This is a genomic window from Pseudomonas sp. TH15, from assembly GCF_016651105.1.
Lineage (GTDB): Bacteria > Pseudomonadota > Gammaproteobacteria > Pseudomonadales > Pseudomonadaceae > Aquipseudomonas.
In genome coordinates this window covers 618,306-674,553 of sequence record NZ_JAEKEL010000002.1, presented here as the reverse complement: position 1 = coordinate 674,553, position 56,248 = coordinate 618,306, and the positions used below count along the sequence as shown (strand labels likewise).

At 58.8% G+C, this 56,248-nt stretch carries 54 protein-coding genes and 1 pseudogene (2 of these 55 only partly in view); 24 read left to right on the top strand and 31 right to left on the bottom strand.

What is annotated here, in order from left to right:
* Nucleotides 1-1,490, bottom strand: partial view of a glycerol kinase GlpK gene (gene glpK, locus JFT87_RS26910; protein WP_201206338.1) — the 5' portion only. It extends 16 nt beyond the left edge of the window; only the first 1,490 of its 1,506 coding nucleotides appear in the window; it begins with the start codon at nucleotides 1,488-1,490; its stop codon lies beyond the left edge, outside the window.
* Between the two features lie 75 nt (nucleotides 1,491-1,565).
* On the bottom strand, nucleotides 1,566-2,417 hold the full coding sequence (locus tag JFT87_RS26905) for an MIP/aquaporin family protein (RefSeq protein WP_201206336.1): 852 nt from the start codon (nucleotides 2,415-2,417) through the stop codon (nucleotides 1,566-1,568).
* 363 nt (nucleotides 2,418-2,780) lie between these two features.
* On the opposite strand from JFT87_RS26905, the pseudogene ybaK reads away from it, so the two are divergent.
* Nucleotides 2,781-3,249 (top strand): annotated as a pseudogene (gene ybaK / locus JFT87_RS26900) (Cys-tRNA(Pro) deacylase).
* Between the two features lie 98 nt (nucleotides 3,250-3,347).
* On the top strand, nucleotides 3,348-4,130 hold the full coding sequence (locus JFT87_RS26895; protein ID WP_201206335.1) for a PhzF family phenazine biosynthesis protein: 783 nt from the start codon (nucleotides 3,348-3,350) through the stop codon (nucleotides 4,128-4,130).
* Between the two features lie 115 nt (nucleotides 4,131-4,245).
* On the opposite strand, the gene JFT87_RS26890 is transcribed toward JFT87_RS26895, so the two are convergent.
* Together JFT87_RS26890 and argF are read right to left on the bottom strand one after the other, a co-directional pair.
* Nucleotides 4,246-5,355: an ABC transporter ATP-binding protein gene (locus tag JFT87_RS26890; RefSeq protein ID WP_201206333.1), complete on the bottom strand. Its 1,110-nt coding sequence runs from the start codon at nucleotides 5,353-5,355 to the stop codon at nucleotides 4,246-4,248.
* Nucleotides 5,352-6,272, bottom strand: a complete 921-nt coding sequence (argF, locus tag JFT87_RS26885; RefSeq protein WP_201206331.1) for an ornithine carbamoyltransferase — start codon at nucleotides 6,270-6,272, stop codon at nucleotides 5,352-5,354. Before argF ends, JFT87_RS26890 begins: the two co-directional genes overlap by 4 nt.
* A gap of 407 nt (nucleotides 6,273-6,679) precedes the next feature.
* Here argF and JFT87_RS26880 point away from each other — a divergent pair, with 407 nt between their 5' ends.
* From JFT87_RS26880 to grxD, 3 genes are all read left to right on the top strand, one after another.
* Nucleotides 6,680-6,970 carry a hypothetical protein gene (locus JFT87_RS26880; protein ID WP_201206329.1) on the top strand — a complete coding sequence of 97 codons (291 nt, stop codon included), beginning with the start codon at nucleotides 6,680-6,682 and terminating at the stop codon, nucleotides 6,968-6,970.
* Nucleotides 6,971-7,104: 134 nt separating this feature from the next.
* Nucleotides 7,105-9,210 (top strand): molybdopterin oxidoreductase family protein, encoded by a 2,106-nt coding sequence (locus JFT87_RS26875; protein ID WP_201206327.1) that lies wholly within the window; start codon nucleotides 7,105-7,107, stop codon nucleotides 9,208-9,210.
* A gap of 97 nt (nucleotides 9,211-9,307) precedes the next feature.
* Entirely contained in the window at nucleotides 9,308-9,649 is a 342-nt protein-coding gene (gene grxD, locus JFT87_RS26870) for a Grx4 family monothiol glutaredoxin (RefSeq protein WP_122840070.1), read from the top strand.
* Nucleotides 9,650-9,811: 162 nt separating this feature from the next.
* Here the strand turns inward: grxD and bfr are convergent, their stop codons facing one another.
* A complete protein-coding gene (gene bfr, locus JFT87_RS26865; RefSeq protein WP_149657986.1) occupies nucleotides 9,812-10,285 on the bottom strand; it encodes a bacterioferritin in 474 nt (157 codons plus the stop codon).
* Between the two features lie 198 nt (nucleotides 10,286-10,483).
* Nucleotides 10,484-10,702, bottom strand: a complete 219-nt coding sequence (locus JFT87_RS26860) for a bacterioferritin-associated ferredoxin (RefSeq protein WP_008057530.1) — start codon at nucleotides 10,700-10,702, stop codon at nucleotides 10,484-10,486.
* 317 nt (nucleotides 10,703-11,019) lie between these two features.
* Between JFT87_RS26860 and JFT87_RS26855 the strand changes: the two genes are divergently transcribed.
* Nucleotides 11,020-11,622, top strand: coding sequence for a peroxiredoxin (locus JFT87_RS26855; protein WP_038981872.1), 603 nt, complete (start codon nucleotides 11,020-11,022; stop codon nucleotides 11,620-11,622).
* A gap of 76 nt (nucleotides 11,623-11,698) precedes the next feature.
* Here JFT87_RS26855 and rnt read toward each other — a convergent pair whose 3' ends face one another.
* Nucleotides 11,699-12,376, bottom strand: a complete 678-nt coding sequence (gene rnt / locus JFT87_RS26850) for a ribonuclease T (protein ID WP_054045196.1) — start codon at nucleotides 12,374-12,376, stop codon at nucleotides 11,699-11,701.
* Nucleotides 12,373-13,419, bottom strand: a complete 1,047-nt coding sequence (gene pyrC / locus JFT87_RS26845; RefSeq protein ID WP_201206325.1) for a dihydroorotase — start codon at nucleotides 13,417-13,419, stop codon at nucleotides 12,373-12,375. The genes rnt and pyrC overlap by 4 nt, the downstream gene beginning before the upstream one ends.
* Nucleotides 13,420-13,576: 157 nt before the next feature.
* Between pyrC and JFT87_RS26840 the strand changes: the two genes are divergently transcribed.
* From JFT87_RS26840 to JFT87_RS26830, 3 genes are all read left to right on the top strand, one after another.
* The gene (locus JFT87_RS26840; protein ID WP_201206323.1) at nucleotides 13,577-14,485 is read left to right on the top strand and encodes a flagellar protein MotY; all 909 of its coding nucleotides are present in this window, start codon (nucleotides 13,577-13,579) and stop codon (nucleotides 14,483-14,485) included.
* A 129-nt stretch (nucleotides 14,486-14,614) separates the two neighbouring features.
* Complete coding sequence (locus JFT87_RS26835; protein WP_088422930.1) at nucleotides 14,615-15,832, top strand: argininosuccinate synthase; 1,218 nt, start codon at nucleotides 14,615-14,617, stop codon at nucleotides 15,830-15,832.
* 1,276 nt (nucleotides 15,833-17,108) lie between these two features.
* Complete coding sequence (locus JFT87_RS26830; protein ID WP_201206322.1) at nucleotides 17,109-17,735, top strand: response regulator transcription factor; 627 nt, start codon at nucleotides 17,109-17,111, stop codon at nucleotides 17,733-17,735.
* A 43-nt stretch (nucleotides 17,736-17,778) separates the two neighbouring features.
* Here the strand turns inward: JFT87_RS26830 and JFT87_RS26825 are convergent, their stop codons facing one another.
* From JFT87_RS26825 to metG, 8 genes are all read right to left on the bottom strand, one after another.
* Nucleotides 17,779-17,958: a PA3496 family putative envelope integrity protein gene (locus tag JFT87_RS26825; RefSeq protein ID WP_007898493.1), complete on the bottom strand. Its 180-nt coding sequence runs from the start codon at nucleotides 17,956-17,958 to the stop codon at nucleotides 17,779-17,781.
* 106 nt (nucleotides 17,959-18,064) lie between these two features.
* Nucleotides 18,065-18,703, bottom strand: a complete 639-nt coding sequence (nth, locus tag JFT87_RS26820; protein ID WP_201206320.1) for an endonuclease III — start codon at nucleotides 18,701-18,703, stop codon at nucleotides 18,065-18,067.
* Complete coding sequence (locus tag JFT87_RS26815) at nucleotides 18,700-19,269, bottom strand: Rnf-Nqr domain containing protein (protein ID WP_201206318.1); 570 nt, start codon at nucleotides 19,267-19,269, stop codon at nucleotides 18,700-18,702. The genes nth and JFT87_RS26815 overlap by 4 nt, the downstream gene beginning before the upstream one ends.
* On the bottom strand, nucleotides 19,266-19,871 hold the full coding sequence (locus JFT87_RS26810; protein ID WP_201206316.1) for an RnfABCDGE type electron transport complex subunit G: 606 nt from the start codon (nucleotides 19,869-19,871) through the stop codon (nucleotides 19,266-19,268). The genes JFT87_RS26815 and JFT87_RS26810 overlap by 4 nt, the downstream gene beginning before the upstream one ends.
* Nucleotides 19,868-20,860: an RnfABCDGE type electron transport complex subunit D gene (locus JFT87_RS26805; protein ID WP_201206314.1), complete on the bottom strand. Its 993-nt coding sequence runs from the start codon at nucleotides 20,858-20,860 to the stop codon at nucleotides 19,868-19,870. Before JFT87_RS26805 ends, JFT87_RS26810 begins: the two co-directional genes overlap by 4 nt.
* On the bottom strand, nucleotides 20,847-22,058 hold the full coding sequence (gene rsxB, locus JFT87_RS26800) for an electron transport complex subunit RsxB (protein ID WP_201206312.1): 1,212 nt from the start codon (nucleotides 22,056-22,058) through the stop codon (nucleotides 20,847-20,849). The genes JFT87_RS26805 and rsxB overlap by 14 nt, the downstream gene beginning before the upstream one ends.
* Nucleotides 22,055-22,624 carry an electron transport complex protein RnfA gene (locus tag JFT87_RS26795; RefSeq protein ID WP_201206310.1) on the bottom strand — a complete coding sequence of 190 codons (570 nt, stop codon included), beginning with the start codon at nucleotides 22,622-22,624 and terminating at the stop codon, nucleotides 22,055-22,057. The genes rsxB and JFT87_RS26795 overlap by 4 nt, the downstream gene beginning before the upstream one ends.
* A gap of 114 nt (nucleotides 22,625-22,738) precedes the next feature.
* Entirely contained in the window at nucleotides 22,739-24,790 is a 2,052-nt protein-coding gene (gene metG, locus JFT87_RS26790; protein WP_201206308.1) for a methionine--tRNA ligase, read from the bottom strand.
* A gap of 330 nt (nucleotides 24,791-25,120) precedes the next feature.
* Between metG and apbC the strand changes: the two genes are divergently transcribed.
* Entirely contained in the window at nucleotides 25,121-26,215 is a 1,095-nt protein-coding gene (gene apbC / locus JFT87_RS26785) for an iron-sulfur cluster carrier protein ApbC (protein ID WP_201206306.1), read from the top strand.
* A 131-nt stretch (nucleotides 26,216-26,346) separates the two neighbouring features.
* Here the strand turns inward: apbC and JFT87_RS26780 are convergent, their stop codons facing one another.
* The gene (locus tag JFT87_RS26780; protein ID WP_201206304.1) at nucleotides 26,347-27,105 is read right to left on the bottom strand and encodes an SDR family oxidoreductase; all 759 of its coding nucleotides are present in this window, start codon (nucleotides 27,103-27,105) and stop codon (nucleotides 26,347-26,349) included.
* A 165-nt stretch (nucleotides 27,106-27,270) separates the two neighbouring features.
* Between JFT87_RS26780 and JFT87_RS26775 the strand changes: the two genes are divergently transcribed.
* The 4 genes from JFT87_RS26775 to groL all read left to right on the top strand — a co-directional run bounded on the left by JFT87_RS26775 (nucleotide 27,271) and on the right by groL (nucleotide 30,779).
* Nucleotides 27,271-28,002 carry a HugZ family pyridoxamine 5'-phosphate oxidase gene (locus JFT87_RS26775; RefSeq protein ID WP_201206302.1) on the top strand — a complete coding sequence of 244 codons (732 nt, stop codon included), beginning with the start codon at nucleotides 27,271-27,273 and terminating at the stop codon, nucleotides 28,000-28,002.
* Between the two features lie 66 nt (nucleotides 28,003-28,068).
* Complete coding sequence (locus JFT87_RS26770) at nucleotides 28,069-28,545, top strand: FxsA family protein (RefSeq protein ID WP_201206300.1); 477 nt, start codon at nucleotides 28,069-28,071, stop codon at nucleotides 28,543-28,545.
* Between the two features lie 247 nt (nucleotides 28,546-28,792).
* Entirely contained in the window at nucleotides 28,793-29,086 is a 294-nt protein-coding gene (locus JFT87_RS26765) for a co-chaperone GroES (RefSeq protein ID WP_054045166.1), read from the top strand.
* Between the two features lie 49 nt (nucleotides 29,087-29,135).
* Complete coding sequence (groL, locus tag JFT87_RS26760; protein WP_201194211.1) at nucleotides 29,136-30,779, top strand: chaperonin GroEL; 1,644 nt, start codon at nucleotides 29,136-29,138, stop codon at nucleotides 30,777-30,779.
* Between the two features lie 170 nt (nucleotides 30,780-30,949).
* On the opposite strand, the gene JFT87_RS26755 is transcribed toward groL, so the two are convergent.
* Both JFT87_RS26755 and JFT87_RS26750 read right to left on the bottom strand, forming a co-directional pair.
* Complete coding sequence (locus JFT87_RS26755) at nucleotides 30,950-31,693, bottom strand: phosphatase PAP2 family protein (protein ID WP_201206298.1); 744 nt, start codon at nucleotides 31,691-31,693, stop codon at nucleotides 30,950-30,952.
* Nucleotides 31,694-31,747: 54 nt separating this feature from the next.
* Nucleotides 31,748-33,697, bottom strand: coding sequence for an LTA synthase family protein (locus JFT87_RS26750; protein ID WP_201206296.1), 1,950 nt, complete (start codon nucleotides 33,695-33,697; stop codon nucleotides 31,748-31,750).
* A 202-nt stretch (nucleotides 33,698-33,899) separates the two neighbouring features.
* Between JFT87_RS26750 and colR the strand changes: the two genes are divergently transcribed.
* The 5 genes from colR (at nucleotide 33,900) to JFT87_RS26725 (ending at nucleotide 37,629) form a co-directional block, all read left to right on the top strand.
* Nucleotides 33,900-34,583, top strand: coding sequence for a two-component system response regulator ColR (gene colR / locus JFT87_RS26745; protein WP_090180812.1), 684 nt, complete (start codon nucleotides 33,900-33,902; stop codon nucleotides 34,581-34,583).
* On the top strand, nucleotides 34,573-35,847 hold the full coding sequence (locus JFT87_RS26740; protein ID WP_201206295.1) for a sensor histidine kinase: 1,275 nt from the start codon (nucleotides 34,573-34,575) through the stop codon (nucleotides 35,845-35,847). Before colR ends, JFT87_RS26740 begins: the two co-directional genes overlap by 11 nt.
* Nucleotides 35,848-36,012: 165 nt before the next feature.
* The gene (locus JFT87_RS26735) at nucleotides 36,013-36,681 is read left to right on the top strand and encodes a class I SAM-dependent methyltransferase (RefSeq protein ID WP_201206292.1); all 669 of its coding nucleotides are present in this window, start codon (nucleotides 36,013-36,015) and stop codon (nucleotides 36,679-36,681) included.
* A 4-nt stretch (nucleotides 36,682-36,685) separates the two neighbouring features.
* A complete protein-coding gene (locus JFT87_RS26730) occupies nucleotides 36,686-37,399 on the top strand; it encodes a lipopolysaccharide kinase InaA family protein (RefSeq protein ID WP_201206290.1) in 714 nt (237 codons plus the stop codon).
* Nucleotides 37,400-37,401: 2 nt separating this feature from the next.
* On the top strand, nucleotides 37,402-37,629 hold the full coding sequence (locus JFT87_RS26725; protein ID WP_201206288.1) for a hypothetical protein: 228 nt from the start codon (nucleotides 37,402-37,404) through the stop codon (nucleotides 37,627-37,629).
* 54 nt (nucleotides 37,630-37,683) lie between these two features.
* On the opposite strand, the gene JFT87_RS26720 is transcribed toward JFT87_RS26725, so the two are convergent.
* The 8 genes from JFT87_RS26720 to JFT87_RS26685 all read right to left on the bottom strand — a co-directional run bounded on the left by JFT87_RS26720 (nucleotide 37,684) and on the right by JFT87_RS26685 (nucleotide 47,548).
* Nucleotides 37,684-38,790 (bottom strand): DUF1513 domain-containing protein, encoded by a 1,107-nt coding sequence (locus tag JFT87_RS26720; protein ID WP_201206287.1) that lies wholly within the window; start codon nucleotides 38,788-38,790, stop codon nucleotides 37,684-37,686.
* A 14-nt stretch (nucleotides 38,791-38,804) separates the two neighbouring features.
* The gene (locus JFT87_RS26715; protein ID WP_201206285.1) at nucleotides 38,805-39,869 is read right to left on the bottom strand and encodes an imelysin family protein; all 1,065 of its coding nucleotides are present in this window, start codon (nucleotides 39,867-39,869) and stop codon (nucleotides 38,805-38,807) included.
* A gap of 29 nt (nucleotides 39,870-39,898) precedes the next feature.
* Nucleotides 39,899-41,326 (bottom strand): di-heme oxidoreductase family protein, encoded by a 1,428-nt coding sequence (locus tag JFT87_RS26710; RefSeq protein WP_201206283.1) that lies wholly within the window; start codon nucleotides 41,324-41,326, stop codon nucleotides 39,899-39,901.
* Nucleotides 41,327-41,641: 315 nt separating this feature from the next.
* A complete protein-coding gene (locus JFT87_RS26705; protein WP_201206281.1) occupies nucleotides 41,642-42,991 on the bottom strand; it encodes an imelysin family protein in 1,350 nt (449 codons plus the stop codon).
* Nucleotides 42,992-43,221: 230 nt separating this feature from the next.
* A complete protein-coding gene (locus JFT87_RS26700) occupies nucleotides 43,222-45,273 on the bottom strand; it encodes a putative bifunctional diguanylate cyclase/phosphodiesterase (RefSeq protein ID WP_201206279.1) in 2,052 nt (683 codons plus the stop codon).
* Between the two features lie 491 nt (nucleotides 45,274-45,764).
* Nucleotides 45,765-46,361, bottom strand: a complete 597-nt coding sequence (locus tag JFT87_RS26695) for a superoxide dismutase (protein ID WP_201194184.1) — start codon at nucleotides 46,359-46,361, stop codon at nucleotides 45,765-45,767.
* Between the two features lie 176 nt (nucleotides 46,362-46,537).
* A complete protein-coding gene (locus tag JFT87_RS26690; RefSeq protein WP_201206278.1) occupies nucleotides 46,538-47,140 on the bottom strand; it encodes a LysE/ArgO family amino acid transporter in 603 nt (200 codons plus the stop codon).
* A 6-nt stretch (nucleotides 47,141-47,146) separates the two neighbouring features.
* Nucleotides 47,147-47,548, bottom strand: a complete 402-nt coding sequence (locus JFT87_RS26685; RefSeq protein ID WP_201206276.1) for an ACT domain-containing protein — start codon at nucleotides 47,546-47,548, stop codon at nucleotides 47,147-47,149.
* A 96-nt stretch (nucleotides 47,549-47,644) separates the two neighbouring features.
* Between JFT87_RS26685 and JFT87_RS26680 the strand changes: the two genes are divergently transcribed.
* The 4 genes from JFT87_RS26680 (at nucleotide 47,645) to JFT87_RS26665 (ending at nucleotide 51,544) form a co-directional block, all read left to right on the top strand.
* On the top strand, nucleotides 47,645-48,538 hold the full coding sequence (locus JFT87_RS26680) for a LysR family transcriptional regulator ArgP (protein ID WP_201206274.1): 894 nt from the start codon (nucleotides 47,645-47,647) through the stop codon (nucleotides 48,536-48,538).
* Nucleotides 48,539-48,592: 54 nt separating this feature from the next.
* Nucleotides 48,593-49,585: an NAD-dependent epimerase/dehydratase family protein gene (locus JFT87_RS26675; protein ID WP_201194176.1), complete on the top strand. Its 993-nt coding sequence runs from the start codon at nucleotides 48,593-48,595 to the stop codon at nucleotides 49,583-49,585.
* A 96-nt stretch (nucleotides 49,586-49,681) separates the two neighbouring features.
* A complete protein-coding gene (locus tag JFT87_RS26670) occupies nucleotides 49,682-50,527 on the top strand; it encodes an ATPase (protein ID WP_201206272.1) in 846 nt (281 codons plus the stop codon).
* Between the two features lie 168 nt (nucleotides 50,528-50,695).
* The gene (locus tag JFT87_RS26665) at nucleotides 50,696-51,544 is read left to right on the top strand and encodes a cache domain-containing protein (RefSeq protein WP_201206270.1); all 849 of its coding nucleotides are present in this window, start codon (nucleotides 50,696-50,698) and stop codon (nucleotides 51,542-51,544) included.
* 134 nt (nucleotides 51,545-51,678) lie between these two features.
* On the opposite strand, the gene JFT87_RS26660 is transcribed toward JFT87_RS26665, so the two are convergent.
* Both JFT87_RS26660 and pobA read right to left on the bottom strand, forming a co-directional pair.
* A complete protein-coding gene (locus tag JFT87_RS26660; RefSeq protein WP_201206268.1) occupies nucleotides 51,679-53,193 on the bottom strand; it encodes an MDR family MFS transporter in 1,515 nt (504 codons plus the stop codon).
* 80 nt (nucleotides 53,194-53,273) lie between these two features.
* The gene (pobA, locus tag JFT87_RS26655) at nucleotides 53,274-54,458 is read right to left on the bottom strand and encodes a 4-hydroxybenzoate 3-monooxygenase (protein WP_416195315.1); all 1,185 of its coding nucleotides are present in this window, start codon (nucleotides 54,456-54,458) and stop codon (nucleotides 53,274-53,276) included.
* Between the two features lie 189 nt (nucleotides 54,459-54,647).
* On the opposite strand from pobA, the gene JFT87_RS26650 reads away from it, so the two are divergent.
* Entirely contained in the window at nucleotides 54,648-55,544 is an 897-nt protein-coding gene (locus JFT87_RS26650; RefSeq protein ID WP_201206263.1) for a helix-turn-helix domain-containing protein, read from the top strand.
* Between the two features lie 9 nt (nucleotides 55,545-55,553).
* Here JFT87_RS26650 and JFT87_RS26645 read toward each other — a convergent pair whose 3' ends face one another.
* On the bottom strand, nucleotides 55,554-55,730 hold the full coding sequence (locus JFT87_RS26645) for a hypothetical protein (protein ID WP_201206261.1): 177 nt from the start codon (nucleotides 55,728-55,730) through the stop codon (nucleotides 55,554-55,556).
* A gap of 186 nt (nucleotides 55,731-55,916) precedes the next feature.
* Nucleotides 55,917-56,248: the 3' portion of a LysR family transcriptional regulator gene (locus tag JFT87_RS26640; protein ID WP_207202658.1), read on the bottom strand. 574 nt of this gene lie beyond the right edge of the window; only the last 332 of its 906 coding nucleotides appear in the window; its start codon lies off the right edge, out of view; its stop codon occupies nucleotides 55,917-55,919.

Below are 56,248 nucleotides of genomic sequence, written 5' to 3'. Positions count from 1 at the left end.
TGAGGTTCCCAGTCGCGGGTGCGGCTGACGGCTTTTTTCCAGCCTGCATAGAGTTTTTCCTTCGCGGTTTCTTCCAGGGCCGGTTCGAATTCGCGTTCGATGACAGCCTTGCCGCGCAACTCGTCCAGGCTGCCCCAGAAACCGCACGCCAGGCCGGCCAGGTAAGCGGCGCCCAGTGCCGTGGTTTCGCGCATTTGCGGACGCTCAACGTGCGTGCCGAGGATGTCGGCCTGGAACTGCATCAGGAAGTTGTTCGCTACCGCACCGCCATCCACGCGCAGGGCTTTCAGGCGTTCGCCGGAGTCCTGTTGCATGGCGTCGAGCACGTCACGGGTCTGGTAGGCGATCGATTCGAGTGCGGCACGAATGATGTGATCCACGCGTACGCCGCGAGTCAGGCCGAACAGTGCGCCACGGGCATACGGGTCCCAGTACGGAGCGCCCAGACCGGTGAAGGCCGGCACCAGGTACACGCCGTTGCTGTCCTTGACCTTGCTGGCGAAGTATTCGGTGTCGGTGGCATCGGCGATGATTTTCAGTTCATCACGCAGCCACTGCACGGTCGAACCACCGTTGAACACCGCGCCTTCCAGCGCATAAGCCACTTCGCCGCGAGGGCCGCAAGCGATGGTGGTCAGCATGCCGTGCTTGGACTTCACGGCTTTGTCGCCGGTGTTCATCAGCAGGAAGCAACCGGTGCCGTAGGTGTTTTTCGCCTGGCCTGGCTCGACGCACATTTGGCCGAACAGGGCAGCCTGCTGGTCGCCGGCAATACCGCCGATGGCGATGCCGCTTTTGGTGTGGCCGTAGATTTCGGACGACGACTTCACTTCCGGCAGCATTTCGCGCGGGATATCCAGCACGTCCAGCATCTTCGCATCCCACTCCAGGGTGTGGATGTTGAAGAGCATGGTGCGAGAGGCGTTGGTGTAGTCAGTGACGTGGACTTTGCCGCCGGTAAATTTCCAGATCAGCCAGCTGTCGATGGTGCCGAACAGCAGTTCGCCGTTGCGCGCACGTTCACGGCTGCCTTCGACGTTGTCGAGGATCCACTTCAGCTTGGTGCCGGAGAAGTACGGGTCGGTGACCAGGCCGGTGGTGTCGCTGATGTATTGCTCGTGGCCATCGCGTTTGAGCTGTTGGCAGATCTCGGTGCTGCGGCGGCACTGCCAGACGATCGCGTTGTAGATCGGGCGGCCGGTGGTCTTGTCCCAGACCACGGTGGTTTCGCGCTGGTTGGTGATGCCGATGGCCGCCACCTGGTCATGATGCAGGCCGGCTTGAGCCAGGGCCTCGACCATCACGGCACTTTGGGTCGCGAAAATTTCCATCGGGTCATGCTCGACCCAGCCGGCTTGCGGGTAGTGCTGGGCGAATTCACGTTGTGCGGTGCAGACCACGTTCGCGTCGCGGTCGAAAATGATCGCGCGGGAGCTGGTCGTACCCTGATCGAGGGCAATGATGTAGTTCTTATTCTGAATGTCGGTCATGTCGATTGCCTTGGACGAAATAAGGAGGTGAGGTCAGGCGCGCGATCAAATGGGCAGGATCGCGCGCCAACGGTATCAAGAGGTTCTTGGTTTGCCGTCAATGGCCGGTGTTGCGTCCTTTGTAGCAGGTTCGGGAGTCGGCAGATGACGGGCAATCAGCCCGCGATAGCCAGCAGCACCGAGGCAGGCACCGACAATCGGTGCAAAAATCGGAATCAGGAAGTACGGGATATCGCGTGCGCCGGTGAAGGAAACTTCACCCCAGCCTGCGAAGAAAGTCATTAGCTTGGGACCGAAGTCACGTGCCGGGTTCATCGCGAAACCGGTGAGCGGGCCCATCGAGCTACCAATCACCGCAATCAACAGGCCGATCAGCAGCGGCGCCAGCGGACCCTTTGGCAAGCCGTTGTTGTCGTCGGTCAGGGACATGATCACGCCCATCAGGATGGCGGTGATGATCATTTCAACCAGGAACGCCTGGGCAGTGGACAGGGCCGGGTTCGGGAAAGTGGAGAACACCGACGCCAACTCAAGGCTTGCTTGAGTGCCACGCACCATGTGGTGAGTTTGTTCGTAATCGAGGAATAGATTGCTGTAGAGCGTGTAAACCAACAGCGCGCCGCAGAATGCACCAGCGATTTGGGAAAGGATGTAGAAGGGCAGTTTGCGCTTTTCGAAGTCAGCGAAAATGCTCAGGGCGATACTGACTGCAGGATTGAGGTGAGCCCCGGAAACCCCGGCGGTCAGGTAGATCGCCATGCTGACGCCTACGCCCCAAATGATGCTGATTTCCCATAGACCAAAACTGGCACCCGCGACCTTGAGCGCGGCAACGCAACCCGTACCAAAAAAGATCAATAGTGCAGTACCCAGGAACTCGGCCATGCATTGGCTCGAGAGCGACGGTTGTTTCAAAGCAGTTGTCATCGAAAACCTCATTTTTTTGTTGTTGTCTGGCGCTTTATCATCTTGGTCAAAGCGCGATTTTCACCGAGGCAGGATCCCCATCCTGATCTTGGTTTACTGCCGAGTACTACTTCGGGATCATTCCTACAGTATTCGCATTCGAAAAAATATAGACAAGAAACGCTGATGTCAAAGGTCGAAAGTGAACCATCAGTCACAATAAAACTATTGGCGCTGTGAATGATCCTCGACGAGGGCCGATTATCGATCTTCTGAAAAGGCTGCAGGCCGCGGGAAACGCGGCGCTGGACTAGAGCCTTTTGTTATCTGATCGCCTAGAATCCGGCGCAGGATTTTTCTGCCACTGCCGAGCCTGGAGCTGCCATGACCCCTGCGTTGGACTTGTTGAAAAAGTTCGTGCCGAACATCGCGTGCACAGTTACGAACATGACCCGAAGGCCGCGTCCTACGGGCTGGAGGCCGCGGAAAAACTCGCGCTGGAGCCTGCGCAGGTGTTTAAGACGCTGCTCGCGGCCAGTGAGAAAGGCGAATTGCTGGTGGCAGTGGTGCCGGTCGTCGGAAGTCTCGACCTCAAAGGTCTGGCTCACGCGGCAGGGGTGAAAAAGTCGAGATGGCGGACCCGGCGGCGGCCCAGCGCTCCACCGGTTATTTGTTGGGGGGCATCAGTCCGCTGGGTCAGAAGAAACGTCTGCGTACCTTCATTGATAATTCCGCTCAGGCCTTTGCGACTATTTATGTCAGCGCCGGTCGACGTGGCCTGGAAGTCGAATTGGCTCCTGCTGTGCTGGCCGAGCATACCCAGGCCGAATTCGCCGACATTGGTCGCGCATGAGAATAACCTCGGCTGTATGAAGAAAATTGGCGGGTTCTGTCACTGGCGTTGATCCGAGCAGCGCTGCATGCTCTGCCGACTGACTTAGGGAGTCAGTTATGCAGCTTGAATTTCATCAGGTCGACGCGTTCAGTGATCGGCCGTTCAGTGGTAACCCGGCGATGGTGTATCGCCTCGATGCCTGGCTCGCCGATGAGCTGATGCAGAAAATCGCCGCCGAACACAACCTCGCCGAAACCGCCTTCGTGGTACGTGAAGGCCTGGTCTGGCATATCCGCTGGTTTACCCCGGCAACCGAAGTGCCGCTGTGCGGGCATGCGACCCTGGCCAGTGCGTTCGTGCTGTTTGAAATCTATAAAGAACCGGCCGAACGCCTGGACTTCATCTGCAAGTCCGGCCCGCTGAGTGTCAGCCGCGAAGGCGAGCGGTTGTGGCTGGACTTCCCGGCGCGAGTGCCGACGGAAGTCGGCGTGACCCTTGACGTCGAGCGCGTCCTGGGCGTGGAGGCGGTGGATGTGCTGGGTTCGAACGAGCTGTTGGTGGTGCTGGAATCCGAGCAGGCCGTGCTCGATTGCAAACCAGACATGACTGCCCTGGCGAAACTGCCATGGCCCGGTGCAATCGTCACCGCCAAGGGAGGCAAGCATGACTTTGTGTCCCGGTACTTCGCGCCAGCAATCGGCATCAACGAAGACCCTGTGACCGGCTCAACCCATTGCAGTTTGATTCCGTACTGGTCGAAGCGCTTGGGCAAGTCGAGTCTGACGGCGTATCAGTGCTCGGCGCGCGGCGGTGAGTTGTTTTGTCGGCTGGAAGGGGATCGGGTGAAGATCGGGGGGAATGCGACGCTGGTCGTGAGCGGAACGCTGCACCTCGGCTGACCCAAATCTAATGTGGGAGCGGGCTTGCTCGCGAAAGCGGACTGTCAGTCGACATCATCATTGACTGATACACCGCTTTCGCGAGCAAGCCCGCTCCCACATGGGTCCGTGTTTTTCAGCTAACGGTGCTGTACCGCCGCACGCCGGATTCGACCAGCGGAATCTGCGCCGCCGTGCTGCCAGATGCCTGGAACAGCACCAGATGCTCAGCCGCCACACGAATGCCCACTTGAGCACCTACCTCATGGTCGGCATGGCTCGGGAAGATCGATTCCAGCTGTGCGCCGGTTGGCATCTGCAAGCGGTACAAGGTCGACGCACCGAGGAACGTCTTGCCAACAATGCGTGCTTTCAAGGTGCTGTCCGGCGCATAAACGATATCGTCCGGGCGCAACAACACATCCACCGCGCCGCCAGTTGGCCAGGTGTAGGCGCGATTGCCGCGCAACTCACCGAGCTCGGTCTGCACCGACTCCGGGCTGCTTAGCTGGCCACGAATGAAGTAGCCCTGGCCAATAAAACTGGCCACAAACGGTGTCAGCGGTTCGTGATACAGGTTGTAGGGAGTGTCCCATTGTTCCAGGCGACCTTCCTTGAAAACCCCGACATGATCGCTGACAGCGAAAGCTTCTTCCTGGTCGTGAGTCACTAGAATTGCACTGGTGCCACGGGCCTTGAGAATGTCGCGTACTTCATGGCTGAGCTTGCGCCGCAATTCGCCATCGAGGTTGGAGAACGGTTCGTCGAGCAGCAACAGTTGCGGCCCCGGCGCCAGGGCGCGGGCCAGGGCAACGCGTTGCTGCTGGCCACCGGACAACTCGTGGGGAAAGCGCTTGCCGAGGTTCTTCAGGTTGACCAGTTCCAGCAACTCTTCGGTGACGCGATCCTTTTGCGGATGCTTGCGAATCCCGAAGGCAATGTTCTCGGCCACGCTCAAATGCGGGAACAGTGCGTAGTCCTGGAAGACCATGCCGATCCGGCGTTTCTCCGGGGCGAGGGTGAAACCGGCGCTGGAGATGGTCTCGCCAGCCAGCTGGATTTCACCTTCGTGCACCGGTTCAAAACCAGCGATGGCCCGCAGGGTGGTGGTCTTGCCGCAGCCCGAAGAGCCCAGCAGACAGCCGATGTCGCCGGCATTCAAGTGCAGGTTGAGGTTCTGCACAACTCGCTGGTCCTGATAGCCGCAGGCAAGGTTGCGCAGGTTGAGCAGTAATGGCTGACTCATGCGTGGTGGTACGCCGGCGCGACCAGAAACTCCAGCAGGGCTTTTTGTGCGTGCAGACGGTTTTCCGCCTGGTCCCAGGCAACGGAGCGCGGGTCATCCAACAGATCGACGCTGATTTCTTCGCCACGGTGGGCCGGCAGGCAATGCATGAACAGCACATCCGCAGCGGCTTGGTCGAGCAGGGCGCGGTTGACCTGGAACGGTGCGAACAGCTTCAGGCGCTTGGCGGTTTCTTCTTCCTGGCCCATGGAGGTCCAGACGTCAGTGCTGACCAGGTGGGCGCCGCGCACGGCATCCAGAGGATCGCGGACAATGGTCACACGATCGCCGGCCTTGGCCACGAATTCAGCGTTTGGTTCGTATCCTTCCGGGCAGGCAATACGCAACTGGAAGTCGAACTGGATCGCGGCTTCTATATAGCTGTTGCACATGTTGTTGCCGTCGCCGATCCAGGCCACGGTCTTGCCCTGGATCGAGCCGCGATGCTCAAGGAAGGTTTGCATGTCGGCCAGCAACTGGCACGGGTGCAAGTCATCGGACAGGCCGTTGATCACCGGTACGCGGGAGTTGGCGGCAAATTCAGTGAGGGTGCTGTGGGCGAAGGTACGGATCATCACCGCGTCGAGCATGCTCGACATGACAATCGCGCAGTCGCCGATCGGCTCGCCACGACCCAGTTGGGTATCGCGCGGCGACAGGAAAATCGCCTGGCCGCCGAGCTGGATCATGCCCGCTTCGAAGGAGATGCGAGTACGGGTCGAGGACTTCTCGAAAATCATCCCCAGGACACGGTTTTTCAAAGGCTCGAACAGTACGCCGCGGTTACGCAGGTCTTTGAGCTCAACGCCTCGACGGATCACGCTGACCAGCTCTTCGGGCGTGCAATCCATCAGGGAGAGAAAGTGCCTTGCGCTCATCATTGACTACCTTTTTGCTACAGACCGCAGATGCTCAAAGCCTTGTTTAATTGAAAAACGGGCGAGACCTGCGGCGTAAGCCGCACGGGGCGACGAAATAGGGGAAGGCGCGATCTTATAATTAAATGTCGCGTCTTACCAATAGGGCTACAGTTTTTAGGGGAGTTCAGAGGGGCTACGGGGTGACCGCAGTAGCGCTTTTGAAGCCTGTTTCCTGAAAGCAGCCCGTCATTTGTACACCGGGCTCATCGGGCATTGCAATCAAACGGGGCGGGGACGGCATAGCGATAGTCGGTTTCTGACCTATGATTCGTGATACGTAGTGGCACTGTGTCTCGTCTGAAACATTTGCTAATGCAAAGTGCTGGGTTATAACTACCTCACGAGCGACGCAGGAAGGCTTAAGAATGGAATCGAAAGAACAGCAATTGATGGCACTACTCGGTCTCACGGCCCGCTCCCTGACTCACCTCACGGCATCCATGACCTCAATGTCCTTTGAGTTGATGCGCAGTGACGACGAAGTGACAAAGGCCGCCGGTCGCCGGATGATCGACCGCATGGCCACCATCAGCACCGGGCTCGATGAGCATTGGCGGCTGATCGGCGAACTCACCGGCGTGCATGTCGCCCACGAGGAGATCGAAACCGTCCAGGAAATTCAGATGCAGTTGCCTCCCCGGTTGCCGCCGAACTGATTCCCCGCGGCCATCGGCTGGCCTGATGGTTGCCGATTCACAAGACGAACGTCGCTGGCGCAGCGACGGGGCAGGCGCCATAGTTTTGTTCCCGCGGCCGATATTGCCCGCCCAGAACAAAACAGAGACTGGCCATGACCAAGACTCTCCATCACCGTGCCTGCCACCTGTGTGAAGCCATTTGCGGCCTGACCATCGAAACCACCGAGGCCGAAGGTCGCGTGCAGATCACCTCGATCAAGGGTGATCCGCAGGATACGTTCAGCCGCGGGCACATCTGCCCCAAAGCCGTAGCCCTGCAAGACATCCAGAACGACCCGGATCGCTTGCACCAGCCGATGCGCCGGGTCGGCAGCGAATGGCAGGCCATCGCGTGGGAAGACGCCTTCAACCTTGTAGCCGAACGCTTGGCTGCGATTCAGGCGCGTCATGGACAGAACTCGGTGGCGGTTTATCAAGGCAACCCCAGCGTGCACAACTATGGGCTGATGACTCACAGCAATTACTTTCTTGGCCTGCTGAAAACCCGTAACCGATTTTCTGCGACCTCGGTCGATCAGTTGCCTCATCACCTGACCAGCCATTTGATGTACGGCCACGGCTTGCTGTTGCCGATTCCGGATATTGATCACACCGATTTCATGTTGATCCTGGGCGGTAATCCGTTGGCGTCCAACGGCAGCATCATGACCGTGCCGGATGTGGAGAAGCGGCTGAAAGCGATTCAGGCCCGGGGCGGCAAAGTAGTGGTGGTTGATCCACGCCGCAGCGAAACGGCAGCGATTGCCGATCAGCATCTGTTCGTGCGACCCGGTGGCGATGCGGCGTTGTTGTTCGGGATGCTCAATACGTTGTTTGCCGAAGGCCTGACCCGAGACAGCCATTTGCCAGTGGATGGTCTAGACGAGGTGCGTGCGGCGGTCGCGGGCTTCACGGCCGAGGTCATGAGCCCACTGTGCGCCGTTCCCGCCGAGCAGATTCGCCAATTGGCCCGAGACTTTGCGGCAGCGCCGACGGCGGTCTGCTACGGCCGCATGGGGGTTTCGACTCAAGCCTTCGGTACGTTGTGCCATTGGGTGGTGCAGTTGATCAACCTGGTGACCGGCAACCTCGACCGGGTCGGCGGTGCACTGTGCACTGAGCCGGCGGTGGATCTGGTGGCGTCGACTTCGGGTGGGCATTTCAATCTATGGCAGAGCCGGGTGTCCGGACGTCCCGAGTTCGGCGGCGAATTGCCGGTGTCGGCGCTGGCCGAGGAGATGCTCACCGGCGGGGAAGGGCAGGTTCGTGCGCTGATCACCGTGGCCGGCAATCCGGTGTTGTCGACGCCCAATGGCCGGCAACTGGAGCAAGCGCTGGACGGGCTGGAGTTCATGGTCAGCATCGACCTCTACATCAATGAAACCACCCGTTACGCCGACCTGATCCTGCCGTCGACCTCAGCCCTGGAAAACGATCACTACGACACCACGTTCAACATGTTTGCCGTGCGTAACGTCACGCGCTTCAACCGGGCGATCCTCGCCAAGCCGGAGGGCGCGCTGCATGACTGGGAAATTTTCGTCGGTCTGGCCAAGGCCTTTGCCGCGAAGACCGGCAAGGAGCTCAAACCGACCATTGCCCCGGCACAAATGATCGACCGTGGCTTGCGGATGGGGCTGTACGGCGATGCGTCGGAGCACAAGTTGTCGCTGGAGTCTTTGTTCGATCATCCTCACGGCGTTGATTTGGGCGCGCTCAAATCCAACCTGGCACCACGGCTCAAAACCGCGAACCAACATGTCCAGGCCGCGCCGGCAGCGATCCTTGCAGATCTGGCCCGGTTTGCATCGCTGCAAGCACCGGCTGCTGATGAACTGTTGATGATTGGCCGACGGCATGTGCGCAGCAACAACTCGTGGATGCACAACTATCACCGTCTGGTGAAGGGCAAGCCGCGGCATCAACTGTTGATGCATCCGGATGACCTCAGCAGTCGTGGGCTTAGCGATGGGCAGCGAGTACGGGTCAGTTCGCGGGTTGGCGTGATCGAAGTTGAGGTGCTCGGCAGTCTGGATATGATGAGAGGCGTGGTCAGCCTTCCGCACGGTTGGGGCCATGCGCGCCCAGGCGTGCAGATGACGATTGCCAGCAGCCAGCCCGGGTCTAGCGCCAATGACCTGACTGACGAATGTCAGCTCGACGAGTTGTCGGGGAATGCGGCGCTCAATGGTGTGCCGGTGACCGTGGCAGCCGCTTGAGCGTGTCTGTCGGGGAGACCGAGCATGGCGCTCGGGTTTCCGTTACAATGCGCCACCGTGCCGACCCTTGAGTCGGAAAGTTCAGCCGAGGTGCTCCATGGATATCATCGAAACGATTAAAGAGCAGATTGCTAACAACACCATTCTGCTTTACATGAAAGGCTCGCCGAATGCCCCGCAGTGTGGCTTCTCCGCAAAAGCCGCGCAGGCCGTGATGGCATGTGGTGAAAAGTTTGCTTACGTGGACATCCTGCAGAACCCGGAAATCCGCGCCAACCTGCCAAAGTACGCGAACTGGCCAACCTTCCCGCAACTGTGGGTCGGTGGTGAGCTGGTCGGCGGTAGCGACATCATGACCGAGATGGCTGCAGACGGTTCGCTGCAAACCACCATCAAGGCTGCTGTCGAAGCTGCTGCTGCGACCAAGACCGAAGCCTAAAGCGCAGGCTCCCTTGTAGGAGCTGCCGAAGGCTGCGATCTTTTGATCTTCAAGATGTAAAAAAGCCCCGCCTCTCGAAAGAAGGCGGGGCTTTTTATTGCACTTAAGAAGTTACTGCACTATTGCGGCTGCAATCGCCAAGATCGCAGCCTGCGGCAGCTCCTACTCTTCGCCCATCTGCGATTGCAGATAGTTCTCAAGACCGACTTTATCGATCAGGCCCAGTTGGGTTTCCAGCCAGTCGATATGTTCTTCTTCGGATTCAAGAATATCTTCAAGCAGTTCACGGCTGCCGAAGTCGCCGACGGTTTCGCAATGCGCGATCGCGACCTTGAGATCCGCATGACCGGTGCGCTCGATACGCAGGTCACACTCAAGCATTTCCTTGGTGTGCTCGCCGATGTGCAGCTTGCCCAGGTCCTGGACGTTCGGCAGGCCTTCAAGGAACAGAATTCGCTTGATCAGCTTGTCGGCGTGCTTCATCTCATCGATGGATTCTTTGTACTCGTGCTTGCCAAGCTTGTTCAGGCCCCAATCTTCGTACATGCGCGCATGCAAAAAGTATTGATTGATCGCGACCAGCTCATTGGCAAGGATCTTGTTGAGATGCTGGATGACTGTAATGTCGCCTTTCATGATGGGGTCCTGCCCTTTATTAACTGACTATAAGGCAGAGTTTGAGCCGCGTATTTAAGAGTGTCAAACCTAAGTTATTGAAACTTATATGAAAATTAATCGGAATAAGAATGTTTGTGTTCCGCGTCTAGTACCTAAGCGGTTGATTTTCAGGCATAAAAAAACCGGACATGAGTCCGGTATTTTGAAATACGGTAATTACGCAGCAGTAAATTCAACAGGAAATGGAATAGCGGCCTGGGCCGTTTGCAGCTTGGTCAGGGTTTCACGCACCACTTCCTTGGCAAGGCAGGCGCATTTACCGCATTGACTGGCTACGCCGGTGGCCTGACGGACTTCCTTGTAGCTGCAGCAACCTTCATAGATTGCATCGCGGATTTGACCGTCGGTGACGCCAGTGCAGAGGCAGACATACATAAAGTGAGAACCGTCGCTGGTTGTGACTCAATTGCGATGGATCTTAATGTTAACGAGAATGATTGTCAAAGTGGTTTCTGAAAGCTTTGCGTTATAAGTGCACATGACTGACGAACGGTTTTCCCGCTGGGCAATCCGCCAGTAAGCGTGGCGAGGGCAAATGAACCCGCCAGTGAAAAACCGTTAAGGACAGCTCAAATGTGCCGTGTATGATGTTCGGTCCTTGCGAAGCAGGTTCGTGTCACAGGGATGTCGCTTGAGGGTGGCAAGCTGACGCGGACCCAGTGCTTCACGTTATTTTGACCAGGAGATATCCAATGAGCGTACTCGTAGGCAAACAAGCCCCTGACTTCACCGTACCGGCCGTACTCGGCAATGGCGAAATCGTAGACAGCTTCACCCTGTCGTCGGCCATCAAAGGCAAATACGGCCTGGTGTTCTTCTACCCACTGGACTTCACCTTCGTTTGCCCATCCGAGCTGATCGCGCTGGACAACCGCATGGGTGACTTCGCAGAGCGCAACGTGGAAGTGGTCGCGGTGTCGATCGACTCGCACTTCACTCACAATGCATGGCGCAACACCCCGGTGAACAATGGCGGTATCGGCCAGGTTCGCTACACCATGGCTGCCGACATCAAGCAGGAAATCATGAAGGCCTACGACGTTCAGTCCGCTGACGGCGTGGCATTCCGTGGCGCGTTCCTGATCGACGACAAAGGCGTTGTCCGCTCGCAGATCATCAACGACCTGCCGCTGGGCCGTAACATGGAAGAGCTGATCCGTCTGGTTGACGCTCTGCAATTCCACGAAGCGCACGGCGAAGTTTGCCCTGCCAACTGGAAAAAAGGCGACAAAGGCATGACCGCTTCCACCGAAGGTGTTGCGGCTTACCTGACCGAGCACGCTGCGGCGCTGTAAGCCCAAGCGTAAGGCATAAAAAAACCGGCCGCCAAGGCCGGTTTTTTTGTGGGCGGGATAAATCCCTTCGACCGTATCAGTCGTTGAAGTCTTCCCAGCCGCCCATTTGTTTCCAGCGATTGACGATGCCGCAGAACAGCTCGGCCGTCTTCTCGGTATCGTAGCGAGCCGAGTGGGCCTCACGACCGTCAAAGTCGATATCGGCAGCCTGACAGGCCTTGGCCAGTACAGTCTGGCCATACGCCAAGCCGGCGAGGGTTGCGGTGTCGAAGCTGGAGAATGGATGAAACGGGTTACGTTTCATGTCCAGGCGCGCGACAGCGGCGTTGAGGAAGCCCAGATCGAAGCTGCTGTTGTGGCCGACCAGAATCGCCCGTTTGCAACCGTTGGCTTTCAGGGCCTTGCGGATGCCCCGGAAGATATCGGTCAGTGCGGTTTCTTCGCTCACGGCCATGCGCAGCGGGTGATCGAGCTTGATCCCGGTGAATTCCAGGGCGGCCGCTTCGATGTTCGCGCCTTCAAACGGCTCTACACGAAAGAAGTAAGTGTGATCGGGATACACAAAGCCTTTTTCGTCCATGGCGATGGTGGTCGCCGCGATTTCCAGCAGGGCGTCGGTGGCCGAGTTGAAACCACCGGTTTCTACGTCGACGACAACCGGCAGGTAACCACGGAATCGGGCCGCCATTGGATGACGAGGACCGCCTCCGCCGCCTTGACCGTCCTGTTCGTCGTCGAAATGGTCTTCACTCACGCGTGTTCCTCCAGCAGGCGCCAGCGCAGTTTTTCACCGGCGCGCAGCGGGATTACGGTCAGCTCGCCAAATGGCAGGCTGGTTGGGGCGGTCCACTCATCGCGGACCAGGGTGATGCGATCTGTATTCACCGGCAGGCCATAGAAGCGCGGGCCGTTGAGGCTGGCGAAGGCTTCGAGCTTGTCCAGCGCGTTGCGCTGTTCGAAGGCTTCGGCATACATCTCGATTGCAGCATAAGCGGTATAGCAACCGGCACAGCCGCAAGCGGCTTCTTTGGCGTGCTGGGCATGCGGCGCCGAGTCGGTGCCGAGGAAGAACTTCTCGCTGCCGCTGGTGGCGGCGTCGAGCAGGGCTTCCTGGTGAGTGTTGCGCTTGAGAATCGGCAGGCAGTAGAAGTGCGGCCGAATCCCGCCCACCAGCATGTGGTTGCGGTTGTAGAGCAGGTGATGAGCGGTGATGGTCGCGCCAACGTTGGCCGAAGCCGCGTTGACGAACTGCACGGCGTCAGCGGTGGTGATGTGTTCGAACACCACTTTGAGTGTCGGGAAACGCTCGACCACACGTCGCATGTGCTCATCGATGAAGATCTTTTCGCGGTCGAACACGTCGACATCGCCACGGGTGACTTCACCGTGAATCAACAAAGGCATCCCGACTTCGGCCATGGCCTCGATCGCCGGGAAAATCTTGTCGATGCTGGTGACGCCAGAATCCGAGTTGGTGGTGGCGCCGGCCGGGTACAGCTTGGCGGCGTGAACGAAACCGCTGGCCTTGGCCTCACGAATTTCTTCGGGCTGGGTGCGGTCGGTCAGGTACAGCACCATCAGCGGTTCGAAACGACTGCCGGCCGGGCGTGCAGCGAGAATCCGCTGGCGATAGCCGTCGGCTTCAGCGGCGTTGCGCACCGGAGGTACCAGGTTGGGCATGATGATGGCGCGACCAAAGGTGCGCGCGACATCCGCAACGGTATTGGACAAAACAGCACCATCGCGAAGATGAATATGCCAGTCGTCGGGACGCAGCAGGGTCAGGCGGTCGGACATGAGGGGATTCCAGGCGGGTCAAACTGAGGGGAATGCTACCGGAAAAGACTCATGCAGGCACTCGCTATCAAGTTTTGCAGCAAGCTTCCGATATCCAATAGGTATGCCGTAAACGTATGTGTCGGTCTTTTTGTTGTAGAAGCCAGTGGAGCCTCCCGTGCGCCAGCGTTATTTAGCCTTGCTCAGTGTGTTTGCCAGCCTTCCCGCGATGGCGCTCACTTTCCAGACCCGTCTGGAGAGCATCGAGTGGACGGTCGAAGGTGACAAGTTCGAATGCCGACTGACCCAGCCGATCACCGATTTCGGTTCCGGTGAGTTCGTGCGTCGTGCCGGCGAGCAGGCGATTTTTCGTCTCAAAGCCTACAACTCAATGATTGGCGGCGGTTCCGCGACTTTGCTGGCGGCCGCCGCGCCGTGGCAACCGGGGCGTGGGGACATCAACCTGGGCTCGGTGAACATTGGCAGCGGCAACGTGCTGTTCAACAGTTCGCAGGTTCAGGCCGGGCGCCTGATCAGTGGTTTGATGGACGGTCGTAGCCCAGTCATTCGGCACGCTTCGGGCGACGGTCGGGTGTCTGAAGTGCGTTTGCTGCCGGTCAAGTTCAGCAAAGCCTTCAATGACTATCAAGGTTGCGTGGCCAAGCTGTTGCCGCAGAATTTCGAGCAGGTGAAGCAATCCGAAGTCGGCTTCTCTGGTGAAGGTGTCGATCTGGATCCGGCAGCCAAGGCCAAGTTGCAGGTCATGCTGGCGTTCATGAAGGCTGACCCGACGGTCAATCACATCGAACTTGACGGTCATTCCGACAACAGCGGTAATCGTCTGACCAACCGTGAACTGTCACGCCGCCGGGCGCTGGCGGTGATGGACTTCTTCAAGGCCAATGGCATTCAGGAGTCGCAGATCACCATGCGTTTCCACGGTGAGCGCTATCCTTTGGCGCCAAACACCAATGCGGCCAACCGGGCCAAGAATCGTCGGGTGGCCGTGCGCCTGGAGCGCGTTGCGCCCATCGACAAACCGGCACCTGCGGCCACCGCTTCCGCAGGCGCTGCGGCGACCTCCTGAACCCGCTGTAATCGTCGCTCGCTCGACATAATCTGTCGCTTCGTCGTCATAAGCTGTCGCGCCACTGTAAATTATTCTGTATGAGCGGTAGACTTCTCGGCTTTCCGTAGAACCCCGTGGAGTGATGGCATGGCGGACGTAAACAAGGTCGTTCTGGCGTATTCCGGCGGCCTGGACACTTCGGTGATCCTCAAGTGGCTGCAGGATACTTATAACTGTGAAGTAGTGACCTTCACCGCTGACCTGGGTCAGGGCGAAGAGGTCGAACCGGCCCGCGCCAAGGCTCAGGCCATGGGCGTAAAAGAAATCTACATCGACGATCTGCGCGAAGAGTTCGTGCGTGATTTCGTGTTCCCGATGTTCCGTGCCAACACCGTTTACGAAGGCGAGTACCTGCTGGGTACCTCCATCGCTCGTCCGTTGATCGCCAAACGCCTGATCGAAATCGCCAACGAAACCGGTGCAGATGCCATTTCCCATGGCGCGACCGGCAAGGGTAACGACCAGGTTCGTTTCGAACTCGGCGCCTACGCCCTCAAGCCAGGTGTGAAAGTAATCGCTCCTTGGCGCGAGTGGGACCTGCTCTCCCGTGAAAAGCTGATGGATTATGCTGAAAAGCACAACATCCCGATCGAGCGCCACGGCAAGAAAAAATCCCCGTACTCGATGGATGCCAACCTGCTGCACATCTCCTATGAAGGCGGCGTGCTGGAAGACACCTGGACCGAGCACGAAGAAGACATGTGGAAATGGACCGTCTCCCCGGAGAACGCTCCTGATAAAGCGCAATACCTGGAACTGACCTACCGCAACGGCGACATCGTCGCACTGGACGGCGTCGAAATGACCCCGGCCACCGTGTTGGCGACCCTGAACCGTATCGGTGGTGAACACGGCATCGGCCGTCTGGACATCGTCGAAAACCGCTACGTGGGCATGAAGTCCCGTGGCTGCTACGAAACCCCAGGCGGCACCATCATGCTGCGTGCTCACCGGGCGATCGAATCGATCACCCTGGACCGCGAAGTGGCTCACCTCAAAGATGAGCTGATGCCTAAATACGCCAGCCTGATCTACACCGGTTACTGGTGGAGCCCTGAGCGTCTGATGCTGCAACAGATGATCGATGCGTCCCAGGCCCACGTGAACGGTGTCGTGCGCCTGAAGCTCTACAAGGGCAACGTGATCGTCACCGGCCGCAAGTCCGATGAATCGTTGTTCGACGCCAACATCGCGACCTTCGAAGAAGATGGCGGCGCCTACAACCAGGCCGACGCGGCGGGCTTCATCAAGCTCAACGCCTTGCGCATGCGTATTGCCGCCAACAAGGGTCGCAAGCTGTTCTGATTACTTCAGACGCGCAGTATAAATAGCGCCCTTGTCATTCTGACGAGGGCGCTATTGCTCAAGCCCCTTTCTCTCGCTTGCCTGACTCGTTCAACGCGTCGCACCCATTCAACGGTGTGTCCACTGTTCTTTCCAAGAACGTCTTCTGTCCGTCAATTTCCTTTCAGTATTGTCGCCATTCTCGTACACACGTTATAGACAAGGTAAAGCGTACTGCCTGTGGTCTTCTTGATGTGTTTGCTGTGGCTGAGAGCAACTTGCTTGAATAATGCATCAGAAGTTGAATCAGTCAAAAACATAATGATCCGGCTAGACTGTTTTCCGTGTAATGGGAATGCTTCTTTTAATTTGTCCAGCTCAATCTGAGTGTTGATCAGACGTACATCGATGATGGACAGTAAGCTCGAAGGTTTGGACAGTTGAACGGCGTATTCGACCCACAGCGAAGTTACGCGACGTTCCACCACTGGAGGATCGGGTGCATTGTCGGTGCGACGTTTTTCTTGCGGGTTCGCCGTGTTTTTATGATCTTCAAGCGCCTTCAGGAAGTGGTCGTCGCTATCGAAGTCAGAGGGGGCGTAGAGAGAAAGATAGTTGAAGTTGAGGGTGATAAAAAAAGCAGTAACAGATAGAAGGGAAAACTGATCAGGAACCAGATATAAATTTCACGCTCGGTATTGTCCAGAAACGGCAGGGATACCGCAGCCGACGTCTCCGAGATCAAGGCAAATATGCCAATGATTGTCATGGGGTTGGTTATTCTTTTTTTATATTAAGCGTGTTCTTTTTTTCATGGGGATTGTCCTCTGTTGTGAGCAGTGTGTTTTAGTGAGTGCCAGGTTGGTTGATGTTATTAGTGTCGGTGGCCGGTATCAAAAGGTATCTGCTGTCTGGAAGTTTCTTGTTGCAGAGTTTTTGTCGGTAGTCGTCAAGGATGTTGCTAACTTGTTCTGTAGAACTCGGTGCGCTCCGGTGATCCGCAGAATAGCTATCTGAAGTGGCCAAAGTTGGGCTGGCTGATCCGGGAGAATCAGTATTTAGAGTCGCTGCCGGGATGGGTAAAAATTCGCAGGGCTCCTCGGCCAAAAAGACGCTCAAAAGCCGCACGTACAGTTTGCCTGAACGTTTCAAATGCATTTTTTGTAGGAATAATCTTTATTGGTTGTAGGGCATGTCTTTCGCTGCAAGTGCAAGAGAACAACGCCATGCCACAGGCGATATGACTAAGCTAAGGTGCGGGCTCTAAAAATTCGAACAGCGAAAATTGGACTTGCCCATGAATAAAGTGCTGATCGTGGATGATCACCCTGTCATTCGTCTTGCGGTGCGTTTGCTAATGGAACGTCATGGCTACGAAGTCATCGCAGAAACAGACAATGGTGTGGATGCATTGCAACTTGCTCGCGAACTTATGCCGGACATTGTCATTCTGGATATTGGTATACCGAAACTGGATGGGCTGGAAGTCATCGCGCGTCTGACATCAGTGGCTTCGCCGTTGAAAGTGTTGGTGCTGACTTCCCAGGCACCAGGGCATTTTTCAATGCGCTGCATGCAATCGGGTGCTGCTGGTTATGTTTGCAAGCAACAGGATCTCACTGAATTGCTCAGTGCTATCAAAGCTGTATTGTCGGGTTACAGCTACTTCCCTAATCAAGCCTTGCATACGGTTCGGTCCAGCCTGGGCAATGCCAGTGAGGCCGATATGGTGGATCGATTGTCGGGGCGGGAAATGATGGTGTTGCAGCAACTGGCTCGGGGGAAAACAAACAAGGAGATTGCCGATGGAATGTTTCTCAGCAACAAAACTGTCAGTACTTACAAAACCCGGTTATTGCTAAAGCTCAATGCCCGCTCGCTGGTGGACCTTATCGAGCTGGCCCAGCGCAATGGCCTGGTATGACGGCACATAGTAAAAAGCCTCCGTTTCGGGAGGCTTTCAGGTGTCATAGATCAAAATCGTAATCGGCCAATTGCTTTTGCAGTCGGCGCTCCTCCAGCAGATTGTCGATGGTGCGGCGCTTGCTCAGGTTGGTCTTCGCCACTTCAACCACCGGTTCAGCGTCATCGGCCTCAACGGGGGTGAAGTCGTCTTCTACGTCCAATTGCTCTTTGCCAGTACTCATTTTGTTACTCCAGGCTAAGACTGCCTTTGGGGCTCCTTATATCGACATTCTCCCGGCGGGTAAAAAAGATTTTTTCAATCGGTAAATCAATAAATCTAATAGTGCCTCAATCGTCCGAGGTCTTTTGCTTGTATTCGCACAAGTCCTCGATCCGGCAACTGCCGCAGCGGGGCTTGCGGGCCAGGCAGACGTAGCGTCCATGGAGGATCAGCCAATGATGGGAATCGAGCAGAAACTCCTTGGGCACAAATTTCATCAGCTTCTTCTCCACCTCGACCACATTCTTGCCTGGTGCAATCCCGGTACGGTTGCTGACCCGGAAAATATGGGTGTCCACGGCCATGGTCAGTTGACGAAATGCCGTGTTCAGCACCACGTTGGCAGTCTTGCGGCCAACGCCTGGCAACGCTTCCAGCTCCTCACGGGTTTGCGGGACTTCGCCGCCATGGCGCTCTACCAGCAAGCGGCACGTTTCGATCACATTCTTGGCCTTGCTGTTGAACAGGCCGATAGTCTTGATGTACTGCGACAGCCCTTCGACCCCCAAGGCATGGATGGCTGCCGGGGTATTGGCCACCGGATACAATTTTGCCGTGGCCTTGTTGACGCCGACATCGGTGGACTGCGCCGACAGAATCACGGCAATCAGCAGTTCGAACGGTGAGGAGTACGCCAGTTCGGTCTTCGGTTCCGGGTTGTCTTCGTGAAGCCTGCGGAAGATTTCATAACGTTTTGCGGCATTCATGGGCGGTGCGATTCCTTGGAAATAGAGTGCGAGCGAGTCCACGCCTGACGGGCCGCAAGGAGCAGGCCCAGAAATATGAAGGCGCCGGGAACCAGCGTCATCAGATGCAGGCCCTCGCTGAATAAAACCAGACCTTGCCAGTGTTCGGATAGTCCGTGACCGAGGCTGCCGTGGCCGATGAGTTCGCGCAGTGCCGCGAGTAGCAGCATCAGCCCGCCGAACAGACCGCAGAGCCTGAAACGGTCGGTCAGCGGTTGGCGAAAGAAGCCATGGCACTCCAGCACCACGCATTGCAAGGCGATCAGACCGATATACAGACTTACCGACTGATGCCACGGCAGAAACCAGCGTTGCGCAAGAATGTCTGCACAACTGGTCAACGTCGCCGCGAGCAGCAGACTGGCCAGCAATGCACTGGTCCCCGTCAGTCGCGAGCGCAGCAGTGCCATGCATGCGCCATAAGCACCGAGTACCGTGGCAAACATCAGTAGGGTGACCAATGCGCCCGCCAATGTTTGAGTAGCACCCAGCAGCAGCGAGAGCATCAGAGCATTCGACAGGTTCATGTTCCACTTCCCAGCAACGCGATCCGATGGTCATCAAAGTAACGCAATGCGTCATGAATCGCGTTGATCGCTGCGCGGGAGGTAATGGTCGCGCCGGCCATCTGATCGAATTGGCCCTGATCCTTCTTCAATGCCCAGGCTGCGTCTGCCGGTTCGCTGCTCGATTTGCCGGAAAACGCCGCAAGCCAGGTATTTGGCCAGTCGCCTATGGGCCCGCCCAGCGCCGGAGTTTCGTTTTGCCTGAGGGTTTTCACGCCAAGTAACTTTCCATTGGCATCAATGGCAATCAGCAACTCGATGACGCCTGCATAACCCTGAGTCTGACTCCGCAGCAGGACTGCGACGGTTTGACTGCCCCTGGTCGCGCGATAGCCGCCAGTCAAGGCACTGTGGCTCAACGCAATGTCGGCCAGCGTTAGCGGATGTTCCAGTGGTTGGTTGTCGTAGGCCTCGGCGGGTAGCACGTCGAGCAGTTTGCGGCTGTCGATCAAACGTTGTTCGGCGGCGATCTGTGGCGCATTGAGGTGCTGTACCAGATACGTCGCGCCGAGGCCGATGGCCGCCAGCAAGACCAGCGTCATCACGCGGCTCTTGCGGTTCATGGGCTCACCTGCATCTGGCGGCTGGCGACAAATCGCTCCAGCGCCGGCACACAGAGGTTCATCAACAGCACGGCAAATGCCACGCCGTCCGGGTAGCCGCCCCAGGTTCGGATCAAGTAGGTCAGCAGGCCAACCCCCACGCCGAACAGCAGTCGGGCACTGGGGCTTCTGGCGCCGGACACCGGTTCCGTCACGATAAAGAATGCGCCCAGCATGCTCGCGCCAGTCAGTAGATGAAACAGCGGCGAGCCATGGGAGTCGGAGCCCGAACCGTTCCAGCACAACAGACTGATAACGAACAGGCTGGCGAGCATGCCCACCGGCGCATGCCAACTGAACACTCGCCGTTGCAGCAGAAAGGCGCCGCCGGCCAGAAATGCCAGGTTCACCCATTCCACGCCGTAGCCGCCGAAGTGACCGAATGCGGCGTTGCCGGCGAACAGCTCATCCATGGTCAGGCTTTTATTGATGCGCAAGCTGTCCAGCGCCGTGGCCTGGACCCAGGCATCCGGCGTCTGGCTGAAGCTGAAACCGAAGACCTGGGAAAGACCGCCGAGCAGGTCCATGCCATGGGACGACGGCCAGTGCGTCATTGGTTGGGGGAAGGTCACCAGCACCAGCGCAAAACCGAGCATGGCCGGATTGAACGGGTTCTTGCCGACGCCGCCATACAAGTGTTTACCAAACAGCAATGCCGCCGCCGCGGCACTGATAGTCAGCCACCACGGACAATAAGGCGGCAAGGCCAGCGCCAGCAGCGTCGCCGTGACCAGGGCGCTGCCGTCGCTCAACGTTGGCATGAGGGCACGCTGGCGCAACTTCAGCACCGCAGCCTCTACTGCCAGCGCAGTCACCACCGTCAGAATCAGGTTGATCAGAACGCCCCAGCCATACAGCCAAAACAACATCAGCAGCCCCGGCACGGTGGCCAGCAACACCAGCTTCATGGCCTGCTGAAGGCGTTCGTCCACCGATTCAAGGGGCGACATAAGCCTCCACCAGGCGTTCGGCTTCCTGAAGTCGGGCACGAGCCTTGTCCATCTGCTCGGCGGGAGTGTCGGTGCGTCGTTCCAGTTTGCTGACGTCGGCACGGGCGTAGGCCAATTCGGTTTTCAGCTGTCGAAGCTGGCTGTCGATGGGGCGCTTTTCGACGCGCATCAGGTCAGGCAAAGGTTGATCACTCGCTGCTTCGGCCGTGTGCAGGTTGTGTTCGGCGTCCTTGAGGGCTTGCTCAAGTAGCTCGATTTGTTCAGCCGAGGCATCGCTGGTTTGTGCTTTTTTCAGTTCGGCGCGGCGCATGGCCAGCTGGATTTTCGCCCGTTTCAGCTCCGCGTCCTTCGCTGGCGCAACAGGTGCCGGGGCCGGCGGTGCGGCGCTTTCCAGTTGTGTCAGAGCCTGTTCGGCAGCTTCGAATTGCTGTTGCAGGACGATCAGTTGCGACTGCTGCTCGAAGGTCGGCGGATGCCCGAACGCCTTTAGCGATTTGTTCAATTGCGCCCGACTCATCGCCACGTCGATCTTGGCTTTTTTCAACGCCGCATCAGCCGTTGCCGCTTTCTGCGCGCGGACTCGCTCAAGCGCGGCTTGCACCGGATCGAGCGTTACTTCGCTGGGTTGTGCGACGCGTTGGGCCCGGGCCTGTCGCTCGGCGATTTTCTGTAGCTCCTCACGTTGCAGTCGGGCGTTGCGCTGTTCGAAGCGACGCCGCGCACGATTGCGCTTGGTGGCTCGGGCCTGTTGTTCTTCAAGACTGAACGCCAGGCCACCGACAATCGGCAGCACCGTGGCCAGCGGCAGTGGACGCATTTCGATGCAATCCACCGGGCACGGCGCCACGCACAGGTCGCAACCAGTGCATTCATCGACGATAACGGTGTGCATCAACTTCGCCGCGCCGACAATCGCATCCACCGGGCAGGCCTGTATGCACTTGGTGCAGCCGATGCATTCGGCCTCGCGGATGTAGGCAATCTGCGCCGGTGCCGAGCCGCGACTGATGTCCAGTTCCAGCACCGGCACTTTCAGCAGTTCGGCCAGGGCGGCGATGGTTTCGCTGCCGCCCGGCGGGCACTTGTTGATCGACTCGCCGCTGGCAATGCCTTCGGCGTAGGGCTTGCATCCGGGGTGACCGCACTTGCCGCATTGGGTCTGGGGCAAAAGGGCGTCGATGCGTTGAATCAGACTCATGTTTTGATCAGTCCACTGAATCCGAGAAAGGCCACTGCGATCAGTCCGGCGCCGATCAACTGGATCGGCAAGCCACGAAAGGGCAGGGGAACATCGTTATCGCGTGTGCGCTGGCACAAGTCGCTGAACAGGCTCAGCACCAGCCAGAAACCCAGTCCGGCACCGAGGCTCAGGACGCTGGCGTGAAGCAATCCCTTGTCGTCTTGGGCGTTGAGCAAGGTCAGCCCGAGCACGCCAGCGTTTCCCAGCAGCAGGGGCCAGAGGCCATCGAACGTAAGCTTTGGGAATATTCTGGATAGCAACTTCAGTAACGGCGCGATCAGCAAAACGCTCAGCGGCAGGAACACGAAAAGGCGCAGGGCCGTCAGTTGCAGCGGCACCAGCAGCCAATGGTAAGCCGAGTAGCTCAATACGCCGACGATCAGCATCAGGCAGGTCGTCGAAATACCCAGTGCGTGGACCTTGTCGCGCTCACTGCTCAACAGCGGATCGACGCCCAGCGACCAGTGCAACACGAGGTTGTTGATCAGGGCAGCGCTGATAAGCGTAAGAAGCAGTTCGGTCATGGTTCTGCCAGCGAAACGGGCGAGTGTCTCTTAAGGTTAGGCATTATCCGGGCGGATATGAAAAATCCCACAGGCATGCGGGGCACGCCTGTGGGATCGATTCACCGCCGAGTGTTACTTGATGCGCTGACCCGGCTTGGCGCCGCTGTCCGGGCTCAACAGGTAGATTTCTTCACCGCCAGGGCCGGCCGCCATCACCATGCCTTCGGATATCCCGAACTTCATTTTTCGCGGCTTGAGGTTGGCGATCATCATGGTCAGGCGACCTTCGAGCTTGGACGGGTCCGGGTAAGCGCTCTTGATCCCGGAAAGTACGTTGCGTTGTTCATCACCGATGTCCAGGGTCAGGCGCAACAGTTTGTCGGCGCCTTCCACGGCTTCGGCCTTGAGGATCAGTGCAACGCGCAGGTCCACCGCGGCAAACGCATCGAACTCGATTTCCGGCGACAGAGGTTCCTTGACCAGTTCACCGTTGCCGGCCGGTGCAGTTTCGCCGGTATCGGTTGCGCTGGCGGTCAGGTCTTCTTTCGAGGCGTCGGTCATGGCTTGCACTTTTACCGGGTCGATGCGAGTCATCAACGGTTTGAACTCGTTCAGCTGATGGTTGGCCAACAGGGTGGCGTGATCGTTCCAGGTTAACGGCGCGACGTTCAGGAACGCCTCGGCGTCGGCAGCCAGCAGCGGCAGAACCGGTTTGAGGAAGATCACCAGTTGGCGGAACAGGTTGATGCCCAAAGCGCAGATGGCCTGGACTTCGTCGTGCTTGCCTTCCTGTTTGTTCAGCGACCACGGTGCCTTGTCGGCGATCCAGGCGTTGGCGCGGTCGGCCAGGCCCATGATCTCGCGCATGGCGCGGGCGAAGTCGCGGGCTTCGTAGGCGTCGGCGATGCTTGGCGCAGCAGCCAGGAACGCGTCGGTCAGTTCCGGCGCGGCGTTACCCGCCACCAGCACTCCGGCGTTGCCTTTCTGGATGAACCCTGCGCAACGGCTGGCGATGTTGACGACTTTGCCCACCAGGTCGGAGTTGACCTTCTGCACGAAGTCTTCGAGGTTCAGGTCCAGGTCGTCGACGCCACGGCCCAGCTTGGCCGCGTAGTAGTAGCGCAGGTATTCCGGCGACAGATGGTCCAGGTAGGTCCGGGCCTTGACGAAGGTGCCGCGGGATTTGGACATTTTCTGACCGTTTACAGTCAGGTAGCCATGCACATTGATACCGGTCGGTTTACGGAAACCGGCGCCTTCGAGCATCGCTGGCCAGAACAATGCGTGGAAGTTGACGATGTCCTTACCGATGAAGTGGTACAGCTCGGCCGTGGAATCCTTGGCCCAGAACGCGTCGAAGTCCAGGTCCGGACGACGGGCGCAAAGGTTCTTGAAGCTGGCCATGTAGCCGATCGGCGCGTCCAGCCACACGTAGAAGTACTTGCCCGGCTCGCCCGGAATCTCGAAACCGAAGTACGGTGCGTCGCGGGAGATGTCCCACTGTTGCAGACCGGCATCCAGCCATTCGGCGATTTTGTTGGCGACGGCATCTTGCAGGGTGCCGCTGCGGGTCCAGGCTTGCAGCATTTCCTGGAAGTCCGGCAGTTTGAAGAAGAAGTGCTGGGAATCCTTGAGCACCGGGGTGGCGCCGGAAATCGCCGACTTCGGATCCTTCAGGTCGGTCGGTGCATAGGTTGCACCGCATTTTTCGCAGTTGTCGCCGTACTGGTCTTCAGTGCCGCATTTCGGGCAGGTGCCCTTGATGAAGCGGTCGGCCAGGAACATTTTCTTTTCCGGGTCGAAGTACTGCGTGATCGAGCGCTGGGCAATGTGCCCGGCGTCACGCAGCTTCAGGTAGATCTGGCTCGACAGCTCACGGTTTTCTTCGGAGTGAGTGGAGTGGAAGTTGTCGAAGTCCACCAGGAACTCGGCAAAGTCGGCGCTGTGTTCAGCCTGGACGTTGGCGATCAGTTGTTCCGGGGTGATGCCTTCCTTTTCCGCGCGCAGCATGATGGCCGAGCCGTGAGCGTCGTCGGCGCAGACATAAATGCATTGATTGCCGCGGTGCTTCTGGAAGCGCACCCACATGTCGGTCTGGATATATTCCAGCATGTGGCCAAGATGGATCGAACCATTGGCATAGGGCAGGGCGCTGGTGACGAGGATCTTGCGTGGCTCGGACATGGGGCTCGGCTACTTGATGAAACGGAGGTCGGCCACTATAAAGCGCTGGCGTATATTTTTCACCCCTGTGGCGAGAGGCTCTGCCGCAGCGAGGATGCTTTTGTGGCGAGGGGGCTTGCCCCCGTTCGGCTGCGCAGCAGTCGTAAAACCGGTGAATGCGGTGTATCTGTCAGATTGCGTGCGCTGGTTCCTGGGGCTGCTTCGCAGCCCAACGGGGGCAAGCCCCCTCACCACAAGAAAGCTTTCCAGCCACAGTAATCTGTTCGCCACAAATGTATGTCCGGCGTAGGATACCCGCCTGATTTTCCAGTCTTGCTATCGGAGTTGCCCATGAGCGCCGTCAATCGCGCAGCGGTGGAAGCCGTCCTTCGCCAATACACCGACCCTTACCTGAACCAGGACCCGGTCAGCGCCGGGTGCGTGCGCAACATCGACATCCAGGGCGATCGCGTCAGCGTCCAGCTCGAGCTCGGTTACGCCGCCGGTCTGTTCAAAAGTGGCTGGGCGCAGTTGCTGCAAATGGCAATTGAAGGGCTGGACGGGGTGACGACCGCTCGCGTCGAGATCACCAGCGTGATCGCCGCGCACAAGGCCCAGGCACAGATCCCGGGCCTGGCCAACGTCAAGAACGTGGTCGCGGTGGCGTCCGGCAAGGGTGGAGTGGGCAAATCCACCACCGCCGCCAACCTGGCTTTGGCGCTGGCCCGTGAAGGCGCCAAGGTCGGGATTCTCGACGCAGACATCTACGGCCCGAGCCAGGGCATCATGTTCGGTATCCCCGAAGGCACCCGACCAAAGGTCAAGGATCAGAAGTGGTTCATTCCGATCGAGTCCCATGGCGTTGAAGTGATGTCCATGGCGTTCCTGACCGACGACAACACGCCGATGGTCTGGCGCGGTCCGATGGTTTCTGGCGCCTTGCTGCAACTGGTGACACAAACCGCGTGGGGCGATCTGGATTATCTGGTCATCGACATGCCGCCAGGCACCGGCGACATCCAACTGACCCTGGCGCAAAAAGTCCCGGTGGCCGGTGCTGTGATTGTCACCACCCCGCAAGACCTGGCGCTGCTGGACGCGCGCAAAGGCGTGGAGATGTTCCGCAAGGTCAACATTCCGGTGCTGGGCGTAGTGGAGAACATGGCCGTGCACATCTGCTCCAACTGCGGGCATGCCGAGCATCTGTTCGGTGAGGGCGGCGGTGTGAAACTGGCCAACCAGTACGGCGTCGAAGTGCTGGCCTCGTTGCCACTGGCGATGACCATCCGCGAACAGGCCGACGGCGGCAAGCCAACGGTGATCGCCGAGCCGGACAGTCCGATTGCGATGGTGTACCAGGAACTGGCCCGCCATGTCGGCGCGCGGATTGTGTTGCAGGAAGCGGCAACACCGGCGATGCCGAACATCACCGTCAGCGACGATTGATTCGCTGAAGAAACGCAATCCAATGTGGGCGCGAGCTTGCTCGCGATAGCGGTGTAACAGTCATCATCAATGGTGAATGTTATGGCCTCATCGCGAGCAAGCTCGCTCCCACATTTGTTTTGTGTCTGGACTTAGATCCGCAACCCGCCATCCATCTCCAGAATCCGACCGGTGTAGTAGTCGTTTTCGAAAATGTACGCCGCCGAATGGGCGATTTCTTCAGGCTTGCCCATGCGCTTGAGCGGAATTCCGGCAGTCATCTTCTCCAACGCCTCTGGCTTCATACCCAACGTCATCTCGGTTTCAATGAAGCCCGGCGCAATGCCCGCCACGCGAATGCCGTAACGCGCCAGTTCCTTGGCCCAGGTCACTGTGGCTGCGGCCACGCCAGCCTTGGCAGCGGAGTAGTTGGTCTGGCCAACGTTGCCAGCACGGGAAATCGACGAGATATTGATGATCGCGCCGCTGTTTTTCAGCTCGACCATTTTGGCCGCGACTTCACGGGTGCACAGGAACACGCCGGTGAGGTTGACGTCGATCACGGCCTGCCATTGGGCCAGGCTCATCTTGGTCATTTCGCCGTCCTTGACCTTCAGCAACAGGCCATCGCGCAAGATCCCGGCGTTGTTGATCAGGCCATGGATCGCACCGAAGTCTTCGGCCACCTGAGCGACCATGTGCGTCACTTGCTCTTCATTGGCGACGTTGCACAGGTAGGCGCGGGCCTCGACGCCCTTGGCTTTACAAGCGGCAACGGTGTCGTCGAGCTTTTCCTGGTTCAGATCGACCAGCGCCAGCTTCGCGCCCTTGCCGGCTAAATACTCGGCCATCGAACGGCCTAAACCCTGGCAACCGCCAGTGATAATGATTACTTTGTCAGTGAGTTGCATTCGCATGCCCCAATTGCAGGTCAGAGAGTGGTTCCTTCTAGAGGGCCTCTCGATCTGCACCTGATGTGGCCTGGTTGCACATGAGAACTGCCCCGATGGCGTACTGGAACTTATCCCCAGGCGCCTGTCCGTTTTTTCGACGGATTCTATATAAGGAGTCATAAATTGAGCGTTGAAGCGGCGAAGAATGCCCGAGAATTGCTTCTCAAGGAATACCGCGGAGTGCTTTCGACACACTCCAAGGCCATGCCCGGTTTCCCGTTTGGCTCGGTGGTCCCGTACTGCCTGGACGAGCAGGGCCGGCCGCTGATCCTGATCAGCCGCATTGCCCAACACACTCATAATTTGCAAAAAGATCCGAAATGCTCACTGTTCGTCGGCGAGCGTGGGGCTGAAGATGCTCAAGCCGTTGGTCGCCTGACGTACCTTGCCGAAGCAGAAAAACTCGAGGACGAGGCGGCCATCGAAGCGGCAGCCGAGCGGTACTACCGCTATTTCCCGGATTCGCAGAGTTACCACAAGGCCCACGATTTCGATTTCTGGGTGCTTAAACCGGTGCGTCACCGCTACATCGGCGGTTTCGGCGCGATTCATTGGGTCGATCAGTTGACCTTGGCCAACCCGTTCGCCGGCAAGGCTGAAGTGAGCATGGTCGAGCACATGAATGCCGACCACACCAAAGCCATCGCACACTATGTCGAACTCGCCGGTTTGCCGACGACAACCCCGGCGCAACTGGCCGGCATCGACACCGAAGGCATGCACCTGCGCATCGGTCAGGGGCTCTACTGGCTACCGTTTCAAGCGCCTTGTAATACGCCGACACAAGTGCGCGAAGCCTTGGTTTTCCTGGCTCACGCCGAGCATTGGCCAAAAAATGAAGTGGCCGACGCTTGAATTCACGAATCGGCGACGTCATCTAGGGAACACAGGCAAGGCATTCTTGCGTTGAGGAACCATTTGATGCGCCCTTTTTTATTGCTCTTTGTACTGTTTCCGGTGTTGGAGCTGTTCGTATTCGTCAAGGTCAGCGGTGCGATCGGGTTTTTCCCGGCTCTGCTGCTGGTCATTCTCGGCTCGATGCTCGGCGTGTTCGTGCTGCGTATCGCCGGTCTGGCTACTGCACTGCGTGCCCGTGAAAGCCTGAACCGCGGCGAACTGCCGGCCCAGACCATGCTTGAAGGCTTGATGCTGGCCCTGGCTGGCGGCTTGTTGATCCTGCCGGGTTTCGTCACTGACGTACTGGGCCTGATCATGTTGCTGCCGCTGTCTCGCCGTTTGGTGGCGAACAAGATGCGTCAGCGCGCCGAAGAACAGGCGATCCGTCAGCGTGCATTCGCCGATGACCTGCAACCGCGGGGCGGTCCTGCTCCGCGTCAACCGCTGGGCCGTGAGCCCAACGTGATCGAAGGCGAGTTCGAACACCGCGATCCCAAGTAAAGCGTTTCAGCCACACGGCACCTTCGGGTGCCGTGTTCATTTGCGGGCAACAACGTGAAAAAATTTGCTGGCTCGCCCTTGTAATAAGCTTATGCGCCCTTATGTAACGGTCACCGCAAGGTTTCTGGCGATCAAGCCAGACAGACTTCCGCGGTTCGCTCGACGAACCGCACCCGGCACCGCCGGATTTGTTAAACCCGCCGGGAATACACCGGCCGATGAAAACCACAATTAGGAGAGATCGACAATGAAGCTTCGTCCTCTGCATGACCGCGTCGTTATCCGTCGCAGCGAAGAAGAAAAGAAAACCGCTGGCGGTATCGTCCTGCCAGGTTCGGCTGCTGAAAAAGCCAACAGCGGCGAGATCCTCGCTGTCGGTACCGGCCGTGTGCTGGAAAACGGTGAAGTGCGTGCACTGGCCGTAAAAGTGGGTGACAAGGTTGTGTTCGGCCCGTACTCCGGCAGCAACACTGTGAAAGTTGACGGCGAAGACCTGCTGGTAATGGCTGAGAACGAGATTCTCGCTGTTATCGAAGGCTGATTTCCCGTTCATTTTCCCGCTACTACAAAGTATTTAAGGAATATCGATCATGGCTGCTAAAGAAGTTAAATTCGGCGACTCCGCCCGCAAGAAAATGCTCGCCGGTGTAAACGTCCTGGCTGACGCAGTAAAAGCGACCCTGGGCCCTAAAGGCCGTAACGTGATCATCGAGAAGAGCTTCGGCGCTCCGACCATCACCAAGGACGGCGTTTCCGTAGCCAAAGAAATCGAACTGAAAGACCGTTTCGAAAACATGGGCGCGCAGCTGGTTAAAGACGTTGCTTCCCGTGCCAACGATGACGCAGGCGACGGCACCACCACCGCTACCGTTCTGGCTCAATCGATCGTCAACGAAGGCCTGAAAGCCGTCGCTGCCGGCATGAACCCGATGGACCTGAAACGCGGCATCGACAAAGCGACCATCGCTATTGTCAAAGAGCTGAAAGCCCTGTCCAAGCCTTGCGCTGACACCAAGGCAATCGCTCAGGTCGGCACCATCTCGGCCAACTCCGACAACTCCATCGGCGACATCATTGCCGAAGCCATGGAAAAAGTCGGTAAAGAAGGCGTGATCACCGTTGAAGAAGGCTCGGGCCTGGAAAACGAACTGTCAGTTGTTGAAGGCATGCAGTTCGACCGTGGCTACCTGTCCCCGTACTTCGTCAACAAGCCAGAGACCATGACCGCCGAGCTCGACGGTCCGCTGATCCTGCTGGTCGACAAAAAAATCTCCAACATCCGCGAAATGTTGCCAGTACTGGAAGCCGTTGCAAAAGCCGGCCGTCCACTGCTGATCGTGGCTGAAGACGTTGAAGGCGAAGCCTTGGCGACTCTGGTTGTGAACAACATGCGTGGCATCGTTAAAGTCGCAGCCGTCAAGGCTCCAGGCTTCGGCGACCGTCGCAAGGCCATGCTGCAGGACATCGCTGTCCTGACCGGCGGTACCGTTATCTCCGAAGAGATCGGTCTGAGCCTGGAAAGCACTACCCTGGAACACCTGGGTAATGCCAAGCGCGTGATCCTGTCCAAAGAAAACACCACCGTGATCGACGGCGCCGGCGTTGAAGCTGATATCCAGGCTCGCGTTCTGCAAATCCGTCAGCAAGTGGCTGACACTTCGTCCGACTACGACCGTGAAAAACTGCAAGAGCGTCTGGCCAAGCTGTCCGGCGGCGTTGCAGTGATCAAGGTTGGCGCTGGTTCCGAAGTTGAAATGAAAGAGAAGAAAGCCCGCGTTGAAGACGCCCTGCACGCTACTCGTGCAGCCGTTGAAGAAGGCGTGGTACCTGGCGGTGGCGTGGCACTGGTTCGCGCTCTGCAGGCTATCTCCGAACTGAAAGGCGACAACGCCGATCAAGACGTTGGTATCCAGTTGCTGCGTCGCGCTGTTGAAGCGCCACTGCGTCAGATCGTTGCCAACTCCGGCGACGAGCCAAGCGTAGTAGTCGACAAGGTCAAGCAGGGTTCGGGTAACTACGGTTACAACGCTGCTACCGGCGAATACGGCGACATGATCGAAATGGGCATCCTTGACCCGGCTAAAGTGACTCGTTCGGCTCTTCAGGCAGCGGCTTCCATCGCCAGCCTGATGATCACCACCGAAGCCATGATCGCTGAGATCAAAGATGAAGGCTCGGCTGGCGGCGGTATGCCAGACATGGGCGGTATGGGTGGCATGGGCGGCATGATGTAAGCCAGCCTTACCCCTATAAAAAAACCCCGCCTGCGAAAGCAGGCGGGGTTTTTTATTGCCCTCAATTCAGTGTTGACTGTAGACCGAGGTGTTGCCTTCGCGGGCAAGCCTTGCTCCTACGTAATTCGCGGGAGTCCTGAGGCGCATGGCTTGCCACCGGTGGCGTCAGATCAGGCGCTGACGGGGTGCGCTCTGACGATACCCTCAGCCCTCACGGCCGGTCGATACAACACGTAGTAATACGACCCCAGGCAAATCAGCCAACAGAACACCGCCGTCCACACGTTGTGGGAGAAGAAGTGCGCGCCCTGCATCATCCGGCCGATGGAAAACACCGAGCCGAGGGCAAAAGCGAAGACAAACGCGATGCGGGCCAGGCGCGGACGCCGGTCGCGCAACACGAAGAACAGTGCAAACAGCGTGAAACCGGTGGCCGCGTGACCGCCTGGCCAGCAACGGCCGGGTTTATCGGTGTGCGGGCGCGGGCTGAGCAGCTCGCTGTAGGTTTCATGACCGCCGAACTGTTCCAGGCTCCAGGGGCATTGCACCGACGTCACCACTTTGACCGGCGTGACAAAGGAAGTGGCCAGCGCGAGAGACAACACCAGGCAGCCCAATTCCCGTTTGAACGGTTTGAGTTTTTCAACAAAAAACGAGCAGATAAACGCGATCACGGCAAACACCGAGAACGCAATGACCACGTCCTTGGCCTTGTTGTGCAGGATGTTTTCGAGGAAGTAACTGTGCCGGCCAATGAAGTCACCGGCCACCGGGTCATAAAAGAGGTTGGCCAGGTTCATGTCCAGCGATGTCAGTTCGAGTAGCACCAGAATGATTGCGGCAATGACGGGAACCCCAAGGCACACCCAGAAGTTGAGTGGCCGGGAGACGGGGCGAGCAGCGGTTGATGACATGGTGGATCCTGAACATGAGAAAAAGCCCCGGGGCATCAGCCCGGGGCTATTCGATTAACGTTCGCTGACTTGGTGGTCGCCCTCCTTGGGCGCTTTCCAGCCAAGTAGCTGTTGCTTGAAGCCATAACTGGCGGTTTGGTAATAGGTGATGGCGCGAGTGATCAACGGGTCGCTGGCTTCGGCCTTCGATTCGCGGCTCTCGGTCAGCGCGTCGTCGTGACGGCGCAGCCCTTGGCGCGGACTCAGGATCGCCAGATCCTTGCCGTCGAACAACCCCAGGTGCTGATAGTTACCGACCACTACCCGCGGTGGCAGCGGGTTGTCCTGCAACAGGTTGCGGCCGAAGAACGTCGATTGGTAGTCCATGTTCAGCAAGCCCAGCAGGGTCGGCGCCAGATCGATCTGGCTGGCCAACTGCGCGGTTTCCCGGGCGTCGATCAGCTTCGGTGCGTAGATGAACAACGGAATCTGATAGTTGCTGATCGGCAAGTCTTCCTTGCCGGCGCTGCCTGCGGTGTGGTCGGCGACGAACACGAAAATCGTATTGTCGAACCACGGCTTTTTACGCGCCTGCTCAAGGAACTGGCCGATGGCGTAGTCGGTGTATTTCACCGCACCGTCGCGACCGTTGCCGGACTTGATGTCGATCCGGTTTTCCGGATAGGTGTAAGGACGATGGTTGGAGGTGGTCATCAGTTGCAGCAGAAACGGCTGCTGTTTGGCATAGTCGGCGTCGGCCAGTTTCAGGGTCTGGTTGTACAGGTCTTCGTCAGCCATGCCCCAGGCGTTCTTGAAGTGAATCTCTGATTCATCGACGCTGCTTTGATCGACAACTCGATAACCATTGCCGCTGAAGAACGCGTTCATATTGTCAAAGTAGCCGCGCCCGCCATAGACGAACACGCTGTCGTAACCCACTGCATTGAGCTGTTGGCCAAGGCTGGCGAAACCGCTTTCACGGCCCACGCGTTTGACGATCGAGCGGCCCGGCGTCGGCGGGATAGCCAGGGTGATGGCTTCCAGGCCGCGGTCGGTACGGGTGCCGGTGGCGTAGAAGTTGTTGAAGTACAGGCTCTGTTTACGCAAGGCATCCAGGTTTGGTGTCAGGTTGCGCTCGTCGCCATTGCTGCCCATGTACTTGGCGCTGAAGCTCTCGATGGTCACCAACACGATGTTGGGCTTGCGCGGGGTGCCCGGGTTGTCGATGTTGCGGCGGATGTCTTGCGGGTCCTGGCCGACGAACTGTGCGTTCGGCTCGCTCAGTTCGGCGCGAATCTGCTTGGCCACGACGTCGGGTGGCAGGCTTTTATAGAACTGCGGGTAATCCAGTTCGTTGTTCCGGAACGCGGCGAAGAACTGATACGGGCCATTGCTCGCCAGTTCGTTCTGATAGGCATTGCCACCCTGGGCACGCGGGGCGTCCTGGCTGAGCAGTTGCATACTCAGGCCTGCCACGATCAACAGGGCCAAGGCATTGAACAGGCGCCGGCGCAGCGGCGGCAGCGGCGCGTCCAGTGCGGCATTGAAAGCCTTGCGCAACACGAAGCTCAGGACCAGGGCCAGCACGGCGAGCATGCTCAGCAGCGTACCAATCGGGTACGACTCCAGCAGGTTGTTCAAGACTTCGTCGGAATACACCAGGTAATCGACGGCGATGAAATTGAAGCGCACACCAAACTCGTCCCAGAACAACCATTCGGCGACGGAGGTGAACAGCATGGCAAACAGACTGACAGTCAGCAGCCCTTGCAGAAACCAGCGATGGCCACGGCGGCGCCACAAGGCGGGCGGGCAGAGCAGCAGGTAGAGGCCCATTGGTAAGGCCGCATAGGCAATGAAGCCGAGGTCGTAAAGAAACCCGATACCGAAAACCGAGAGAAAACCGCTACCGGCCTCATCCAGATGAGTGAGCAACAGAACCGTGCGGGTCAGAAAGAAAATAACCAGCCATGCGCCGGTGACGAGCAACAGAAAGCGCATTGGCGCCGTCTTGAAAAAATCCATTGTTTTTATTCCTTATATCTAATGGCGCGAGAGTGTTGCGTGGTGACTGTAGTCAGGTTGTGAACCGATAGTGAAAATCTTGTTAACCCTCAAATTTGGTTGAGAGCGTCGATTTCAACGGTTTTCAGCCTAGCCCTGAGTCACTTCAGGCCTTAAGCTGCGCGGGCCATGACGGCTGTTACTGTGTACGGAGGAATGCCCCATGCGAATTCTATTGGTTGAAGACAACCGCGATATCCTGGCCAATCTGGCTGATTACCTGGGGCTCAAGGGCTACACCGTGGATTGCGCGCAGGACGGCTTGTCGGGGCTGCACCTGGCGGCCACCGAGCATTACGACTTGATCGTGCTCGACATCATGCTGCCCGGCATTGACGGCTACACCTTGTGCAAGCGTCTGCGAGAAGACGCCCGCCGCGACACGCCGGTGATCATGCTCACCGCCCGGGATCAACTGGATGACCGCCTGCAAGGCTTCAAGTCCGGTGCCGACGACTACCTTATCAAGCCGTTCGCTTTGTCCGAACTGGCCGCGCGCATCGAAGCGGTCATGCGTCGTACCCAGGGCGGTGGTCGCCGTTCGCTGCAGGTCGGCGACCTGAGCTACGACCTCGATACCCTGGAAGTGACCCGTGAAGGCCGCCTGCTGAAGCTCAACCCGGTCGGCCTCAAATTGCTCGCGGTGCTGATGCAGAAAAGCCCTCACGTATTGCGTCGCGAAATCCTCGAAGAAGCCCTGTGGGGCGATGATTGCCCAGACAGCGACAGCCTGCGCAGCCACGTTCACCAACTGCGCCAGGTGATCGACAAGCCTTTTGCCAAGCCACTGCTGCAAACCGTGCACGGTGTGGGGTATCGCTTGGCCGAGGGCCGAGATGGAGTTTAAGCAGAGCCTTGCTCAACGGATCATCATTGCCTTTGCGCTGATGAGTGCATTGGTGGCCGGGGCCTTCGCCATGGGCATCGTGGCGACCGTGCACCTGGTGGAAGAGAAGCTGATTTCGGCAGGGCTGGGTGGCGATTTGCAGCGCCTATTGCTGATGGACAGTGTCTCGGACTGGAGTCACCGCCCGGAGCCTGACCAACTGTTCTATTTCAGTGGTGGCAAAGGCGACTTCGAGTTACCCAAAGATCTGCGTCACCTGGACTCCGGTTTTCACGAAGTCTTTCGCGAACACCTGTCGTATCACGCGATGGTCGAGATCGTCGACGGTCGGCGTTACGTGCTGTTGCAGGACCAGAGTGATTTCGAAGAACGTGAGCGAGTGCTGTTTGCCGTGGTGCTGGTGGGCTTCGTGCTGAGCCTGGCGCTGGCGGTATTTCTCGGCTGGATCCTGGCGCGCAAAGTCATGGCGCCTGTGGTGCGGCTGGCCCGTCAGGTGCGCCACCGCGATCAGTTGCTGGGTTTGGCGCCACCACTGGCGCCGGACTACGCCGCCGATGAAGTGGGTGAACTGGCGGTGGCCTTCGACGCCACGTTGGGTCGCCTGCGCCAGGCCTTGACCCGTGAACGCTTGTTCACCAGTGACGTGAGCCATGAATTGCGCACGCCACTGATGGTACTGGCCAGTTCCTGTGAACTGCTACTGGAGAACCCCGGCATCGACCAGCGCGGGCGCGCCCAGGTCGAGCGAATCGCCCGGGCCTGTGAGGAAATGCGCGAACTGGTGCAGACCTTCCTGATGCTCGCTCGCGCCCAGCGTGAAGACGCCAGCATGTCGCCACAGCAAACCGTCAGTCAGGTCGCCGAAGGGCTGCTGGGTCTTTGGCGAGAACCGATCGAGTCCAAGGGCCTGATACTGAATTTCGAACCGGGCAATCCGCCTGGTACCGGCTACAACGCCACCCTGTTGCATGCGGTGATGGGTAACCTGTTGCGCAATGCGCTGCACTACACCGAGCGCGGGTTCATTCGTCTAACCCTCACGGCCCGCGGGTTTCGGGTCGAGGACAGTGGCGTCGGGATTCCGGAAGAGAAGCGCGAGGCAATGTTTGAGCCCTTCGTGCGGGGCAGCGAAAAACGCGGCGAAGGCCTGGGCCTGGGTCTGTCGCTGGTGCAGCGGATTTGTGAAAATCAGGGTTGGACCGTTAGCCTGACCACCATGGAGCCTAATGGTTGTCGCTTTGAGGTCGAGTTGAGTCAGCCCTGAGCATAACAGGCCCAACAATGCTGGCCCCGCGCTACCGTTTTACACCCTGTAAAACCCTGAAATACTTCGCCCTTTTACACAACGAAGTTTTCACAAAGTCATGACCTGAAGCTGACACGACGCTACCTAATGTGGTTGTCATCAGCAGCTCAGGAGACTTTGATAATGGCCGGCCCGATCAAACTGGATTTTTCCGAAAAGTACGACGATCAGCATGCGCAGAAATACTTGCGCAAGCATAAGGAAGGCCTCGGTCGCCGATTGTCCCACTGGCGTGACGAGCAATTGGCCCGCAAGGCGCTGACCCTGGCCGGTGAACCTGGGCTGGTCCTCGATTTACCGTCCGGTGCCGGGCGTTTCTGGCCGTTGCTGGCAGAAAAACACAACCGCGTGATCATCGGGGCTGACAACTCCGAATCAATGTTGAAAATTGCGACCCAGTCGCAACCAGCCGAAGTGGTAAAGCGGGTACAACCCTTGCACACTTCAGCCTTCGACATTGCCTTGCCCGATAACGCCGTAGACAGCATTTTCTGCATGCGTTTGCTCCATCACATCGGGGAAGCCGAGCATCGACTGGCCATTTTGCGCGAGTTCGAGCGTGTCACCCGTGACAGCGTGATCATTTCGCTGTGGGTAGACGGCAACTTCAAGGCCTGGAAACGCAAGCGCGCCGAGAAAGCGCGCGGGCAGGAAGGTTACCAAAACCGGTTTGTGCTACCGGCCGCCACGGTAGAAAAGGAATTCGAACAAGCGGGTTTCCGCATTCAGGAACAACTGGACTTTTTACCGCTCTATGCCATGTGGCGGGTTTACGTATTACGCAAGAGGTAACAGGATGGCAGTTCAATGTGCAGCAGAAACGGAAGTCGCTCCCCAGGACCGCTTCGACTATTTCTGGAATCAGCGCGGTGAGTGGGTAGAAGAACCCAACGTCCGTCGCGGTGGGGAAAGTGGTGTGCAGCGCGTCATGGGCAGTAGCGGACAGCTGCTGTATGTAAAGCGTCAGACCGGGCATATCTATCGCAGTTGGTTGCACCCCTTCGGTCGACCAACGGTATTGCGCGAGCGTGATGCGTTGATCGGTCTGTCTTCGCTGGGTGTGCGGGTACCGGAAATGGTGTTCTGCGGCGCCCAGCGTGACCCGGTGCACAAATGGCGTGCCTTGCTGGTCACCAAGTCCTTGGACGGCTTCGAGGAAATCGAACACTGGTACGCCGGTGGCGGTCGCGAGCGGCATGGCGAGGCGGTGCACGAGCGTGTCCTCAAGGAGCTGGCCGAGAACCTGGCCCGCATGCACAAGGGGCGCTGGCAGCACAGTTGCATCTACATCAAGCACGTATTTGTGCGGGTGACCGGCGAAGGTGACGCGGCGACCGTTGAAGTGGCCTTGATCGATCTTGAGAAGTGCCGGCAGCGCTTGACCGCCCAGCGCGCCGCCGCCCATGACCTGAAGCAATTGCGTCGCCACTCGTCGTTCAGTGATACAGACTGGAAGAATCTGGTCTACTTTTATGACAAGGCGTTTGGCAGCTCTATCAAAGGTTTATAGCGATGAAACTCGAAATTGCACGAGGTTTGTTCCTGGTTGGAGCCTTGGCAGTTGCTTCATTGGCGGTGGCGGCCTGGGAGCAGCCCCGCACGCAAGTCCTCAGCGCAATGAGCGAAGGCGCTCATTGCCCGTTGCCACGGGTTGTGAAAGCAGCCGTGGCATCCCAACCTGACCATGATTTGTTGCTGTTCATGTTCGGGATGTCCCAGGGATTGAGGCCGCAGAGTTGAATACACTAAAGCCCAAATAAAAGGCCTCGCAGATGCGAGGCCTTTTTTTTGACATCAAAAGATCGCCATCAGGTGAAGGTGGTTATCCCAGAGCCCCGCCGGCAGTTCCAGCGGTTGCGCGACCAGATCGGTCTGGCGACAATCGTAGAACCGGCAGCGGCCCTGACCCGACGTCACGACAAACCCATCGGCCACCGCACCGACCCCGGCGCAATCCGGCAGTGGCGCATCCAGGCGCACTTCGCCGCTGTCCAGGTCCCAGATAAAAAACCTGTTGCCCCGGGGCGCGGTCAGCGCGACCAGCCGCAACTCGCTGTGCACCGCGACGCTGGCGGTGTAATGCCCCATGGCCTGCAACTGATGCTCCGGCACCGGGAACGCCACGAACGGCTGGCCCGGACGCTTGATCGCCAACAGCTCCGACGACTCGTGGGACGGCCCCATGAATTGCTGGCCGGCGACGATGGTGCCGTCGCTGGCAATCCCCAAGTGGCGCACGCTGTTCATCTGTTGGGCGAGGGTTTCCTTGCTCAACAACCTACCATCGCGTTGCATCAGTACCAGGCTCGGTTCCATGGCGTTGAGGTTCATCTCGACCCGGCTTTCGGCCTCGGTACGAATCCCGCCGTTGGCCACCACCAGGGTTTCGCCGTCGGGCATCCACGACACCTGATGCGGGCCGACACCGTGGGTGGGGATTTCGCCGCTGTGGATAAGTCGCTCACCTTCGAACTTATACACACCCAGCAAACCGCGACCCGGATCGCGGGTGTCGTTCTCGGTGGCGTACAGCCACTCGCCATCCTTGTGAATCACCGCGTGCCCGTAGAAATGCCGGTTCGGCTGCGAGGTCACGGTTTGCAGCAGCGTGCCGTCGCGCAGGTCAACCAGATAACTCTCGGTGCCCGGACGACGAGCGACAAACAGCGCCACCGGCAGCGTCGGGTGATTGATGATGTCGTGGCAGCGCTGGCCGACCTGGGTGGCGAACACCCGGGTGCCGTCCAGCCGATAACCGACGGCGTAATGCTTGCCGTCGGTATCGTCCCGTGCCGACAGCAGCAGCGGGCTCTTGTCCTTTTGCTTGAACAGCGTCCAGCCGCCCAGTGTCACTGCTCCCAGCAGCAAACTACCTAAAGTCAGAGCCTGACGTCGCAGCATGGCACTCGCCCTCATCAGTCACCGTCGTTGGCGTTGAAGCCCAGTTGAATGCCCAGCGCCTTGGCCAGTTCGCCTTCGTGCAGGCGATGGACGACGTTGAGGCTGTCGTAGAGATCGTTGAGTTGTTGGCGACCGGCATCGTCGTTGAGCATTTCGGTCAGCGAGCGCTGGTTGCTGGCGAACAGTTTGAGCGAGGCGGCATAGGCAGCGTCGATCTTGTCGGCCAACGGTTTCTGCTCGCTCGGCAACAGGCCGCGCAGGCCTTTGTTGTCGACGCCGACCCAGACGGTTTTCGCCGCCGCGAGGCTGGCTTCCAGCCCTTGCAGCGACGACTGGCTGCGCCAGGCATCGGCCTGGAATGGCTGCGGAATGCCTTTGGTCTGACGACCCATCGGCGTGCCGAGTTTTTTCTTCAGGGTGTCCAGCGCCGTGACCTGCACGCGCAGCAGATCGGCGATCGCTTCGTGGGAGTCGGCGTAGCGCTGGTTCGGGAACTTGCTCATTTGCGCGAGCATGCCGTCGGTGGTGTTCCAGCGCGACAGGATCTCTTCGGCCAGTTGCTTCTGACGTTCGCCGATGGCGGTCAGCAGCGGGCAGTACTTGGCTTTCTGGGTGGCGTCGGCCATGTCGATTTTGCTGTCGAACAGGATGTATTCGTAGGCCGACAGGCCCTGGACCACCACGCTCGATTTAGCCAACGCAGCGGCATCGATCTGCGGCTGGGCGGTGACCAATTGCTCGACCTGACGGCCGACCAGGTTTTTCTTGTCCGGCCAGAATTGCACCTGCCACGAACGGTTGCCCTCGGCCAGCGGCCCGATCAACAACGGTTGCAGCTCGGCCCAGGCTTTTTGTGCATGCAGGAAATCGGCACGGGCGGTGTCGAGGTTTTCCTTGCCTTCGCAGAAGGCCAGGGCGCTGACGGCCAGTTGGCGGTCGGCTTCAACCCAGCGGCTGTAGGTCGGCAGGATCACTTGCTTGGCGATGGCCGCCGACGTAACCGCTTGCGGGTCCTGCGGCGAACAGGCGCCCAAGGCGAGCGCTGCAAGGCTGGTGAACAACAATTTGGGACGGAACATGTCGGGCTCCCGATTCTTTTATAAGGTGTTTAAAGAGAATTCAAAAACGCCAGCAACGCAGCGCGCTGCTCGGCATTGAAAGACAAAACCTGTTGCTGCGCCGCGCTCGCTTCGCCGCCATGCCAGAGCACGGCCTCGAGCAGGTTGCGGGCGCGGCCGTCATGCAAGAACTGGGTGTGGCCACTGACCGCTTGCGTCAGGCCAATGCCCCACAACGGCGGGGTGCGCCAGTCGCGGCCACTGGCCTTGAATTCGGTGCGGTGGTCGGCCAGGCCGTCGCCCATGTCATGCAGCAGCAGATCGCTGTAGGGGCGAATCACTTGATTGGCCAGTTCAGGCTCTGCGGCATTGGCGGCAGTGGTGTATTTCGGGGTGTGACAGGACTGGCAGCCGGCCTGGAAAAACAGATTTTTGCCGGCCAGCACTTGCGGCGCGCTGACATCGCGGCGGGCCGGGACGGCGAGGTTTCGGCTGTAGAACAGCACCAGTCGCAGAATGTTGTCGCTGACTTCCGGCTCGCTATCCGGGCCACCGCCGTTGGGCGCTTGCTTGCAGGCGGTTTGTGCGTCGGTGCAGTCATCGAACGGGCGCAGGCTGGTGGTCAGGCCCATATCACCCGAGAAGGCGTGAACATTTTGTTGATTGAGGTTCGGTTGCCCAGCCTTCCAGCCAAATCGGCCGAGGACGGTTTTGTGTAGGGCGTCATCCCACACCTGGTTCGGGCGCCCGGCGATGCCGTTGTTGTCTTTTGCCTGAGCGGCGGCGTTGGCCAGGATGGCTTCTTCGGGAATCGCTTCGAGCAAACCCAAGCCAATCATTGGCGGTGCCACGCGTGCCGAGAATCGGGTGTCGGGGTGCATCGGGCCGTAGCCCAGTTGCGTGATGTTCAGGCTCGGTTTGCGCAACTCGATTTCGGTGCCGTCCTTGAAGCGCACGGGTACGGGCGTGTAATCGACACGTACCTTGCCTTCCGGTGCGACGCCGGGCACGGACATGTCCTGGAGCTGGCCGCCGTAGACGGGCTCCGGGACCACGCCCAGTTGCTCGATGACCTTGGCGTAGGCCGGTGCATTGGGAATCGACAGGCGCACCAGCATCGACACTGCATTCGGCGAATCAGGTGTCGGCGGATGGCCGCGACCGTCCTTGATGTGGCAACCCTGGCAGGCATTGGTGTTGAACAACGGCCCGAGGCCATCCCGGGCGGTGGTGGTCGACGGAGCGATCACCCAGGGGCTGCGGAAAAAACTGTTGCCGACGCTGAAATCCACGCGCCGTGACGGCGGCAGATTGGCGGAGGGCAGGGAAAATGAATTCTGATCGGTCTTGCGCACCGTTGCACTCCCACCGGACCGGGCTTCACCGGGCTCGGCCTTGGTAAAACGCGGGGCGTCATCGCAGGCACTCAGGCCCAGGGCCATGAACAAGGTGCACAAGCGAAGAAACAACGACGGCATCAGACTTCCTGAAAGACGAGCAAAACGAGGGCGCAAAGTCTAACAGGGCAGGGGGGATTGAATAAGAGGAATTATCGTTTGGTTGATCTGAGGCAAGCCTTGAAGCTCATGCAAACCCTGTGGGAGCGAGCCTGCTCGCGAAGCCGGTGTCTGCCGCGCTGACGAGGTTGCGACAGATGACGCCTTCGCGAGCAGGCTCGCTCCCACAGGGATGGGTGGTGCATTTGATATCGAGCACATCATGGAGCAGGGTTTTGGGAATGGCAGGCATGAAAAAGGCGACCCGAAGGTCGCCTTTTATTCAGCCAACGTTGATCAGAACTCGTGATCAGCGTTGTCCGGGTTCAGGTCGCTGATGCCCAGTTTGCCAGCGGCTTGTTCGATCGAACCGGTCTGCTTGACCAGCGACGCTATGGCGTCACGTACGATCTGGTTGCCTGCGGTGTTGCCGGCAGCGATCAACTGGTCGTAGTGCTCACCCTTGTTGGCGTGATCGACCATGACCTGGATCTTGGCTTCGGTGGCAGCCAGGTCGGCTTTCAGTGCGTTGTCGGCAGCCGGGTCGGCCTTGGCCACCAGAGACGACAGGCTGGCGCCGGTCATTTTGGTGCCGTCGACGCGGGTGTATTCGCCCAGGTACACGTTACGAATGCCTTTGGCATCGTAGAAGTGCGAGTTGTGGGTGTTGTCGCTGAAGCAGTCCTGTTCGTCTTCCGGGGAGTTGGCTTCCAGGGAAACCTTCATGCGCTCGCCCGCCAGTTCGCCCAGGGACAGGCTACCCATGCCGAACAGCATTTTGCGCAGGCCGGTTTCGGCAGGTTCGGCTTCCAGGGTGGAGCGGTAGTTGTCGGCCACGTTCGGCTTCCAGTTACCGACCATTTCTTCCAGGTCGCTGACCAGCAGTTGGGTCACGGCTTTCAGGTAAGCGCGGCGACGATCGTTGTGACCGCCGGTTGCGCCGGCGCCTTCCAGGTAATCGGAAGCAGGACGGTTGCCAGCGCCAGGGCCGGTGCCGTTCAGGTCCTGGCCCCACAGCAGGAATTCAATGGCGTGGTAGCCGGTGGCAACGTTAGCTTCGGAACCGCCCAGCTCGTTCAGGCTGGCGAGTTTTTCCGGGGTGATGTCTTTGACGTCGACCTTGTCTTCGCCGACCTGAATTTCGGTGTTGGCGATGATGTTGGCGGTGGCGCCCGGGTTACCCAGTGCGTGCTCGTAGGATTTGTCGACGTAGTCGATCAGACCCTCGTCCAGTGGCCAGGCGTTCACCTGACCTTCCCAGTCGTCGATGATGGTGTTGCCGAAGCGGAACACTTCGCTCTGCAGGTAAGGAACGCGAGCGGCGATCCAGGCAGTTCTGGCGGCTTTCAGGGTCTCGGCGTTCGGTTTGGCGAGGAAAGCGTCAACGGCGGTTTGCAGGGTTTTCGCAGTAGATTCGGCATCGCTGTAAACAGCGAAGACCATGTCGGCGTAATGCGCGACCACGGCTTTGGCGGCGGCTTCGTCGACTTTACCGGCAGCGGCTGGCGTAGTAGCTGGGGCAGCGGCGGTGCTGGCGGCCGGGGTCGGCGCTTGCGACGCGGCGGCCTTGTCTTTGCCTTCGCCGCAACCGGCGAGGGAAATAGCGATGGCCAACAGACTGGCGGTAGCCAGAGGCATACGAATCATGGCGAACATCCTGCTTCGATAGAGGGTGGAATGGCGCTGTGGGCGCGCAAAACTGCGACATGATGCAAATCTTTCGCATTATGTGTAAAGGGTAGCGCTTGGAAATATTTCTTATTCAGATGGCGGCGGTGCTGTAGATCAAAAGATCGCAGCCTTCGGCAGCTCCTACTGGGAATGCGATCCATGTAGGAGCTGCAGAAGGCTGCGATCTTTTGGCAATGACTAAGAATTCAAAGAATGACCGCGTTACTGCGCTGGGCCTGCTTTAAGTAAGCGCTCAACTCCCTTGCCGGCAGCGGTTTGCTGTAGTGGTAACCCTGACCTTCGTGGCAGCCTTCGGAAATGATGTAGGCCTCTTGCTCGGCGGTTTCCACGCCTTCGGCAATCACCTGCATGCCAAGGCTCTTGCCCAACTGGATGATCGCCCGAACGATGGTTGCATCGTCGTCGTCATCGAGCAGGTCCTGCACAAAGCTCTTGTCGATCTTGATCTTGTCCAGCGGCAGGCTTTTCAGATAGCTGAGTGACGAGTAGCCGGTGCCGAAGTCGTCGATGGCGATCAAGGCACCGGAGCGGCGCAGGCTCAGCAAATGCTGGGCGGCGGTGCTGATGTCTTCCATCAGGCCGGTTTCGGTGACTTCCAGTTCCAGGCTGCGCGGTGGCAGGCGGTACATCTGCAGCAGGTTATTGACCACCCGCGGCAACTCGGCGTGGTGCAGTTGCACGGTGGACAGGTTCACCGCCATGCGCAGGTCGACAAACCCCTGGTCGTGCCACTCGCGTAGTTGCTTGCAGGCTTGATCCAGCACCCATTCGCCGATGGCGATAATGGTGCCGTTCTGTTCGGCCAGCGGGATGAACAGGTCGGGCGGTACGAGCCCGTGCTCAGGGTGTTGCCAGCGAATCAACGCTTCGACGCCGACCACTCGGTGGTCGCGATAGCTGATCTGCGGCTGGTAGACGAGGTAGAACTGATCGCGGGCGAGGGCGTCGCGCAGGTCTTTTTCCAGTTCGCGGCGGCGGCGCATTTCGCTGTCGACGCTGGCGATATAGAACTGATAGCGGTTGCGCGAGCGAGTCTTGGCCAGGGTCATGGTCTGCTCGGCTTTTTGCAGCAGCTTCTCGGTACTGTCACCGTCCTCGGGGAACAGGGTGATGCCGATGGTGGCGCGCAGGCGGATTTCCTGATGGTCGAGGGCAAACGCCGCTTCCAGGTCATCGAGAATGCTTTGGGCCAGCTCGGCCGCTTCGTAGGGTTGTTCGATGTCGGCCTGGACCAGCGCAAACTGATCGCCGCCCAGGCGGGCGAGGGCGCCGAGGCGACCGCTGTGGGCGCGCAAGCGATCGGCCAGGGCCAGCAGCAGTTGGTCGCCGGTCTGGTAGCTGAATTGTTCGTTGATGCCTTTGAAGTCGTCCAGTCCTACGACCAGTACGGCAACCCGACGCTGCAATTTGCCGGCGTCCACGAGGATTTTGTCCAGTTGCTGCTGCAATTGCTGGCGGTTCGGCAAACCGGTGAGGAAGTCGTACTGGGCCATGCGCAGCAGGCTGTTTTCCGCTTCATGGCGCAGATGGGTGTTGCGCTCAATGGACTCGAGCAACTGGTTGGCGGTGTTGATCCAGATGCCCAGTTCGTTTTTTTCGTGGCCCTTGAGCTGCGGGATCTTGTGTGCGCTGGGGCGGTCGGGGTTGATCTCGGTGAGGTGCTCGATGATTCGCGACAGCGGTTTGGTCAGCAGCCAGTGGTAAACCAGATACAGCACCAGGCCCATGGCGAGCGCGCGCAGCACCCCGGAAATAAAGATGATCACCGAGCTGACGATGAAACCCTGGCCATAGGTGGCGGTGTCGAGGGTGATGCTCAGGTCGCCGTAATACTCGCTGTAGGGGCCACGACCCACCAGTTGGGTGGTGAAGGTGCGTTCCTGGCCGAGGATCAGGTCGGTCAGCCAGCGGCTGTTGGAGTGCTGCAGTTCGCGGGATTTTTGCGCGAGCATGGCTTCGTTGGGATGGCCGATGGAGGCTTGGCGCACGGCGTCGTCCTGGAACAGGCCTTCGATTACCTGCATGCCCATCTCCCGGTCCAGGCTGTAGACGGCCTGGGTCGAGGGGTCGCGGAACATGTCGAGGATGCGTTGGGCGTCGCCGGCTACGGCCTGACGTGTTTTATAGGCATCGAAAACGATCTGCGCGCAGCTCAAGACTACGCCGACGATCAATGCCGACAGGAGCACGACCCGGAGCAACTTCACCGACAAGCTGTTCTTGAGTTCCAGCTTCAAAGGGTTATTCCTTGTTCCGTGCGGGTAGCATCAAGTTGCCATGAGTATTGGCAATCCCGTGGTGGCAGTCAAAGGGACAATTCAGCTCAGGGGATTTTGCCTGTAGCTTGGCTAATATGCTGTTGTTTTGAGTATTTGTCCTATTTGTACTGTGTCGGTAGTTTTGGGCTGCAACTTGAGCGGCGCGGAACAATTTTCCCAATGTTTTGATGTTAGCCCTCCGTAGCAAGGCAGCAAGCGGCTTGAAGCTGCATTTTCTGTGGGAGTAACGCCATCCCGATGTAGGAGTTGCCGAAGGCTGCGGTCTTTTGCTTTTAATCGTTCCCACGCTCTGCGTGGGAACGACTCTGGGGACGCTCCGCGTTCCGCTGTTGAATGTGACGCAGAGCGTCACGGGCTGCATCCCCACGCAGAGCGTGGGACCGATCATCAAAAAATCGCAGGCATAAAAAAACCCGACCTAAGCCGGGCTTTTTTGACTGGTATCGATCTTAAGCGGTGAAGGTTTTGCCTTCGAACTGCTCAGCCACGAATTTCCAGTTGACCAGGTTCCAGAACGCTTCGACATACTTCGGACGAACGTTGCGGTAGTCGATGTAGTAAGCGTGTTCCCAGACGTCGCAGGTCAGCAGCGGGGTGTCGCCGCTGGTCAGCGGGTTGCCGGCGCCGATGGTGCTGGCCAGGGCCAGGGAACCGTCAGCCTTTTTCACCAGCCAGCCCCAGCCGGAACCGAAGGTGCCGATGGAGGTTTTGCTGAATTCTTCTTTGAACTTGTCGAACGAACCGAAGGCTGCGTTGATGGCATCAGCCAGTGCGCCGGTAGGTTGACCGCCGGCGTTTGGCGCCAGGCAGTTCCAGTAGAAGGTGTGGTTCCAGACCTGAGCGGCGTTGTTGAAGATACCGCCCGAAGAAGATTTAACGATTTCTTCCAGGGTCTTGCCTTCGAACTCGGTGCCTGGCACCAGGTTGTTCAGGTTCACGACGTAGGTGTTGTGGTGCTTGTCGTGGTGGTATTCCAGAGTTTCCTTGGAAATGTGCGGCTGCAGGGCATCGTGTGCGTAAGGCAGCGGCGGCAATTCGAAAGCCATGATGATTCTCCTAATCAGGTCAGTTGCGGTGAGCGCAAGGCCGATCACGGGCGGCCAGACAAGCGCCGGGGAGTTTGTACTCTTTGCGGCGCATCGAACCGGATCATAGCACCGGGGGTGCGGCATAACCACGCAACAACTGTGTGGGATAGAGGTTCCAAAGCCTTTTAGAATATTCAGGCCGAGGTGATTAGTTGAATCGCTACGGTAAACATCATGACGGCCACCAGCAGGTCGAGAATCCTCCAGGTGCTGGGCCGGGCCAGCCACGGTGCCAGCCATGCAGCGCCCAGCGCCAAAGTGAAAAACCACAGCAACGACGCACTCGCCGCCCCCACGACATAAGCGCCGGGCACCGATTGTTGTGCGCCGAGAGAGCCGATCAGCAACACGGTATCGAGATAAACGTGCGGGTTGAGCAGCGTCACCGCCAGCGCACTGAGCATCACCGCCCGCAGTGAGCGTACGGTCTGGTTTTCGCCTTGTTGCAGGCTTTGTTTCGAGCAGGCCCGGCGCAATGCCTGGCTGCCGTACCAAATCAGAAACACCGCACCGCCCCAACGGGCAACCGCCAGCAGCGTCGGGTTTTGCGCCAGCACCGTCGCCAGGCCGAAGACCCCGGCGGCGACCAACAATGCGTCGCAGGCCACGCAGAGTGCGGCAACCGGCAGGTGATGTTCGCGGCGCAGGCTTTGGGCCAGCACAAACGCATTCTGGGTGCCGATCGCCATGATCAGCCCCGCAGCGACCAACAGGCCGTTTACATAGCTTTGCCACATAAGGTTTTACTCCGCGTTGGCTGCCAGATCCCGCAGCACGTGCATGGCACGATCGGCATCGGCCTGGCCGACGAATAAATGATCGTGGTAGTAGCCGGCGATTACGTTGCAACTGATGCCGGCCTTGCCCAGCGCTGTGGCAAAAGCGGCGGTCAGGCCGACGGCTTCCAGGGCCGAATGCACGTTCAAGGTGATCCACGCAGCGACGTAGTCGAAGCTGAAACCGGCCTTTTCGGCGTGGGAACGTTCCAGAATCACTGTCAGGCCTTCCTGCTCGCGAAAGCTGCCGACGATTTCCAGGCCTGCCGGTAGCGAACCGTCGCGCAGGGTGCAGAACACGTATTCGCCGACGTTGAGGTGCGGGCTCATGCTGCGCAGCAGGGTTGCCAATGAAGTTTCGCCAGCCATGTCGGTATTCCTTGTTAAAAAGTTCTTGCTGGCCATTCTCCGGCGCTACGCTGTATAAGAAAAACCAATAGTGCTGATCGCTCATTAGGAAAACTGATGTTCGACTATAAATTGCTTTCTGCTTTGGCCGCCGTGGTCGAGCAGGCCGGATTCGAACGTGCCGCGCAGGTGCTGGGTTTGTCGCAATCGGCGATCTCCCAGCGGATCAAACTGCTGGAAGCGCGGGTCGGCCAACCGGTGTTGGTGCGTGTCACACCGCCAGCGCCCACCGAAATCGGTCGGCGCTTGCTCAACCATGTGCAGCAGGTGCGCTTGCTTGAGCGGGATTTGCAGACGCTGGTGCCGGCGCTGGACGAAGAAGGTCTGCCGGAACGCCTGCGCATCGCCCTCAACGCTGATAGCCTCGCTACGTGGTGGGCCGACGCCGTCGGGGATTTTTGCGCCGAGCAACATTTGCTGTTGGATCTGGTGGTGGAAGACCAGACCGTGGGTCTCAAACGCATGCGCGCCGGCGAAGTGGCGGCCTGTGTTTGCGCCAGCGAACGCCCGGTGGCCGGAGCGCGGAGCGTGCTGTTGGGCGCCATGCGTTACCGGGCGTTGGCCAGCCCGGCATTCGTTGCCCGGCATTTCCCCGACGGTGTGCGTGCCGAGTTGTTGCCGCGCACGCCGGCGCTGGTGTTTGGCCCGGACGATTTCCTACAGCATCGCTACCTCGCGTCCTTAGGCGTGGACGGCGGTTTCGAACACCATTTATGCCCATCGTCCGAAGGCTTTATCCGCCTTACGGAAGCGGGGCTCGGTTGGGGCCTGGTGCCGGAATTGCAGGTGCGCGAGCAACTCGAACGCGGTGTTTTAGTGGAACTATTGCCAGATAAGCCGATTGATGTGCCGTTGTACTGGCATCATTGGCGCAATGGCGGTCAGTTACTGGGTTTACTGACTGACCAATTGGTAAGTTCGTCGAAGCAATGGCTGGTGCCGTTGGACTGACGGGCAGCGTCAAGACTCACGCATTACGCAAAACGATAGACATCGGAGCTTTACATGAAAATTCTGGTCACCGGCGCAAGCGGCTTCATTGGCGGACGCTTTGCGCGTTTCGCCCTGGAGCAGGGCCTGGACGTGCGGGTCAACGGTCGCCGGGCCGAGGGCGTCGAGCACCTGGTGCGCCGTGGCGCCGAGTTCATCCAGGGAGACTTGAGCGACCCGGAACTGGTGCGTGACCTGTGCTCGGACGTTGAAGCCGTGGTCCATTGCGCTGGCGCCGTTGGTTTGTGGGGCCGTTATCAGGACTTTCACCAGGGCAATGTCCAGGTCACTGAAAATGTGGTCGAGGCTTGCCTGAAGCAACGGGTCCGGCGGCTGGTGCATTTGTCGTCGCCGTCGATCTACTTCGATGGCCGCGATCATCTGGGCCTGACCGAAGAGCAGGTGCCTAAACGCTTCAAGCATCACTATGCCGCGACCAAGTTCCTCGCCGAGCAAAAGGTCTTTGGCGCCCAGGAGTTCGGTCTAGAAACCATCGCCCTGCGCCCGCGTTTCGTCACGGGGGCTGGTGACATGAGCATCTTCCCACGCCTGCTGAAAATGCAGCGCAAGGGGCGTCTGGCGATTGTCGGCAACGGCTTGAACAAGGTTGATTTCACCAGCATGCAAAACCTCAACGAAGCGTTGCTCAGCAGTTTGCTGGCCAGCGGTTCGGCGTTGGGCAAGGCCTACAACATCAGCAACGGTACGCCGGTGCCGTTGTGGGATGTGGTGAATTACGTGATGCGAAAAATGGACGTCCCACAGGTCACTCGCTACCGTTCCTACGGCTTGGCCTACAGCGTAGCGGCGCTCAATGAGGGCGTGTGCAAGCTCTGGCCTGGGCGTCCCGAGCCGACCCTGTCGCGTCTGGGCATGCAGGTTATGAACAAAAATTTCACGTTGGATATCAGCCGTGCCCGGCATTATCTGGACTACGATCCGAAGGTCAGTCTCTGGGCGGCCCTCGATGAATTTTGCGGCTGGTGGAAGGCTCAGGACATTCGCTGACTGAACCGAGTTCCGGGTTCAGGGTCAATCGGTGCGGCAGTGGGGGTTATACTTCGCCGCATCAAGCCACCACCGCGTTCCACAAAGGTTGACTCAATGTCCATGCGTAACGATGCCAACGACGATTTCGACGATGTACCAAGCCTGCGCGCCGACGTTCACGACCACGATGAATTTCCGACCATTCCGGTCGTTCGTGATCGCACCGCCGCACCTGCGCGCAGCGCTGCGGCGGTTAAAGTCAAAGGCCCGAGCACTGGCCCGTTGTGGGCACTGGTCGGCGCCTTGTTCTTTGCCTTCGCGGGCCTGGCCTGGTGGAGTTTTCAGCAGATTTCGCTGATGGAGCAGCAACTGGTGGCGACCCAGGAAAGTTTCGCGCGGATCAGTGAGGAAGCGGCGGGGCGCTTGCAGGACATTTCCGGCAAGGTCGTGGCCAGTCAGACCAACGTCAACAGCGACAGCGAAGCGCTGAAACTGCAGATCAAGCAGTTGGAAAGCAAACTCCAGGATCAGAGTCAGCAACAACAAGGTGTGGTCGGTCAGACCAGCGAACTGGACAAGCGCCTGGCGCAAATGACCGCGCAAACCACCGAGCAACAGGCGGCCAACACGCAGTTGCAGGCTCAGGTCAAAGCCTTGAGCGGTGAATTGGTCGCCCTGAAGAGCGCGCCTGCCGACACCAGCAAAGTCGACGCCGAGCTCAAAAGCCTCAACGCCGACATCGCTGCGCTGAAGAAACAGGGCAACCCGAGCACTGCGATCGATCGTCTGGAACAGGAAATCGTCATCCTCAAAGCCCAGCAGGACAACCGCCCGGCCGCCCCACAAGGCGCGACCAATACCGCCGAGTTCGACGCGTTCCGCGGCCAGACCACCCGCAACCTCAATACCCTTCAGTCGCAGATCCAGAATCTGCAACAGCAGATCAATTCGCGCCCATAAACGCCGATCTGTCACCGAGTGCGCCATCGTGGTGAGGGGATTTATCCCCTCACCACAGGAAAGCGACTAGCCACAGGGTTGTGCAATCCCCTGCATCATTCTGAATATTCATACATATCCCCAGCCCGTCTACGCTCTTGAAACATCAACAAGAACGGGGGATGCGTTATGGGGTTTGTGCACAAGTTAGCCTTGCTGGGCGGGATGCTTTTGCTGAGCCTGGGCCAGGTTCAGGCGGCCACGGCGCCAAAGGATGAGGGCCAGGCTGCCAGGGCCTTGCTCGAAAAAGCCCTGGCGTACTACCACGACAATGGCGACAAGGCCTTCGCTGCATTCAGCCGTCAGGGCGAGTTTGTCGACAAGGACCGTTACGTGTTTGTGGTCGATACCAAGGGCGTCATGCTCGCCAGCGGTGGGCCGTCTTCGGCATTGATCGGCCGGGATGTGTCGCAGACGCTGCCACCGGATTTGCAGAAAGCCTTCAAAGACGCCTTGAACGTGCCGGAGGGCAACGGCATTCAACAGGCCGAATACCACTGGCAGAACTGGGCCGACGGCAAGGTCGAACGCAAGCACGTGTTCTATCAGCGCATTGGTCAGCGGATCCTGGCGGTCGGCTACTACCTGCCTCGCGCATCGGCGCAGCAAGCCCAGGCCTTGCTCGATAAAGCGGCAACTGACCTGACCAAGGACGAGAAGGGCACGCTGACGGCGATCAACTCGCTCAAGGGCGGGTACTTGCAGGACGATCTATACGTCTTTGTGGTTGACCTGAATAACCAGCGCTACGTGGCTCATGGCACCAATCTGCGGCTGATCAACACCGACTTCGGCAAGGTCAACGACCCGGAAGGCAAACCGGTGGGCGAGCCGATTCTGGCAATTATGGGCAAGCAGGATCGGGGAGAGTACGAGTATCGCTGGAAGAACCCGGTGACCGGCAAGGTCGAGGACAAGCATGCGTACCTGAAGAAGGTCGGGCATTTTCTGGTGGCTGTCGGGTATTACAGCCCTTGAATCGTCGTGACTTATAGACCGCTTTCGCGAGCAAGCCCGCTCCCACATTGGATTTCCAGCGATCACAGATTTTGTGTACGACAGAAATCAATTGTGGGAGCGGGCTTGCTCGCGAAGGCCGCGCCTCGGTCTATCTATCGGACCTTATCTTCCCGCCCCCGCAACACCCTGTTCGGCATCGCAATCGCCGCCGCCAGCCCCAGCAATGACACCGCCGCGCTGACCATCAGCAAATGCCGGAAGGTCAGCAGCAACTCCGCCCGCAAGGCGTTCTGCGCATCCCCCGGTGCAGCGTTCAAACCATCGAGCAAGACATTCCCCGAACTGCCCTCGCCAATTGCTGATCCAGCGATGTGAGCGAAACTGGAGTCCTGCAACAACGCCAGCAACAGCGCCGACATCAACGCCACACCCACCGCGCCACCCAACGAACGAAACAGGTTCGTGGTACTGGTGGCCACGCCAATGTCCCGTTGCTCGACCGAGTTCTGTGTGCCGACCAACGAGGTCGGAAATTGCATGCCGCTGGCAATCCCGCTGAACAACATGAACAGGCTGCTCATCAGTAAGTCTTGAGGCGCACTGAACGCCATGCCGAGAATCGAGATCGGCATCAGCAGCGCACCGCTCAGGATCATCGGTTTGTAGCGCCCGGTTACCGAGGTGCGGCGTCCGGCGAAATAGGCGCCAATCGGTAAGCCAATCGCCAGTGGCAAAAGGTGCAGCGCGGCGCTGTCGGCCCCGGCACCGGTGACGCTCTGGAACCGCAGCGGCATCAGCACGATCAAGGAAATGGCCTGGAAACTGGTGAAGAAAATCGTGCACCAGCAAAAGATCGCATTGCGGTTGGCGAACAAATGCATCGGCAGCAACGGCTCCCGCGCCCGCCGCTCATGCCAGACGAACACCGCCAGCACCACCACCGCGCAACTGAGCAGGCCCAGCACTTCGGCGCTGCGCCACGAATGGCCCTGACCGACTTGAGTGATGCCGAGCAGCAGCGCGGTCAAGCCGACGATCATCAGCAATGTGCCGAGGTAATCAATGATCGGTTTGCGCTGCGGCACTGGCAGCCCGACCAGTGTGCGATTGGCCACCAGCCACGCGCCGAGCCCGAGCGGCAGGTTGATCAGGAACACCCAGCGCCACGACAAGTACTCGGTCATGTACCCGCCGAGCACCGGCCCGGCGACACTGGCCACTGCGTACATGCTGCTGAAGTAACCCTGATAACGACCGCGCTCCCGGGGCGGGACGATGTCGCCGATGATCGCCTGGCTAACCGAAATCATCCCGCCGGCGCCGATGCCTTGAAGGATCCGCGCCAGCACCAGTTGCTCCATGCTTTGGGCCATGCCGCAAAAGAACGACGCAATGGTGAACAGCCCCATCCCGAACAACATCAACTTGCGTCGACCGTACAGATCGCCGAGCTTGCCGTAGATCGGCACCGCCACGGTCATTGCCACCATGTAACCGGCAATCACCCAGGCCAGCAGGCTGACATCCTTGAACTGCGCGGAAATGGCCGGCATCGACACGGCCACGATGGTCTGGTCCAGCGCGCCGAGAAAGATCGCCAGCATCAGGGCGATCAGCACACTGCGAATGGCCGGTTTGGGCGTTTCAGGCTGGTTCAGATTGGTCACGATAAAACCTGCGGGCAGTGATTTTCCCGCAAGAGGCAAGGCGAGCGGGTTAGTGCTCGCCAGTGTAAGTCGATAGCAGGCTATTCGATAGCCTCGTATGGAAGCCCGACGTAATTTTCTGCAATGGTTTTTCGCCCGGCTTCGGAGTTGACGAAGTAGTCCAGTTCCGAGGCGCTGATGCGTTGGCTGAATGCATCGTGCTCGTCAAAGCGGTGCAGCATCGAGGTCATCCACCAGGAAAATCGCTCGGCTTTCCAGACCCGGCGCAGGCAGATTTCGGAGTACTTCTCCAGCAAGTCCACGCGCCCGTCGCGGTAAACCTTCAGCAGAATATTGAACAATGTGCTGACGTCGCTGGCCGCCAGGTTCAGGCCCTTGGCGCCGGTGGGTGGGACGATGTGCGCCGCGTCGCCGACCAGGAACATCCGCCCGTACTGCATCGGTTCCACCACGAAGCTGCGCAGCGGCGCGATGCTTTTCTCGATGGATGGCCCGGTGACCAGTTTTGCCGCCAACGCCTGTGGCAGTCGGGATTTGAGTTCATCCCAGAAACGCTGATCGGACCAATCCTCGACCTGTTCCTCGGTCGGCACCTGAAGGTAATAGCGAGTGCGGGTCGCCGAACGCATGCTACACAGAGCGAACCCGCGTTCGTGGCGGGCGTAGACCAACTCTTCGTGGACCGGCGGGGTGTCAGCCAAAATCCCCAGCCAGCCGAACGGGTAGACCCGCTCAAAGACCTTCAGGCTCTCGGCGGGAATCGATTGCCGGGCCACGCCGTGGAAGCCGTCGCACCCGGCGATGTAGTCGCAATCGAGGCGATACGTTTCGCCATCCTTTTCGAACGTGACAAAGGTTTCATCGGTTTTCATGCCGTGAGGGACGACGTTGCTCGCCGCATAAATCGTCTGTGCCCCGGCGTCCCGACGAGCGGCCATCAGGTCGCGGGTGACTTCGGTCTGGCCGTAGATCATCACGGTTTTGCCGCCGGTCAGGGCGTGCAGGTCAATGTGCACCTGGCGGCCGTCGAGGGCCAGATCAAAGCCGCCATGAACCAGCCCTTCGGCGTCCATGCGCTGACCGACACCGGCCTGACGCAACAGCTCTACCATGCCTTGTTCAAGGACGCCGGCGCGGATTCGGCCGAGCACATAATCCGGCGTTTGGCGTTCGAGAATCAGAGTGTCGATGCCGGCGTTGTGCAGCAACTGACCAAGCAATAAACCGGACGGACCGGCGCCGATGATGGCGATTTGGGTTTTCAGCGTTTTCATTGTTTTTATGACTCGCAAGCTTCACGCGACCACGGCCGGTGAATAATTTTTATGGATCGAGTGCTTGCATTTTTCCCTTGCGAGTCTGTCAATTGAAGGTGAAAACTGAGCCGATACCTGTACATTCTGCCAATCGGTGCGATTATCGCCCCGTCTACCCCCGAGGCCTGGATTGAAGTGATGAACAAGCCTGACCTGCCTTCGATTCCGGTGTTCAAGCTCTACGGTGAAAGCCTGGACTGGCCGACCCCCGACTTGCTGCACTGTGAAACCATTTCCAAACGCAGCCGCGAACATCAATGGGAAATCAAACCCCACCGCCATGCTGATTTGTGCCAGTTACTCTTCGTTTTCAAAGGTCAGGCAGAGCTTGAAATCGAAGGTAAACGCACTGATTTGACCGAGCCGGCAATGCTGATCCTGCCGCCGTTATCGGTGCACGGTTATCGCTTTTCTGAAGACGTCGAAGGTTTTGTCGTGACGTTGGCCGCGCCGTTGGTTGCCCATCTGCAGGTGCAACTGGGCAATTCGGTGAACGCCCTGGCGCAAGCCGAAAGTTACCCGGCTGGGAAGGACAGCGAGTACCTCAACAGTCTGTTTGCGGCGCTGCAAAGCGAATACACCGGTCATCAACCGGCTCGGGAAATGCTCATGCATTCGCTGGTCAGCGTGATCATGGTCTGGGTCAGCCGCCAGGTGATCCAGCGCCGCAGTGCCAGTCAACGTCCGCAGCGTGCCCGGGAATACCTCAACGGGTTTATTCAACTGGTGGAAGAGACCTATCGCCAGCACGTCAAGGTCGAGGACCTGGCCCATCGGTTGGGGATTTCCGTGTCCCACCTCAACGGCACCTGCCGTGAGCTGGCGGGGCAACCGGCGTTGCAGATCATGCACGAACGGCAGTTGCTGGAAGCCAAGCGCTTGCTGACTTACACCAGCATGACCATTTACGAAATGTCCGACGTGTTGGGTTTTTCCGATCCAACCAACTTCACGCGCCTGTTTCGGCGACGAGTGGGGATCTCGCCCAAGGCCTTCCGCGACCGCTTGAAGGCCGATCAGGACAACGAGGCCTGACACGCTTCGCTAGCGAAGGGCGTTGAGGGTCGCGTTGTGGGGAATGCAGCGCTCGAAGTTGCAGCTCGCGAATTCACGAGGCAGGTTGCGCAACTGCTCGACCCGCCAGGCAGCGGTGCCATACAGCGCCAGCGTCGCCGCGCAGGTGATGAAAATGGCGAGGTACCTTCTTGTTCTGATGTTCATGGCGTTGACCTCTGAACGAATACCCTTCGGTATTACCTTCAGCATAGGTCAGCGCCACTGAGTTGCCACCCGCGCGGCCCTCCCATGTAACCCGGTATTCAGGACACTAATGCACCTCTGTGGGAGCGGGCTTGCTCGCGAAAGCGTCGGCACATCCAACATAGAGGTGACTGATACGAGAAGATCTTAAAACCCCACATCCCACGCCGGTTCTTCGGGGAATCTGAGCACCAGGAAGTCCAGCATACTGCGCATCGTCGCCGGCATGTGTTTGCGTGAGGCGTAGACCGCGTACATGTTCATTTGTCGTGGCTCGGCGTGGGGCAGCAGGCGGATCAACTCGCCGCTGTGAATGTGCACGCCGGCCTGGTAGCTGGGCAGCATCGCCACGCCGGCACCGGCCATGGTCGCGCGCAGCAGGGTGCTGGCCTCGTTGGCGCTGATGTTGCCCTGCACCGGCACCGAGACTTGCTCGCCATCCTGTTCGAAATGCCAAAGGCTTTTGCCGAAGTAGGAGT

Coding starts and splice junctions, on each gene's coding strand:
- JFT87_RS26905 (WP_201206336.1), bottom strand. CDS start 2,417: ATGACAACTGCTTTGAAACAACCGTCGCTCTCGAGCCAATGCATGGCC.
- JFT87_RS26895 (WP_201206335.1), top strand. CDS start 3,348: ATGCAGCTTGAATTTCATCAGGTCGACGCGTTCAGTGATCGGCCGTTC.
- JFT87_RS26890 (WP_201206333.1), bottom strand. CDS start 5,355: ATGAGTCAGCCATTACTGCTCAACCTGCGCAACCTTGCCTGCGGCTAT.
- argF (WP_201206331.1), bottom strand. CDS start 6,272: ATGAGCGCAAGGCACTTTCTCTCCCTGATGGATTGCACGCCCGAAGAG.
- JFT87_RS26880 (WP_201206329.1), top strand. CDS start 6,680: ATGGAATCGAAAGAACAGCAATTGATGGCACTACTCGGTCTCACGGCC.
- JFT87_RS26875 (WP_201206327.1), top strand. CDS start 7,105: ATGACCAAGACTCTCCATCACCGTGCCTGCCACCTGTGTGAAGCCATT.
- grxD (WP_122840070.1), top strand. CDS start 9,308: ATGGATATCATCGAAACGATTAAAGAGCAGATTGCTAACAACACCATT.
- bfr (WP_149657986.1), bottom strand. CDS start 10,285: ATGAAAGGCGACATTACAGTCATCCAGCATCTCAACAAGATCCTTGCC.
- JFT87_RS26860 (WP_008057530.1), bottom strand. CDS start 10,702: ATGTATGTCTGCCTCTGCACTGGCGTCACCGACGGTCAAATCCGCGAT.
- JFT87_RS26855 (WP_038981872.1), top strand. CDS start 11,020: ATGAGCGTACTCGTAGGCAAACAAGCCCCTGACTTCACCGTACCGGCC.
- pyrC (WP_201206325.1), bottom strand. CDS start 13,419: ATGTCCGACCGCCTGACCCTGCTGCGTCCCGACGACTGGCATATTCAT.
- JFT87_RS26835 (WP_088422930.1), top strand. CDS start 14,615: ATGGCGGACGTAAACAAGGTCGTTCTGGCGTATTCCGGCGGCCTGGAC.
- JFT87_RS26830 (WP_201206322.1), top strand. CDS start 17,109: ATGAATAAAGTGCTGATCGTGGATGATCACCCTGTCATTCGTCTTGCG.
- JFT87_RS26825 (WP_007898493.1), bottom strand. CDS start 17,958: ATGAGTACTGGCAAAGAGCAATTGGACGTAGAAGACGACTTCACCCCC.
- nth (WP_201206320.1), bottom strand. CDS start 18,703: ATGAATGCCGCAAAACGTTATGAAATCTTCCGCAGGCTTCACGAAGAC.
- JFT87_RS26815 (WP_201206318.1), bottom strand. CDS start 19,269: ATGAACCTGTCGAATGCTCTGATGCTCTCGCTGCTGCTGGGTGCTACT.
- JFT87_RS26810 (WP_201206316.1), bottom strand. CDS start 19,871: ATGAACCGCAAGAGCCGCGTGATGACGCTGGTCTTGCTGGCGGCCATC.
- JFT87_RS26805 (WP_201206314.1), bottom strand. CDS start 20,860: ATGTCGCCCCTTGAATCGGTGGACGAACGCCTTCAGCAGGCCATGAAG.
- rsxB (WP_201206312.1), bottom strand. CDS start 22,058: ATGAGTCTGATTCAACGCATCGACGCCCTTTTGCCCCAGACCCAATGC.
- JFT87_RS26795 (WP_201206310.1), bottom strand. CDS start 22,624: ATGACCGAACTGCTTCTTACGCTTATCAGCGCTGCCCTGATCAACAAC.
- metG (WP_201206308.1), bottom strand. CDS start 24,790: ATGTCCGAGCCACGCAAGATCCTCGTCACCAGCGCCCTGCCCTATGCC.
- apbC (WP_201206306.1), top strand. CDS start 25,121: ATGAGCGCCGTCAATCGCGCAGCGGTGGAAGCCGTCCTTCGCCAATAC.
- JFT87_RS26780 (WP_201206304.1), bottom strand. CDS start 27,105: ATGCAACTCACTGACAAAGTAATCATTATCACTGGCGGTTGCCAGGGT.
- JFT87_RS26770 (WP_201206300.1), top strand. CDS start 28,069: ATGCGCCCTTTTTTATTGCTCTTTGTACTGTTTCCGGTGTTGGAGCTG.
- JFT87_RS26765 (WP_054045166.1), top strand. CDS start 28,793: ATGAAGCTTCGTCCTCTGCATGACCGCGTCGTTATCCGTCGCAGCGAA.
- groL (WP_201194211.1), top strand. CDS start 29,136: ATGGCTGCTAAAGAAGTTAAATTCGGCGACTCCGCCCGCAAGAAAATG.
- JFT87_RS26755 (WP_201206298.1), bottom strand. CDS start 31,693: ATGTCATCAACCGCTGCTCGCCCCGTCTCCCGGCCACTCAACTTCTGG.
- JFT87_RS26750 (WP_201206296.1), bottom strand. CDS start 33,697: ATGGATTTTTTCAAGACGGCGCCAATGCGCTTTCTGTTGCTCGTCACC.
- colR (WP_090180812.1), top strand. CDS start 33,900: ATGCGAATTCTATTGGTTGAAGACAACCGCGATATCCTGGCCAATCTG.
- JFT87_RS26740 (WP_201206295.1), top strand. CDS start 34,573: ATGGAGTTTAAGCAGAGCCTTGCTCAACGGATCATCATTGCCTTTGCG.
- JFT87_RS26735 (WP_201206292.1), top strand. CDS start 36,013: ATGGCCGGCCCGATCAAACTGGATTTTTCCGAAAAGTACGACGATCAG.
- JFT87_RS26730 (WP_201206290.1), top strand. CDS start 36,686: ATGGCAGTTCAATGTGCAGCAGAAACGGAAGTCGCTCCCCAGGACCGC.
- JFT87_RS26725 (WP_201206288.1), top strand. CDS start 37,402: ATGAAACTCGAAATTGCACGAGGTTTGTTCCTGGTTGGAGCCTTGGCA.
- JFT87_RS26720 (WP_201206287.1), bottom strand. CDS start 38,790: ATGCTGCGACGTCAGGCTCTGACTTTAGGTAGTTTGCTGCTGGGAGCA.
- JFT87_RS26715 (WP_201206285.1), bottom strand. CDS start 39,869: ATGTTCCGTCCCAAATTGTTGTTCACCAGCCTTGCAGCGCTCGCCTTG.
- JFT87_RS26710 (WP_201206283.1), bottom strand. CDS start 41,326: ATGCCGTCGTTGTTTCTTCGCTTGTGCACCTTGTTCATGGCCCTGGGC.
- JFT87_RS26705 (WP_201206281.1), bottom strand. CDS start 42,991: ATGATTCGTATGCCTCTGGCTACCGCCAGTCTGTTGGCCATCGCTATT.
- JFT87_RS26695 (WP_201194184.1), bottom strand. CDS start 46,361: ATGGCTTTCGAATTGCCGCCGCTGCCTTACGCACACGATGCCCTGCAG.
- JFT87_RS26690 (WP_201206278.1), bottom strand. CDS start 47,140: ATGTGGCAAAGCTATGTAAACGGCCTGTTGGTCGCTGCGGGGCTGATC.
- JFT87_RS26685 (WP_201206276.1), bottom strand. CDS start 47,548: ATGGCTGGCGAAACTTCATTGGCAACCCTGCTGCGCAGCATGAGCCCG.
- JFT87_RS26680 (WP_201206274.1), top strand. CDS start 47,645: ATGTTCGACTATAAATTGCTTTCTGCTTTGGCCGCCGTGGTCGAGCAG.
- JFT87_RS26675 (WP_201194176.1), top strand. CDS start 48,593: ATGAAAATTCTGGTCACCGGCGCAAGCGGCTTCATTGGCGGACGCTTT.
- JFT87_RS26670 (WP_201206272.1), top strand. CDS start 49,682: ATGTCCATGCGTAACGATGCCAACGACGATTTCGACGATGTACCAAGC.
- JFT87_RS26665 (WP_201206270.1), top strand. CDS start 50,696: ATGGGGTTTGTGCACAAGTTAGCCTTGCTGGGCGGGATGCTTTTGCTG.
- JFT87_RS26650 (WP_201206263.1), top strand. CDS start 54,648: ATGAACAAGCCTGACCTGCCTTCGATTCCGGTGTTCAAGCTCTACGGT.
- JFT87_RS26645 (WP_201206261.1), bottom strand. CDS start 55,730: ATGAACATCAGAACAAGAAGGTACCTCGCCATTTTCATCACCTGCGCG.